At 41.8% G+C, this 57,671-nt stretch carries 46 protein-coding genes; 28 read left to right on the top strand and 18 right to left on the bottom strand.

The window, feature by feature from the left end; genetic code table 11:
* The first annotated feature begins 14 nt into the window (after positions 1–14).
* On the top strand, positions 15–1,025 hold the full coding sequence (gene fbp, locus B3P16_RS21345; RefSeq protein WP_286844274.1) for a class 1 fructose-bisphosphatase: 1,011 nt from the start codon (positions 15–17) through the stop codon (positions 1,023–1,025).
* A 114-nt stretch (positions 1,026–1,139) separates the two neighbouring features.
* Positions 1,140–2,588, top strand: coding sequence for a L,D-transpeptidase family protein (locus B3P16_RS21340; protein WP_083295796.1), 1,449 nt, complete (start codon positions 1,140–1,142; stop codon positions 2,586–2,588).
* A gap of 42 nt (positions 2,589–2,630) precedes the next feature.
* Here B3P16_RS21340 and B3P16_RS21335 read toward each other — a convergent pair whose 3' ends face one another.
* Positions 2,631–4,163, bottom strand: coding sequence for a DUF3943 domain-containing protein (locus B3P16_RS21335; protein ID WP_053003933.1), 1,533 nt, complete (start codon positions 4,161–4,163; stop codon positions 2,631–2,633).
* A gap of 100 nt (positions 4,164–4,263) precedes the next feature.
* On the opposite strand from B3P16_RS21335, the gene B3P16_RS21330 reads away from it, so the two are divergent.
* Positions 4,264–5,796 (top strand): SulP family inorganic anion transporter, encoded by a 1,533-nt coding sequence (locus tag B3P16_RS21330; protein WP_115048082.1) that lies wholly within the window; start codon positions 4,264–4,266, stop codon positions 5,794–5,796.
* On the opposite strand, the gene B3P16_RS21325 is transcribed toward B3P16_RS21330, so the two are convergent.
* Complete coding sequence (locus B3P16_RS21325; RefSeq protein WP_070561921.1) at positions 5,780–6,388, bottom strand: methyltransferase domain-containing protein; 609 nt, start codon at positions 6,386–6,388, stop codon at positions 5,780–5,782. The genes B3P16_RS21330 and B3P16_RS21325 overlap by 17 nt on opposite strands.
* Before the next feature lie 228 nt (positions 6,389–6,616).
* On the opposite strand from B3P16_RS21325, the gene B3P16_RS21320 reads away from it, so the two are divergent.
* The 6 genes from B3P16_RS21320 (at position 6,617) to B3P16_RS21300 (ending at position 15,040) form a co-directional block, all read left to right on the top strand.
* A complete protein-coding gene (locus B3P16_RS21320) occupies positions 6,617–7,075 on the top strand; it encodes a hypothetical protein (protein ID WP_070561923.1) in 459 nt (152 codons plus the stop codon).
* Positions 7,076–7,327: 252 nt separating this feature from the next.
* A complete protein-coding gene (locus B3P16_RS21315) occupies positions 7,328–8,599 on the top strand; it encodes a glucose-1-phosphate adenylyltransferase (RefSeq protein WP_286844272.1) in 1,272 nt (423 codons plus the stop codon).
* A gap of 61 nt (positions 8,600–8,660) precedes the next feature.
* Positions 8,661–8,744, top strand: coding sequence for a hydroxyisourate hydrolase (locus tag B3P16_RS24375; protein WP_083295797.1), 84 nt, complete (start codon positions 8,661–8,663; stop codon positions 8,742–8,744).
* A 116-nt stretch (positions 8,745–8,860) separates the two neighbouring features.
* Positions 8,861–9,637 carry a phosphatase PAP2 family protein gene (locus tag B3P16_RS21310; protein ID WP_070561926.1) on the top strand — a complete coding sequence of 259 codons (777 nt, stop codon included), beginning with the start codon at positions 8,861–8,863 and terminating at the stop codon, positions 9,635–9,637.
* Between the two features lie 376 nt (positions 9,638–10,013).
* Positions 10,014–13,259 carry a SusC/RagA family TonB-linked outer membrane protein gene (locus B3P16_RS21305; protein WP_286844270.1) on the top strand — a complete coding sequence of 1,082 codons (3,246 nt, stop codon included), beginning with the start codon at positions 10,014–10,016 and terminating at the stop codon, positions 13,257–13,259.
* An 11-nt stretch (positions 13,260–13,270) separates the two neighbouring features.
* Positions 13,271–15,040 (top strand): RagB/SusD family nutrient uptake outer membrane protein, encoded by a 1,770-nt coding sequence (locus B3P16_RS21300; RefSeq protein WP_286831980.1) that lies wholly within the window; start codon positions 13,271–13,273, stop codon positions 15,038–15,040.
* A 109-nt stretch (positions 15,041–15,149) separates the two neighbouring features.
* Here the strand turns inward: B3P16_RS21300 and B3P16_RS21295 are convergent, their stop codons facing one another.
* Positions 15,150–16,079, bottom strand: coding sequence for a metallophosphoesterase (locus tag B3P16_RS21295; protein WP_286831978.1), 930 nt, complete (start codon positions 16,077–16,079; stop codon positions 15,150–15,152).
* Positions 16,080–16,934: 855 nt separating this feature from the next.
* On the opposite strand from B3P16_RS21295, the gene B3P16_RS21290 reads away from it, so the two are divergent.
* The 7 genes from B3P16_RS21290 to B3P16_RS21260 all read left to right on the top strand — a co-directional run bounded on the left by B3P16_RS21290 (position 16,935) and on the right by B3P16_RS21260 (position 33,265).
* Entirely contained in the window at positions 16,935–17,525 is a 591-nt protein-coding gene (locus B3P16_RS21290) for a YdeI/OmpD-associated family protein (RefSeq protein ID WP_046675883.1), read from the top strand.
* A gap of 442 nt (positions 17,526–17,967) precedes the next feature.
* Positions 17,968–21,978 (top strand): hybrid sensor histidine kinase/response regulator transcription factor, encoded by a 4,011-nt coding sequence (locus tag B3P16_RS21285; RefSeq protein WP_286844269.1) that lies wholly within the window; start codon positions 17,968–17,970, stop codon positions 21,976–21,978.
* A gap of 182 nt (positions 21,979–22,160) precedes the next feature.
* Positions 22,161–25,025: a TIM-barrel domain-containing protein gene (locus B3P16_RS21280; RefSeq protein WP_286844268.1), complete on the top strand. Its 2,865-nt coding sequence runs from the start codon at positions 22,161–22,163 to the stop codon at positions 25,023–25,025.
* A gap of 27 nt (positions 25,026–25,052) precedes the next feature.
* Positions 25,053–28,190 carry a SusC/RagA family TonB-linked outer membrane protein gene (locus tag B3P16_RS21275; RefSeq protein ID WP_286844267.1) on the top strand — a complete coding sequence of 1,046 codons (3,138 nt, stop codon included), beginning with the start codon at positions 25,053–25,055 and terminating at the stop codon, positions 28,188–28,190.
* 12 nt (positions 28,191–28,202) lie between these two features.
* A complete protein-coding gene (locus tag B3P16_RS21270; protein ID WP_070568747.1) occupies positions 28,203–29,831 on the top strand; it encodes a RagB/SusD family nutrient uptake outer membrane protein in 1,629 nt (542 codons plus the stop codon).
* Between the two features lie 49 nt (positions 29,832–29,880).
* Complete coding sequence (locus B3P16_RS21265) at positions 29,881–30,816, top strand: hypothetical protein (protein WP_286844266.1); 936 nt, start codon at positions 29,881–29,883, stop codon at positions 30,814–30,816.
* A gap of 4 nt (positions 30,817–30,820) precedes the next feature.
* Positions 30,821–33,265 (top strand): glycoside hydrolase family 2 TIM barrel-domain containing protein, encoded by a 2,445-nt coding sequence (locus B3P16_RS21260; protein ID WP_286844265.1) that lies wholly within the window; start codon positions 30,821–30,823, stop codon positions 33,263–33,265.
* 114 nt (positions 33,266–33,379) lie between these two features.
* Here the strand turns inward: B3P16_RS21260 and mnmE are convergent, their stop codons facing one another.
* The gene (mnmE, locus tag B3P16_RS21255; protein ID WP_046675888.1) at positions 33,380–34,759 is read right to left on the bottom strand and encodes a tRNA uridine-5-carboxymethylaminomethyl(34) synthesis GTPase MnmE; all 1,380 of its coding nucleotides are present in this window, start codon (positions 34,757–34,759) and stop codon (positions 33,380–33,382) included.
* 177 nt (positions 34,760–34,936) lie between these two features.
* Between mnmE and B3P16_RS21250 the strand changes: the two genes are divergently transcribed.
* Positions 34,937–35,422, top strand: a complete 486-nt coding sequence (locus B3P16_RS21250) for a hypothetical protein (protein ID WP_070568738.1) — start codon at positions 34,937–34,939, stop codon at positions 35,420–35,422.
* Between the two features lie 67 nt (positions 35,423–35,489).
* On the opposite strand, the gene xpt is transcribed toward B3P16_RS21250, so the two are convergent.
* The 3 genes from xpt to B3P16_RS21235 all read right to left on the bottom strand — a co-directional run bounded on the left by xpt (position 35,490) and on the right by B3P16_RS21235 (position 39,351).
* The gene (gene xpt / locus B3P16_RS21245) at positions 35,490–36,065 is read right to left on the bottom strand and encodes a xanthine phosphoribosyltransferase (RefSeq protein ID WP_286844263.1); all 576 of its coding nucleotides are present in this window, start codon (positions 36,063–36,065) and stop codon (positions 35,490–35,492) included.
* 53 nt (positions 36,066–36,118) lie between these two features.
* On the bottom strand, positions 36,119–37,897 hold the full coding sequence (locus B3P16_RS21240) for an AMP-dependent synthetase/ligase (protein WP_286844261.1): 1,779 nt from the start codon (positions 37,895–37,897) through the stop codon (positions 36,119–36,121).
* Positions 37,898–38,157: 260 nt separating this feature from the next.
* On the bottom strand, positions 38,158–39,351 hold the full coding sequence (locus B3P16_RS21235; RefSeq protein WP_046675892.1) for a proline dehydrogenase family protein: 1,194 nt from the start codon (positions 39,349–39,351) through the stop codon (positions 38,158–38,160).
* Between the two features lie 95 nt (positions 39,352–39,446).
* Here B3P16_RS21235 and B3P16_RS21230 point away from each other — a divergent pair, with 95 nt between their 5' ends.
* The 3 genes from B3P16_RS21230 (at position 39,447) to B3P16_RS21220 (ending at position 41,609) form a co-directional block, all read left to right on the top strand.
* Positions 39,447–39,653 (top strand): RNA-binding S4 domain-containing protein, encoded by a 207-nt coding sequence (locus tag B3P16_RS21230; protein WP_070568728.1) that lies wholly within the window; start codon positions 39,447–39,449, stop codon positions 39,651–39,653.
* Between the two features lie 50 nt (positions 39,654–39,703).
* Complete coding sequence (gene aroB, locus B3P16_RS21225) at positions 39,704–40,771, top strand: 3-dehydroquinate synthase (RefSeq protein ID WP_070568725.1); 1,068 nt, start codon at positions 39,704–39,706, stop codon at positions 40,769–40,771.
* Positions 40,772–40,892: 121 nt separating this feature from the next.
* The gene (locus B3P16_RS21220) at positions 40,893–41,609 is read left to right on the top strand and encodes a ThuA domain-containing protein (protein WP_070568723.1); all 717 of its coding nucleotides are present in this window, start codon (positions 40,893–40,895) and stop codon (positions 41,607–41,609) included.
* Between the two features lie 154 nt (positions 41,610–41,763).
* Here the strand turns inward: B3P16_RS21220 and B3P16_RS21215 are convergent, their stop codons facing one another.
* The gene (locus tag B3P16_RS21215; protein WP_286844259.1) at positions 41,764–43,650 is read right to left on the bottom strand and encodes a TonB-dependent receptor plug domain-containing protein; all 1,887 of its coding nucleotides are present in this window, start codon (positions 43,648–43,650) and stop codon (positions 41,764–41,766) included.
* Between the two features lie 101 nt (positions 43,651–43,751).
* A complete protein-coding gene (locus B3P16_RS21210) occupies positions 43,752–44,663 on the bottom strand; it encodes a zinc dependent phospholipase C family protein (RefSeq protein ID WP_236560165.1) in 912 nt (303 codons plus the stop codon).
* A 219-nt stretch (positions 44,664–44,882) separates the two neighbouring features.
* Between B3P16_RS21210 and B3P16_RS21205 the strand changes: the two genes are divergently transcribed.
* The 3 genes from B3P16_RS21205 to B3P16_RS21195 are packed head-to-tail and all read left to right on the top strand — an operon-like array spanning position 44,883 to position 47,499.
* On the top strand, positions 44,883–45,869 hold the full coding sequence (locus tag B3P16_RS21205; protein ID WP_046675898.1) for a glycosyltransferase family protein: 987 nt from the start codon (positions 44,883–44,885) through the stop codon (positions 45,867–45,869).
* A gap of 6 nt (positions 45,870–45,875) precedes the next feature.
* Positions 45,876–46,607, top strand: coding sequence for an FKBP-type peptidyl-prolyl cis-trans isomerase (locus tag B3P16_RS21200; RefSeq protein WP_286844257.1), 732 nt, complete (start codon positions 45,876–45,878; stop codon positions 46,605–46,607).
* Positions 46,594–47,499 (top strand): aldo/keto reductase, encoded by a 906-nt coding sequence (locus tag B3P16_RS21195; RefSeq protein WP_286831965.1) that lies wholly within the window; start codon positions 46,594–46,596, stop codon positions 47,497–47,499. The genes B3P16_RS21200 and B3P16_RS21195 overlap by 14 nt, the downstream gene beginning before the upstream one ends.
* A gap of 6 nt (positions 47,500–47,505) precedes the next feature.
* On the opposite strand, the gene kdsB is transcribed toward B3P16_RS21195, so the two are convergent.
* From kdsB to mazG, 4 genes are all read right to left on the bottom strand, one after another.
* Positions 47,506–48,249: a 3-deoxy-manno-octulosonate cytidylyltransferase gene (kdsB, locus tag B3P16_RS21190; protein WP_070568708.1), complete on the bottom strand. Its 744-nt coding sequence runs from the start codon at positions 48,247–48,249 to the stop codon at positions 47,506–47,508.
* 88 nt (positions 48,250–48,337) lie between these two features.
* Complete coding sequence (locus tag B3P16_RS21185; protein WP_046675902.1) at positions 48,338–48,955, bottom strand: deoxynucleoside kinase; 618 nt, start codon at positions 48,953–48,955, stop codon at positions 48,338–48,340.
* A gap of 12 nt (positions 48,956–48,967) precedes the next feature.
* The gene (gene trpS, locus B3P16_RS21180) at positions 48,968–49,966 is read right to left on the bottom strand and encodes a tryptophan--tRNA ligase (RefSeq protein ID WP_286844255.1); all 999 of its coding nucleotides are present in this window, start codon (positions 49,964–49,966) and stop codon (positions 48,968–48,970) included.
* A 76-nt stretch (positions 49,967–50,042) separates the two neighbouring features.
* Positions 50,043–50,855, bottom strand: coding sequence for a nucleoside triphosphate pyrophosphohydrolase (gene mazG / locus B3P16_RS21175; protein ID WP_046675904.1), 813 nt, complete (start codon positions 50,853–50,855; stop codon positions 50,043–50,045).
* A 143-nt stretch (positions 50,856–50,998) separates the two neighbouring features.
* On the opposite strand from mazG, the gene B3P16_RS21170 reads away from it, so the two are divergent.
* The 4 genes from B3P16_RS21170 to B3P16_RS21155 all read left to right on the top strand — a co-directional run bounded on the left by B3P16_RS21170 (position 50,999) and on the right by B3P16_RS21155 (position 53,477).
* Positions 50,999–51,298 (top strand): hypothetical protein, encoded by a 300-nt coding sequence (locus B3P16_RS21170; RefSeq protein ID WP_046675905.1) that lies wholly within the window; start codon positions 50,999–51,001, stop codon positions 51,296–51,298.
* A 4-nt stretch (positions 51,299–51,302) separates the two neighbouring features.
* Complete coding sequence (locus B3P16_RS21165) at positions 51,303–51,827, top strand: hypothetical protein (protein ID WP_070568706.1); 525 nt, start codon at positions 51,303–51,305, stop codon at positions 51,825–51,827.
* Positions 51,828–51,934: 107 nt separating this feature from the next.
* The gene (locus B3P16_RS21160; protein WP_046675907.1) at positions 51,935–52,618 is read left to right on the top strand and encodes a hypothetical protein; all 684 of its coding nucleotides are present in this window, start codon (positions 51,935–51,937) and stop codon (positions 52,616–52,618) included.
* 109 nt (positions 52,619–52,727) lie between these two features.
* Complete coding sequence (locus tag B3P16_RS21155; protein ID WP_070568703.1) at positions 52,728–53,477, top strand: SDR family NAD(P)-dependent oxidoreductase; 750 nt, start codon at positions 52,728–52,730, stop codon at positions 53,475–53,477.
* Here the strand turns inward: B3P16_RS21155 and B3P16_RS21150 are convergent.
* From B3P16_RS21150 to B3P16_RS21130, 5 genes are all read right to left on the bottom strand, one after another.
* Positions 53,448–53,690, bottom strand: a complete 243-nt coding sequence (locus tag B3P16_RS21150) for a hypothetical protein (RefSeq protein ID WP_286803250.1) — start codon at positions 53,688–53,690, stop codon at positions 53,448–53,450. The genes B3P16_RS21155 and B3P16_RS21150 overlap by 30 nt on opposite strands.
* A 13-nt stretch (positions 53,691–53,703) precedes the next feature.
* Positions 53,704–55,263 (bottom strand): sulfatase family protein, encoded by a 1,560-nt coding sequence (locus tag B3P16_RS21145; protein WP_286831690.1) that lies wholly within the window; start codon positions 55,261–55,263, stop codon positions 53,704–53,706.
* A gap of 152 nt (positions 55,264–55,415) precedes the next feature.
* A complete protein-coding gene (locus B3P16_RS21140) occupies positions 55,416–56,000 on the bottom strand; it encodes a YdeI/OmpD-associated family protein (protein WP_236560166.1) in 585 nt (194 codons plus the stop codon).
* An 8-nt stretch (positions 56,001–56,008) separates the two neighbouring features.
* Positions 56,009–56,473 (bottom strand): SRPBCC domain-containing protein, encoded by a 465-nt coding sequence (locus tag B3P16_RS21135; RefSeq protein ID WP_070568828.1) that lies wholly within the window; start codon positions 56,471–56,473, stop codon positions 56,009–56,011.
* Position 56,474: 1 nt separating this feature from the next.
* Complete coding sequence (locus tag B3P16_RS21130; protein WP_046675911.1) at positions 56,475–56,795, bottom strand: ArsR/SmtB family transcription factor; 321 nt, start codon at positions 56,793–56,795, stop codon at positions 56,475–56,477.
* A gap of 208 nt (positions 56,796–57,003) precedes the next feature.
* Here B3P16_RS21130 and B3P16_RS21125 point away from each other — a divergent pair, with 208 nt between their 5' ends.
* Positions 57,004–57,636: a hypothetical protein gene (locus tag B3P16_RS21125; protein WP_286844253.1), complete on the top strand. Its 633-nt coding sequence runs from the start codon at positions 57,004–57,006 to the stop codon at positions 57,634–57,636.
* Positions 57,637–57,671 lie beyond the last annotated feature (35 nt).

The raw sequence follows: 57,671 nt of genomic DNA, 5'->3' as shown, positions 1-57,671 counted from the left end.
AATAAAACAATATTATGAGTGGTATAACTACACTAGGTCAATTTATCATTGAAAAACAGGCCGATTTTCCATATGCCAAAGGGGAACTTTCTAGACTCTTGCGCGATATTGGAATTGCGGCAAAAATTGTAAATAGAGAGGTAAATAAAGCGGGATTGGTTGATATTTTAGGCGATGTAGGACAGGTTAATGTGCAGGGCGAGGGACAAAAGAAACTGGATGTTTACGCTGATGAACAGTTTATCAAAGCACTTCAAAGTGGGGGCGAATGCTGTGTAGTTGCCTCAGAGGAGCATGAAAATCCAGTTTACATCCAGTCAGGGGTTTCCAAAAATGCCAAATATATTGTGTGTATTGACCCCCTGGATGGCTCAAGCAATATTGATGTCAACGTATCTGTGGGGACTATTTTTTCCATTTATCGACGAATTTCTGATACGGGTGTTTCTTGTAATAGCAATGATATTTTACAACATGGAACGAAACAGGTCGCTGCAGGTTATGTGGTCTATGGTAGTTCAACCATGTTGGTGTATACAACCGGAAAGGGCGTAAACGGATTCACATTGGATCCATCGATCGGCGAGTTTTGTTTATCCCATCCCGACATGAAAATTCCGGCTTCGGGCCAAATTTATTCAATTAACGAGGGAAATTATTCCAAATTTCCAAACGGCGTCAAGCAATATATCAAATATTGCCAAATGGAAGACAGTGCAACGAAACGCCCCTATGCGTCACGGTATATCGGCTCAATGGTCGCCGATATTCACCGTAATCTCCTCAAAGGGGGCATCTTTCTTTATCCAACGACTTCTGCACACCCTAATGGGAAACTGAGATTGATGTATGAGTGCAATCCAATCGCTTTTATTATCGAGCAGGCCGGAGGTAAAGCTTCGAATGGATCTCAGCGTATACTAGCTATTGAGCCAAAAACTTTGCACCAACGATCAGCAGCTTTTTTGGGCAATACCGATATGGTGGAATTGCTGGAAGATTTTCTGAAAAAATACAGTGATTGATTCTGTAGTGATTCAATGACAGGTAAGATTCTTTAGACCATAAGAATTATTTATCTTTGTCCCCAGAAAATGGCTTCATTATTGCGAAGCCATTTCTTTTTCACGATTTGTAATATGTTACGATTTTTAGTTTTTATTTCATTTATTTCAGTAGTATTTTTTTCTTGTAAAGATAACCCTCCAACTTATGGCGATGTGCTGGCGAAGGAGTTTGAAAATAAGTCCTATAAGGATTTTGACACAGCTGCTTACGTAAAAGTCTTCCGTGACGTGTATGCTAAGGAAAAATCCCAATTGGTTAATCCGAGCTGGATGAAGGAATTATCGGATTCTACTGAAGGGATGACTTTAATTGCCGAACATCTCTTTGATGGTAGTATCGATACTATGATTACTTACTTCGAGCGAAGCGAAGAGCATGGTATTCGGACCAGTTATTTCCATACGGCTGCGATTAAGGAAACGTTGTTTTCGCTTCGAAAACTGAAGGGCAAAGATGTTGCCGAAGTTTATCCTTTATTGGCGAAGCTTGACTTATTGAGCACTGATGGACTCGTGGCTTATATCAGCAGTATCAAATATGGTGTGGTTAATCCCAAACGCCTTTATGGAAGGTATTTCGTTCCTCAAAAACGTATGAGCTATGGCAAAGTTGTCAACTTGTTGGACAGCGTGAAAATCGGAAACGTCTTGGCCGATATACAGCCTAAAAATCAATATTATACTAGATTTCAAGATTTGTTGGAAAATGGGAATCTAAACAGTGCACAACGAAGCCAGGTGTTAATGGTATTGGAAAAATTGCGCTGGATGGGGGATGCTTTTCCGGAGAAATATGTATTTGTGAACATACCTGAACAGCGTTTACATATCATGGAAGATGGGAAGACAAGCCAACTGATGAATGTGTGTGTGGGTGAAACAGACAATCCGGCATATACGCGGAAAGGTGAGAACCATGAGACGCCTGTGATGCAGGGGATGTTGGATGCCATGCAAGTTAATCCGGTATGGAATATTCCAAGCAGTATTGTTAAGAAAGAATTATTGGCAAGTGTTCGGAATAATCCAAACTATTTGGCGTCGCGCAATATGGTGGCTTATTACAAAGGTAAACAAGTGGATCCCACAACTGTCAATTGGAATTCGGATTCTGTGGAGAATTTTCGTTTCAAACAGAATCCCGGTTCGGATAATTCATTGGGGAATGTAAAGTTCCTGTTTGAGAATCCCTATTCTATTTATCTACATGATACGCCGGCAAAACAAATGTTTGGGCAAAGCAACCGGGCGGTCAGCCATGGTTGTGTGCGTGTAGAAAAACCTGTGGATTTGGCTTCTTATCTTGTCAATAATGAAAAACAGGCCGAAAAAATTGCGAAAGAAATTACGACAGATTCCATTTCAAAGTCTCGCTGGGTAACACTAAAACGGCAGATGCCAGTTTATATCACGTATTATACAACTTGGTTGGATGACGAAGGTAAAATTGTTACTTATCCGGATATATACGGGTACGACCCGCGTTTAAAGGAAGCGTTAAAGAAGTATTGGACAAATTGATGAGAAAGGCTTAACCAAATGCGTTAAGCCTTTTTTTTATAGCTAATATTCAGAGTTGTAGGCTAGGGCTATCCGGACAAAAGGATAGTCTTTGTTTACGTTGTTATGGTCTTGATAACGACCTTCCAATCTAAAGTAACCAGAGTAAAGGTTGACGCCAAAGTTCTTCCAGATACGCATTGAAGCACTCGTGGATGCCGTATGAAGAAAATGGTGGGATTTGTTACCACTGATTGTGACAAAATATCCACCACGATAATCTACACCAAATTTAAAGCGGTTCAATGTGCTCAATGTAGCCGAAGCCCTAACATCAGCTCCGGGTCCGTAATCGTATGTGCGGCTTTCACCAAAATGGAGGTAGGGATCGGGTACAGCGGCCAATACCACCGGACCACCACCAAGAATGGTTGTCAGCTTGGTACGGCTACCAATATTGAAGTTTGAAAAGACATTGTAATTGATGCTCTGGGATCCGTAATAAAAAGCTTCATTGCGCAGAAAGTCAAAATGTGCAGACACGATACCACGGTGGCGTCCTGTTAAATTGGAGAGAATACGGTTTCCATATAGCGAAGCATAGACATTGACCGCATTGACAATGGAACTATCATCTGATCCGAGTTCCAAATTGAGGAAGAAGTCATCAAAGGGTTTCTTTTTGTCTATATCATTGTTGGTGTAAATCAGTTTGATACGTGCATATACGTCATTCTTTCCTTTATTTAAGATGTCATGTTCTTTGGCATCAAACCGTCTTAGCCCCAATTCAACTTCGGTGTGCACTAAAGAACTGTCGATAACAGCTCCCTTGACCTTATCTCCCCAGCGCCCGTCGAGCAATCGGTTGAGTCCGTTTATCGGATTGATCAGCATGGCCAGTAGTTCTTTCTTATTACGTTGTCCTTTAGTTAGGCTTGGGCGTGAAAGAATATGATGCGATAGTCTATGGGTCATTTCACCTAAAATAGTACCCCCAAAGCTTGTGTTGATGATATCATTGATGGATGGGGGTTCGGTTTCACCTGCAGTTTCCCAGATATAGCTACCAGCTACGGTTGCAGCTGTTGATTGTAGAAAACTATAGTTGTTGGATCGGAAGGAATTGAAATAAAACTGACCGTGATAAGGGTGCGCCATTTGATTCGTTGCAAAAAGATTGTCGTCCCAGGTCCAGGCAGACAGTTTTAAATGGCTAAAGAAGTTTTTAAAGGAAATATGGGAAACAGGATCTTTTCGAATGAAGTAATTAACCGAGGCAGGAATAGCCTGGATGGAGAACCACTCAATTCCCGCCCTTAAGAAGTTCTTTTTTTGGTAATCAAATAGACTGTCTGTTTGTTTTACATTGATACGATGATTGTTCCATGGTTTTGGCTGCTCGCGGTGGAACAAGTGATTTTTTTCGACTGATGTCGCTCGAAATAGGCTGTCTGAATTCATTAAAGAGTCTCTTGCTGGAAGGAGTGCTGCCTTACTTGGCCCTATATTCCCGAGCTGGACAAGCACCCAAAAGATAAATATAAAGAGACTATAGTGACGTTGGTTAATGCGTTGTTTGATCGAAATGAACATACTGTTTTGCGATAAAATTTGTAAAGAATAACAAATATAGGATAAAAGTGTTTGTGCGATTAGTACCTTTGCAGCAATTATCCTGTTCAAGTAATTAGAAATGAACAATACCTTTGAAATATTCAATATAAAATCGATCAATCTTAAGAATGAGTTGTTTGCAGGATTAACGGTCGCGATGACGATGATTCCGGAATCACTTTCGTTTGCTATTTTGGCTGGATTACCGCCTTTAACGGGACTCTACGCAGCATTTTTAATGGGTTTGATTACTTCCGTTTTGGGAGGCAGGCCAGGGATGGTCTCTGGAGGTGCTGGTGCAACAGTGGTTGTTTTAATGGCCCTGGCGGCAAGTCACGGTATTGATTATCTTTTTGCTGCTGTCGTCTTGGCGGGGCTTCTACAATTTTTGGTCGGACTTTTTAAATGGGGGAAATTTGTACGCTTAATTCCGCAGCCTGTGATGTACGGTTTTTTAAACGGACTGGCCATCATTATTTTTATGGCGCAAGTGGTCCAATTTAAAGAGAACACAGGATCGGGGGTGGAGTGGATGTCGGGAAGTACCTTATACATCATGGGCGGACTGACTCTACTGACGATGTTGATCGTGATTGGATTTCCTCGAATCACAAAGGCAGTCCCGGCCTCTTTAGTCGCTATTCTCGTTGTGTTTGGCTTGGTTTCTCTTTTAGGAATTGATACCAAAAAAGTAGTAGATATAGCCTCTGTCAGTGGGACATTACCCCATTTACATTTACCCAATGTACCCCTGAGCTGGGAAACATTGCAACTGATTTTTCCGTATTCGTTGGTGATGGCCGGAGTAGGGTTGGTGGAATCGCTTTTGACACTAAATATGGTGGACGAAATAACCGCGAGCAAAGGAAATGCAAACCGCGAATCCATGGCGCAGGGGGTAGCCAATGCAATCAATGGATTTTTTGGAGGAATGGGTGGATGTGCTATGGTTGCTCAAACACTGGTCAATTTGAATGCTGGTGCACGCACGAGGCTCTCTTCTTTTATTGGAGCCATGACCATCTTAGTGATTATTTTGGTAGGTGCTCCTTTCATTGAGCAGATACCAATGGCCGCGCTGGTCGGTGTGATGATGATGGTGGCAATAGGTACCTTCCAATGGGTGAGCTTGCGTATTGTCAATAAATTTCCGAAATCTGATATTTTTGTTGGTATTCTTGTCGCAGCGATTACAGTGGTTTTACATAATTTGGCACTTGCGGTGCTGATTGGTGTCGTGGTATCCGCACTTGTATTTGCCTGGGACAATGCGAAGCGTATTCGAGCAAGAAAATATTTGGATGCCGAGGGCATCAAGCATTATGAAATTTATGGACCCCTTTTCTTTGGTTCGACAGCTAACTTCTTGGATAAATTTGATGTTTTGGAAGATCCTGACCGTGTGATTTTAGATTTTAAGGAGAGTCGTGTGGTGGATATGTCCGCTGTGGATGCGCTTAACAAAATTACCGAACGCTATGCCGCACAAGGGAAAAAGATCGAATTGTGGCATCTCAGTGAGGATTGTCGCTCACTGCTAAAAGATGCAGCAGACATTGTGAAGGTCAATATCGTGGAAGATCCCACTTATCGGGTTATGCCGGACAAGTAGACAATTTTTTGCGCAGCTCAAAAAACAGTTCATTTCCCTTTCTTTGGGGAATACTATTGGTGGAATTTGTCAGGTGTAAAATGTCAAACTTAGATTTGAATAAGTGTTGATATTCCGTTTGATCTCCACCGAAAGGTGGTCCCTGTTGTGCAAATTCCCGTTTGAACAATAAGCCCATCAGTATACCCTGAGGCTTGAGCAAAGTATGCATTTGTTGTACATAGCTGGGGCGTAATGAAGGATCCAGTGCACAAAAAAAGGTTTGCTCAATTATATAGTCGTACTGGCCCTGGTGCTGGAAGAAATCTTGACATAGAATTTGGATGTTAGGGTTATTTTCGAATTCCCTTTTTACCTTTGCAACGAGTGTTGGGGCGATATCAAGTAAGGTAATTTGACTGAACCCCATGGCAAGGAGAGCCTTCGCCTCGTAAGCATTTCCACAACCTGGAATTAAAACCGCCGCATCTTTAGCAATAGACCCCGCTGCATAGTTGATGATTGCAGGGGATGCGTAGCCAATATCCCAGCCTGTCGATTTGGTCTTATAACGTTCATCCCAATAGTTCTCATCCAATAGTGAAGAATCCATAGCTGTTTTGTTCTATATACTTTAGCAATTTACATAAATATTAGGTCAATAGTGTGCTTCTCTCCAATGAAAATTGCGTTTAGCTACCCTCTCGGAAGTTGATCATCTAATTTCAATTTTGGGAGCTATCGAAAAGGAGCAAAGTCTTGTAATTCGCTTGCGTGCCATACGATATTAAAATTTATAGCGTTCAATTACTCTAGTAGGGCAAGTACCCTGTGTTTTTAGATGAATTATATTAAAGTAGTCTTATTTATTGTTTTATTTCTAATTGTTGGTCTTGCGTATGCTAACCAAGATTGGAATGGTTTGGAGAGCGCGCATCACTATATCGGTTATTTGCTGTTAACTGTCTATATATCAGGATTAACTATGTTTGTCTACAAACCTCTTAAAGGAGATAGAAAATTGAAACGACATTTTTTTATCCGCTTTTCTGTGGTTTGTATCGCCTTCCTGCTACTTCTTGTCCCATATTTGATTCTTAAGCAACAAAATGATGGTTTGGGGGCAGGATATTTACTCTATTTTATGACAGTCAGTCTTGCGGCACCCTTGTCTATTTATGCCTTTATTGAGATCCTATGGTTATTTACGCAAAAGAAATATCCGCAAATAGGTATTAATCTATTGCTTGTTGGTTATATCTACTGCCTTTTTTTATTCAGTGGTCTATTTGGATATTAAATCTACGGGAGACACGGACTTGTAATCATCGTCTTTTAATCGGTTAAAATTAAGAATGGTTCTGTTCGTTTTTCGAGAATGACTTTTATTGTAAAAAGAATCATTGATCAAAATTGGTGTTTGCTTCTTATCTGGAAAATTGCTAATTTAATAAGGATTCTTAAACCTGAATTTAAAGGATCTCGAGCGTAAACCTGATCAGGTCCCTGTTCTTGAAGATAATAGTTTTATAACCAATTAATGGATTGAGGTATGATACACAAAGTAGTTTCCCTTGTATTGGGAGGAGGTCGAGGATCGCGCCTTTTCCCATTGACGCAACAACGTTCGAAGCCAGCGGTTCCAATAGCTGGAAAATATCGTTTGGTCGATATTCCGATTTCGAACTGTTTGAATTCAGGCTATAATAAGATCTTCGTACTGACGCAGTTCAATTCAGCCTCTTTGAACACACACATCAAAAATTCTTACAATTTCAGCATTTTCAGTAAGGGCTTTGTCGACATCTTGGCTGCAGAGCAGACCAACGAGGGCGATCGTTGGTTTGAGGGTACCGCTGATGCGGTCAGGCGCACGCAGAAGCATCTCCTTAATGTCGATTACGACTACATTCTTGTATTGTCTGGCGATCAGTTGTACCAAATGGATTATTCAAAGCTGATTGATTTCCACGTTGAAAATGGAGGCGATGTTACCATCGCTACGATACCTGTCAATGGTAAAGATGCTACGGGATTTGGTATTTTAAAAGCGAATGAAGCGAATGAGATTACTGCTTTTGTCGAAAAGCCCGATAAGGATGAAGTATTAAATTGGACCTCGGAGGTCTCGGAGGTTTTGCATAAGCAGGGAAGGCATTATTTGGCATCCATGGGCATTTATGTTTTCTCGAAAAACATATTGCGCAACCTTTTGATCGCCAACCCGGGGATGGATTTTGGTAAAGAAATTATACCTGATGCTATCGAAGCACTTCGGGTATTGAGCTATCAATTTGATGGGTATTGGACCGATATCGGGACCATCAAATCATTTTTTGATGCCAATATTGGATTGACAGATGATATTCCGGATTTCAATTTGTTTAATGAAACCGTGTCTACACGTGCGCGGATGCTCCCGCCTTCGAAAATTTCGGGTACAACGTTAAATAATACGGTAATTGCCGATGGATGTATTTTAAATGGCGATAAACTGGAGAGGTCTGTTATTGGGATACGTTCCCGTATTGGTGAAGGAACGGTTATTAAATCGACCTACATGATGGGAACTGATTACTATGAGCAGTTGGAAGAAGTATTGGAGTTGGGAAATACACAAAAGCCACCACCGGTAGGTGTAGGTAAACGTTGTTATATCGAAAACGCAATCTTGGATAAGAACTGCCGAATTGGAGATGACGTTCGTATCATTGGTGGACCGGGTTTGAATGATGGCGATTTTGATACGCATATGATCTGTGATGGGATTGTTGTTGTGAAAAAAGATGCGGTCATTGCCAATGGTGTGACGATAGGACTTTGATCATACATAAATTTTAAATCTAAAGCCCGCTGTTCACATCAATTCATGAAACAGCGGACTTTTGTTTACGCTTTTTGAGCAGACACATCTTCATGTGCCGATTACGCTTTCGCCCTACGGCTATTCAACCTATAAGGGAAGCTGACCCTCTGACGAAGGTGGATGCAAGATGCTTAGTTTCCGAGTTGACAATGCCCGTTGTCTTTTTTTACTGGATATTTTAATATTATCTTTGCGCACGATAAAATAAATACGGATAAAATGAGCACTTACAAAAGATACTTTATTTTTTATTGTATCCTGGTTTCACTTTTTGTAGTACCGGCTACCTCAATTGCCCAAATTCTGTCGGAACAACCGTCGGATTCGAGCCGCGGATCTCATTTTTTTAAGAAAGTTCCTTACAAGGAACTGGCTGTTCCTGTAGGACTGATCACCTATGGTGTCGTTGCCAAAGGGAATCCTTTTTTAAAGGGGATAGATGAAGACATTAGAGACGGCGTATCGAGAGGAACTAGCCGAAAAATTAAGTTGGACGATTTCACCCGCTTTGCTGGAACTGCCGGAGTATTTGTTTTGGACGCGGTAGGGGTGCCTGCCAAGCATAACCTTAAACAACGCCTGTTTACGACAGCTGTTTCTAATATTATTATGACTTCAACCGTGAAAATTATGAAATCCACCATTCCCGTATGGCGGCCTGATAGTTCAGCGAATAATTCCTTTCCTTCAGGGCATGCTGCTACTGCGTTCGTTGGTGCCGAACTGCTTTGGCAGGAATATAGACAGGAGTCAATTTGGTACGGTATTGCAGGATATGCTGTTGCAGCAGGTACCGGTTATCTGCGGATGTACAACGACAAGCATTGGTTCTCGGATATCGCTATGGGAGCTGGGGTCGGTATCTTAAGTACTAAAATCGCCTATTGGTTGCTCCCTTTGGTAGACAGTCGATTACAGAATTCGAAAAAGAGCTATGTTGTGCTTCCAACATATAACGGGAGACAATTTTGTTTAAACGCTAGTTTACAGTTTTAGGCTCATTTTTTTAAGCCCCATTCGGGGTCTCTACATTGATCGTTTTCGGCTTGCCTCAAAACAAAATTTCCTAGATAATATTCGTACAGGGGTATAAATCCACTTTAAACCCCTGTATTCACCACAGTTTTTAGGTGTTCTACCTGAAGATCGGCACTGCTGTGTCAGCCATTTCCGTTCCCTATTTCAGCATGTAACGTTTATGTGAACTTCGGATTAAAAAATCATGTTAATTTCGTAAATAAGAATTTGTTTTTTAAATTTAGTAGACAATCTAATCCACTTTTGCTGTTTTTTACAAAAAGAAAAGCAGGCTAAGTAAATAAACCAAAGTTGAGCCTAAGGGTTCTTTATTATTTTAAACCAATTTGTAATTATGATGAGAAATTTTTTTCTTCATGGAAAGGCGAGACCCATTAGCCTTTTGGGGCTCTGCCTGCTGTTTAGTCAGCCTGATTCTTACGCACTGAATCTGGATCCGATCAATGCTATTGTCGATCAAGATCAGGTTACAGGGATCGTCAAAGATGAGAAAGGTCAGGCATTAGCCGGCGCTACCATCACCGTCAAAGGAACATCCGTTCAAGCATCCTCCAATCAACAAGGTATTTTTGCTATTCGGGCCAAGCGTGGTGATGTTTTGGTCGTGAACTACCAAGGCTTTACAAAACAGGAGGTAGCCGTTTCCGCAGGCAACATCAGTGTTGTTATGGTTTCGAGTGATCAGGCGCTTGAAGAGGTCGTGATCATTGGCTATGGTAAGCAGCGGAAAGGGAATATCACCGGTTCCGTCGCTACCGTCAATGCAGAACAGCTAAAAAATATCCCCAGTTCAAATCTTTCCAATTCACTTGCCGGTAGAGCAGCGGGGGTCAATGTCACCAATACTTCGGGGATGGCTGGAGCATCGTCGAGCTTGCGTATCCGGGGGAGTTTTGCCGAGCCACTTTATGTAATTGATGGTGTGGTCCGCGATAAAGCTGCATTTGATGTGCTTGAAGCGAACGAGGTCGACCAAATGACCTTCTTAAAAGATGCAGCGACTGCCGCGGTGTACGGCACCCGGGCGGGTAATGGCGTTGTCGTTGTGACGACGAAAAAAGGAACAGCGCAAGCACCAGTTTTTAATGTACAAAGTAATTATACTTTTAATACGCCAACACAGGAACTTCTTGCGAATTTAACGACTGCACAAGATGAACTCACCTATCAAAACAGGGTCGCCGAATTTCGCGGTCTTTCCATCCCAAATGGACAAAAAGAGTTTGATTATTTCAAGGATAAAAATTACAATGCAAATGATGTGATCTGGCGCAATCCATTTACCCATCGGCAATCCATATCGGTCAATGGTGGTGGCGACAAAATTACTTATTATAGCTTGCTGAGCTACCGCAAAGAAAATGGATCCTATAAATCTTTGGACCATGAGAAGTTCAATTTGCGCAGCAATATCTCCGCGCAGATTACCGAAGATTTTAGCATGGATTTTAATATCTCAGCCAACCAGACTAATTCGAAGCGCTTTTTTTGGCCCTTTAGCACATCTTCCAATGATGATGATTTTGATGTATCCGATTTCTACCGTGTTACCTTCAACTGGCCAAAGATGTATCCGTTTTACCTGAATGCAGACGGAACACCGAGCAATACACCAACGGCTTATCCCGTACAGACACCTATGGGAAGTTGGCAGGCATGGAATGTGATCGACCAGGTCATCGGTGATCGTTATATCGACCGCAAAGTGCGGCAGGTTAATCCTATTATGACCCTAAACTTGAAGCTGGATAAATTGGTACAAGGTCTATCGACAAAACTTGTGGGGAGTTATCTTGCCAGTGACTATATGCGCAAGCGCTATATGAGCTTTCAAAAAAACTACACCTTTACTTCACTGAATCCAAATGACAACCGCTTTATACCGGCCCCGCCTTCGGAAGCGAATATCAATATCTTTACTTTTAGCCAGAGTCAGCCTTTCATGGATTACAGCCCACAACGATTGTGGGAATATCAGGTAAACTGGTTTTTAAACTATAACCGCAAGTTTGGTAAACATTCCGTCGATGGGACATTGGTTTATGAGCAGTCCAAAAAAGGAGGGACGTACGTTACTTCACGGGCAGAGAATCCGATTACAGCCCTGGATCAGATGTTTATTTATCCTACAGATCGCAATTTTAGGTCGACAACTGCCAATGAAACGATCGATTCGAGACGTGGTATTATAGGGCGTGCCAACTACAATTATGCGGATAAATATATTGCGGAGTTTTCTTTTCGTTACGATGGTTCACCATTATTTCCGACGGATAAGCGGTGGGGATTTTTTCCTTCAGTATCGGCAGCCTGGCGTGTATCGGACGAAAACTTCTTTACGGATATAAAAAATACCATATCGGATTTGAAGTTCCGAGCTTCTTATGGTACAACGGGTAATGATTTGGATGTTAATGCCAATCGAATCGGGCAATTTGGTTATTTAGAAAAGTATACCACCTCGGGCGGCTATATGTTTGGTGACCGCTATTATAATGGTATTGCGTATGGTGCAACCCCAACACAAAATCTAACCTGGACAACTTCTAAGAGTGTCAACTTGGGTTTGGATTTTGGATTTGTTAATAATAAACTGACCGGTAGCCTTGATCTGTTTTCACGCAAGGAAACCAATATTCTTGGTCCAAGATCGCTGAAGGTCCCTGACAATTACGGTCGCGCACTTGCTCCCGAAAATTATGCGGCGAGAAGTTATAAAGGCGGCGAGATTTCTTTTAACTGGAATGACAAGGTTGGTGAAGTGGCTTATGGTCTCAATGCAAATCTGGGGTATGCCAAAGACCGTTGGGACATCATTGACGAAGAACCATCTTATGCATCGGGCCAGCCGCAGAACTTTCGCTCCAGAATTGGGCGGCCAGAAAATAGAATTATCGGCTTAGAGGCACTGGGTTTAGTAAGGACACAGGCTGAAGCCGACGCACTGAAAGCAAAAGGATTTAAGACCTACGGAAGGGATCCTTTTCCTGGGATGATCTTATATAAAGATATTCAAGGGGCGAACTACTCAGGAGGTCCGGATGGGAAAATTGATGATAACGATTTGCAGTTATTGTCAGACAATAATTCTCCGCGCATCAATTACGGGTTTGGCTTCAATGCGAGCTGGAAAGGCTTCTATGTCTCGACATTATTTCAGGGGGTTCTTGCTTATGATCGGATGATCAGTAATCAAGAAGGTGGTGGAATGCGTCAGCATGGCGATACTTTCCGTCCATATTACCCGATTTGGGCCTCCGATGTCTGGACGCTGGATAATACCAATGCGAAATACCCTCGTCCAACAGGCTATTCTGGTTGGGCTGAGTCTGGTGCAGCTCCTTCGTCGTTCTGGATAAGAAATGGAGCCTATCTGCGTTTACGCGATGTTAACGTGTCTTACCGATTGCCGAAAAGCATGACCGAGAAGATCCGTGTAAAAGATGTCAACCTGTTTTTCAATGGAACCAATTTGTTTGTTTTTTCGCCGATGAAAGAATTCCATGATCCGGAACAAAAGCTGTATGATTCTTATCCAGTCATGAAAACCTTTACGTTTGGACTTGATGTTAAATTTTAAATGAAAAAAAGATGAAAAAAATATATTATCCTTTAATAGCGTTGGCTCTGTGTATGTCTTCCTGTAAAAATGTGCTGGACATTGAAGATCTCAATTCGCTGGATGAAGCTAAAGTATGGGCCGATCCAAATCTAGTCAACGGCTATCTTGCCAATCTATATCCACTATTTGGCAACTGGAACGCTGGTGCGGATGGAAATTCGGAACAACTAATTGGCATCGCTTTCCCTTTGGATGCGGTCACCGTCAACAATGGTTCTTACAAATCCTGGGATTATACAACCATCCGAAAAATTAATACGGCGATCCAGAAAGTTGGTGAAAGTACTGTGCTAAAAGCGGACTTCAAAAATGCGGTGATTGGGCAGTCTTTGTTTCTCCGTGCCTATATGTATTTTAATATGGTCAGGATTCATGGTGGGGTCCCTTATATTACGGTACCTCAAGATTTAAAAAATGATGATCTTAATGTACCCCGCAATTCTACAAAAGAGTGTTTTGATTTAATGATCAAAGATTTGGATCAGGCTATTTCCTTACTGCCAAAAACGATTGCCAAGGGTACGGCAGATTATGGAAAGGTTGACGGTGATTTTGCGGCAGCTTTTAAAGCGAAAGTATTGTTATATAAAGCTTCACCCCAGTTTAATCCTTCCAATCCTTATGGAAATGCCTATTGGCAGGAAGCTAATACCGCGAATAAATTAGCTTATGATCAGCTTAAGGCAGATGGCTACAGTTTGACTTCAGATTATTCCAACATCGCGCTGGTAGAAAAAGGTCCAGAGGTTGTTTTTGCCGTGATTAATACCTATCCAAATAAAGTTGCCAATTGGGATAATGGCGTACGTCCGGGATCCGAAAGTAGGGGGCCGGCAGGTTCCGTTCCATCCTGGGAATTTGTAAAAGCTTTTCCAATGAAAGATGGAAAGCTTTATTTCGATCAAACGGGCAAATACTATAAGACAGAAGATCAATTTTTGCAATCCTATTGGGAAAACCGCGATCCGCGTTTTGATAAATCCATTGTGTGGAATGCCAAGATTTATGAAGTTTCAGGAAAGACTGGCAAACGACAATACACTTCTGTAGGTATTGCTCCGGCTTTAGATGACTTTGGTATAAATCCTAACGCAAAAACACCTTCTTCCAATTTGGATCGATATAGTGGGTTTTTTATCTTAAAAAACTCTAAATTATCACTAAAACAGACCGAAGTGGAAACCCAGTATGATGTGGATTTTGTGTTGATGCGCTATGCCGAAGTCCTGTTGAATTATGCTGAAACAGCAAATGAAACCGGAGACTTTGCGACAGCCTTAGATTTGGTGACACAGATCAGAAAAAGAGCGGGTATAGAACCTGGTGCGGATAATAAATATGGTATTGCAGCGACTACGAAAGAGCAAATGCGTGAAGCCATTTTAGCAGAGCGTAATATTGAGTTCTGCTTTGAAGGACATCGTTTTTGGGATTTACGACGGTTACGTAAGTTAAATATACTAAACAATACGACAAAGCATGGAGTTGAAGCTATTGCGATCAATGCTAATGGAACTGAAATGAAACTGGAAGATGCAAATGCATTGGCCAAAACATACACGTTGAAAGAGAATCAGTTTAAATATAGTGTCTTGCAGGTGCCAAGTACAGGAAACAAAGTGAACCTGGTACCAGATACCTATTATTTCTTTCCAATAGCACAATCAGTCATTGATAAAAATCCGAATATCAAGCAGAATAAAGATTGGGGCGGAACATTTAATCCAACCCTAGAATAGTGTATTCACTAAACCCATTCAATAAAAAACACCCTCAACGGCTTTCGCTGTTGGGGGTGTTTTATTTAAATTTCATTTATGGCGAGTTTTTTAATCGCCCGATTGAGCCTTATTTGGATGATAATTTAAAAACTCTTGAACTGAGTCTACCCTGGCCTTTGATTTTGATTTCTGCCGGATAAAGCTCCAAAAGACCATAGGCATTGCTTGTAGGTGTTTCTATCATACCTTCCATGGTCACAAAAGGAATATTGTTTACCATCACATAATTGCCTTTATGATTATGACCGGAAAGTACCAGTTTAACTTCTGGGAATTTGTAGAGTATATCAAGAACTGGCCTATTATTGAGTGTTTCATAACCATTTTCTGGCAATAAGGGATGATGTGTCAATACGATCACATGCTCCTTATTTTTCCGCGCTCGGGCAAGTTCGTTTTGCAACCATAGGAGTTGTTTATGATCAACTCCGCCATTCCAGGGTTGCGTATTTTTCCTTCCGTCTGCCTGTAGGCTACCCACCAAGGTTTTCCATTCACGTTGGTCTGCTGAATTGGGCGTTGTGGCATATTCACTGAGCGCATTCGTATTTAAGAAAACAAATCGCCATTTCCCTTTTGTAAATGCGTAGTATTTAGCTGGCATCCCAAAAGTGGTGTGCAGAAGATCTGGTTTAGATACGCTGACATAGTCATGGTTGCCAAGTAGACAATACATCGGTTTTTTTAAAGGGTAGAGATGTTTTAACAATACAGGTAGATCTTTTGGACCTTCGTCGACAAGATCGCCAAGAACCAATGAAAAATCGACTTTATTGCGATTAAAGAAGTCTACAGCGGTATCGACTTTCATTAAAGAATTGTGGTAGAACCGGCTACCGTGGTCTATTTTGTCTGCGTATTGCATATCGGCCATGATACCGATACGGAGAACCGGCCTGTTGGATTGTGCCATGCTGAATAAGCTTGGTAAAGAGCAGATGACGAATATGGAAAGAAACTTCCATTCCCGTTTGATTTTTAAACCAATCTGTTTCATTTTTTATAGCGTTTTAACATGTGTTTCTATAAGAATACAAGGTACTTGTTCTCTTCATGCTGTCTTATTGTTGATCCAGGTGTGCTTGAACGTTAGCCTCGAATAATTGATTATAATGTTATCACGAGTATACGGAGAATGGATTAGAGATTCAAATAAAATGAATACACAAACGTTTGTGTAAATTGATGAATCCCTAACGAATTATAAATGGCTGCCAACACATATAAACTATCGATCTTTTAGCTTATTGTAATACCGTAAATTGGCGATTGTCGTGTTTAACGAATAAAAGGTTTAGGTAGTTATGGTATTTTGATGCCAATTTATCTCGGAATTATACTTCCCGAATATTGGGCTTGTCGGAAATGTATTTATGAGGGGGCTATGGGTACGGATGCATGGAGGAAACTCCGTACAGTGTTTTGGCGACAGTAAAGCGTTTGGTGAAGTGATTTTCCAGTTTTCGTCTTTTCTGGTTTCGGGGTTAACTGCTGCATTGATCTCAATTTCTTTAAGGGCTTGTTATCTGAAACGAAATGCAAAAAAATAAATGTTTTTTTTACCCTATTTGACGCTATCGATTTGGCGCCTACGAAAAGTGATCATCTGGCGAGTGAGGAAAAGTCGGTGTGTTTTTCGCAGTCTGCATACAGATTGTTCTACTCGTCATACTTATCCTAGTTCCAAAAAGGTACATTCTTAGAATTTAAGAAGGAAAATATTGGTGAACAATTTGGATTAACAAATGTGCTGAGCTTGTCCATATCCTTTTGGACAACAGTGATGATTAGCATTTGAAAAAGTCGTATTTTCACAATAGATAAATTCGATCTATTCCAATCGACAAAAACAATGATAAAACACCATGCAGAAGAAAGAGTCACTATTTACCTGAACACAAAGGAAGAGTGGCGGCTTTGGCTCGAAAACAATCATCAAATAGCACAATCAATTTGGGTGATCTGTAATACCAAAAAATCAAATCTACCAGTAGTCAGTTGGACAGAGCTGGTGGATGAAGCTTTGTGTTTTGGCTGGATTGATAGCACGAGGAGGCCGATTGATGCCTATTCATTTATGCAATTATTTAGTCGAAGAAAACCAAAGAGCACGTGGTCTAGAATCAACAAAGAAAAAGTTAAAAAACTAATCGATGCGAATCTGATGGCTCCAGCGGGGTACGCGGTTATAAAAATAGCACAAGAAAATGGCTCTTGGTCAATTTTGGACAGTGTGGAAGAATTAATTATTCCCGAGGATCTGGATGAAGCATTTCGACATTATGCTGGTTCAAAAGATTATTTTCTTGGGCTGAGTAAATCCGTCAAAAAAATGATGTTGCAATGGATTGTTCTTGCCAAAAGACCAGATACCCGCAAAAAACGCATTGATGAGATTGCCGCAAGAGCAGCAGAAAAAGATAGGCCTAAACAATTTCAGTAAAGGGATCATTTATCGAAATGAATCAGGCCTATAGCATTAGCTTTTGTCTTTTATAACTAATATTGCACGTTCTATGTAGCGTTGTTTCGCTTTTTTTACGTTTTCCATCACTTCCTTATAAGTCAATTTCTTTCTTGGATTTTAACGATTGTTTAGAGTGGTTAAACGTATCAATTAATTTATACGAGTTCAACCAGTAGGAGGGGTTTAACTGGGGGGTAACAGGGGGTTAACAGGGGTATAACAGGGGTAAACCCTTGTTAACCCCCTGCTATATCCCTATAAAAATGGTGTTATTTAGGTTTAACTCACGAACTTGATCTCAATGTGGTAACCTAGTTTATAGGATAAAAAATATGGGGCTCATGCTAAAGCTTATATTAATAGCAACTTGATTTGCTGTATTTGCTCAATTTTTGTATCATTGGGGAGATGATAACCAATGCAGCAGCTTAAGTCTTTTTTATACGCGTATCTCCAACTTTTTCTTTTCCTTTTCTTAGGGCAATCTTCAGTTTGGAGCCAGGTCAATACGTATGCGTTTAAAACCTTAACTTCTGACCAGGGCCTGGTCCATAATCATGTCAATTGCGCACTCAGGGATAAGTACAATTACCTCTGGTTTGGTACCGAATCTGGCCTTAGCCGATTTGATGGGACGCAATTCACAAATTTTCGCTATTCCGCCAATAAACGTACCGGCCTGAGTGGAAATGCAATTTCCGCAATCTTTGAGGGACCAGAAGGCAATGTATGGATTCGCACCAGCAATCGGATGAATGTGTATGATCAGCACTCAGGCATTATCGTCCAGCAGCTTGATTCCATACTGACCCACTTAAAGCTGCCCGTCAAAGACGTACACACGATAAGGCCGCTGGCAGGGCAGACCTTCGCATTATTGTATAGCGATCGTTCGCTGATCTTGTACGATAGCTTAAAGAAAACCTATCGTACTGTACCGTCGTTGACAAAAAACAACCGAATCGCTGATGTGATAGCTGGTCAAGGGCACACGATCTGGGTAATCTACGAAAATGGCCTGTTGGGCCACATCGATACCAAATCATTGCGAAGTACCAAAACCAGCCTATTGCCGATCAGCAGTAAGCTGGTAAATTATAATCTATTTGCCGACCGGGAAGGGGCGATATGGATTTTCTCAAAAGACATTCCAATTGGTGTATACTGGCTTGACCCGAAAGATGGATCAATTCAACACCTCCAAAAAGAACTGTCCAATCCTTTTGTAGGCAATATCGTGCAAGATGATCAAGGGCATCTTTGGCTAGGAACTGATCATGGTGGGATCAATGTTTATGATAAAAAAACAAAAAGTGTACAGATCCTCGCTAACGATAAATATGATTTACGGAGCCTACCTTACAATAGCATAACGGCTTTATATCGGGATAAGTCAGGTATCATATGGGCGGGAACCTATAAAGGTGGCATCAGTTATTATCATCCCAAGCTGTTGTTATTCTCTTTAATCAGGAACTATCCAGGGCTTCCTAAATCGCTTCCCTTTGACGATGTCAATAAGTTTGTACAGGATCGAAAGGGTAATCTATGGATCGGGACAAACGGTGGGGGATTGCTCTATTATAATATCAGTCAGAAAACATTCACGCAATACCTGCATGATCCTCAGGATCCCAACAGTTTGAGCTCCAACGTGATTGTTTCCTTATTGCTGGATACGGAAGATAAGCTGTGGATCGGAACTTATCGAGGTGGTATGTGTCGATTCGACGGCAAAAGTTTTAAGGTTTTCCACCGTGATTCGGCACCTGGAAAGTTGAACGACGATAGTGTATGGGAGATCTACGAGGATAGTCAACATCGATTTTGGATAGGAACCTTAAGTGCTGGCTTGTACCTGTTTGATAAAAAGACAGAACAGTTTTCGAGAGCGTATACTCGGCAGGGACAAACCATTAACAGCAATTATATCTCTGTCTTGTTTGAAGATTCAAAAAAACGGCTCTGGACCGGCACAGCGACAGGTTTGGCATTGTTGGCTCCCGACGACAAGATTAGCTATATGAATACATCCAGTTCGCCCATGAAACTTATGAATGATCTGATTTATGATATTAAAGAGGACAAAACTGGTCGTATTTGGGTAGCAACACAAGAGGGCTTGCATGTAATCGACGGTACAAAAGTAAGCTATCTCACACAGCAGGATGGACTCAGCGACGATGCGATCCTGGCGCTCTTGGTCGATAATCAGGGGGGAATCTGGGCTTCAACAAACAAAGGACTGTCGGCGATTGTCGGCAAAGGGCAGGCCGAGAAGTTCATCATCCGCAATTTTACAAGGGAATCAGGCCTTCAGGGGAATGTATTCAATGAAAACGCCGCTTTAAAAATGCGGGACGGAAGACTTGTCTTTGGTGGGCCAAAGGGATTCAATTTTATCGACCCTAAGAAAATTACCAGCGAAAGTGAACTGGTCTTACCGCTTTTGTCCAATCTTTATTTATTTAACAAGCGGATAGCCGTAGGTGAGGAATTTTCGGGCCGGGTCATTTACGATCAAGCCCTGAATAATCTTAAAGAACTGAGTCTTCCTTACAACCTCAATGCCATTTCGCTGGAGTTCTCTACCTTTGACTACCTGCAACAGCATAATGGACTCTACCAATATCAGCTTGCTGGTCTAAGTGATGAATGGTTTGATTTTGAACCGGCAACCATGCGCGCCAATTTCACCAATCTAGACACCCGAAGCTACAATTTGTATATTCGGCACGCCATCGATTCGAATAGCTGGTCTGAGGGCGTGCTGCTCCTAACAATCGATATACAGCCACCTTTTTGGCGTTCGGCTTGGGCCTTTCTTTTCTATGCCAGCCTGGTACTGATCGTCCTATGGGCTTATTTTTATTTGACAAAACTACGTGTCAAGACGCGCAATCAACTCTACCTCGCCCAGGAACAGGCTGCACAGGCAAAGGAACTGGATGCGTTGAAAACACGTTTCTTTACCAATATAAGTCATGAATTCAGAACTCCGATCAGTTTGATTCTAACTCCAGCGCAGCAGCTGCTGGATGAAGAGCAGCATCCAGAAAAAAAAGCCGACCTAAACTTAATCAAGAAGAATGCAGACCGTCTGCTTAAATTGGTCAATCAGCTGCTGGACTTTAGAAAATTGGAGAAAAGTGAGCTTGAGCTGAACGAAGCGTATGGGGACCTCACGGGATTTATCCGCGAAATGCTTGATGCCTTTGCCGGGATAGCGCATAGCAATCAGATCTCGCTGCAGGTCAATATCGCTCCAGACACCTATCTGTCCTGGTTTGACAAAAACAAATTGGAAAGCATTATTTTCAATCTGATGTCAAATGCGATCAAGTTTAGCCCGGTATCCGGCATTGTGGCATTCAATGCCGAAGTCACTGAACACGAAACAGGAAAGATGCTGCGTATTGAAGTTCAAAATCAGGGTACAGCGATTCCCGAAAACCTACAAGCCCGCGTATTTGAACGTTACATGCAACTGGATGTGCCCAATGGAAAACTGAATCAGGGTACGGGAATCGGGCTTTCTATTGTTAAAGACTATGTCGAATTCTTGGGCGGAACTATCGCGCTGAGCAGCAATGTGCACTGGACGATTTTTAAAGTTCAGCTACCCATACATAAGGCCGAAGCGAGTGTCGATCCTGTCGAAAGCAATAAGCAGGATAAACCCGCTATTTTATTGGTCGAAGATGATATCGACTTCCTCCATTACCTGGAGCGGAGCCTGAGTTCAGCCTACCTAATCCACGCTGCGCAAAGCATCAATGATGCAAAATTGATCCTAAGCAAGCAACAGGTCAATCTGATCATCACCGATCTCAGCCTCCCTGGAGAAAGCGGACTGGAATTTTGCCGGTTTATAAAGGCCCAGGCCAAGCTGGTCCATATCCCTGTGCTGATTGTAACGGCCGTAGTCAATCAGAAAATTGAACTGGAAGCCTTGGAGTCGGGTGCTACAGATTATATCAACAAGCCTTTTAATATTAACCTGCTACGTTCAAAATTAGCGCAGATACTCCATCAACAACAGACAATGGTAAAACGGTATAAAAAACAGATTAATGTTAATCTGGCGCAGCCCGATATCGTATCTGCTGATGAACAGTTTATCCGTATGCTGGTAAAGGAAATTGAACAGGATCTCAGCGACTCTTCGCTTTCTGTCGAACTGCTAGCCAAAAGAATGAACCTCACGCGCGTAGGGCTTTATAAAAAGGTGCTAGCCATCACAGGCTATTCACCGATGGAATACATCCGACATATTCGGCTCAAACGTGCCATGCATCTGGTTCAGAACTCGAAATTATCGATGGCTGAAATTGCTTATGAAGTAGGATTCGGAAATCCGAAACAATTCAGCAAATATTTTAAATCTGCATTTGGCAACTTGCCGTCTTTCTATCGAAAAAGCTTGTAAATAAAAGGTTTATAGGTAATATCGCCTGCGAGTATTCCCATACAAGTTAACAAAATAACCCCTAAAAGTTAACAAAACATACCCCTTATACAACCGGTTGCATTCTATATTTGATCTGTTCTTTCAATAGGAAAGGACGCGTAATAACCAAGGGAATATAATAACCAATAAATCTTATTTAAATGCGCAACTTAACGTACGCTTTAAGTGGTTTGATGCTCTTCGCAATCGTGCAGCAGGGATTTAGCCAAACCAATAAAGCTCATTATGAAAAAATGCCTTCCGGTATTAAGGTCAGCTTCAAAAATTCGGAGACCTCCATTGATCAGGATATTTATTTGGATGTCGTGACCGACAAGATCGTGCGTGTCACAGCTGTTCCGGCTGGTGCAGCCTTACCAGGACAAACAAGCTTAGTAATCGTCGATTCACTGCGCCGGCAAGTAAAATCACTCGCAGTAAGTTCGACGGACTCAACAGTAAATGTCCAAACGGCCAATACGCAGGCCGTAGTTTCCTTGATGAATGGTCAAGTGGAATTTTTTGACCTTAAGGGGCAATCCATCTTGAAAGAAGCAAAGCGGAATTCAAGTTCTTTTTTAGCCAATAGTTATCAAGGTGATGCATTTTATCACATAAACCAGGACTTTATTGTCAATACGGAAGAAGGGATCTATGGACTCGGCCAACATCAGAATGCAGTGATGAACTATAACCGCGGAAAACAGGTTTCACTGCTGCAATATAATACAGAAATCGGAATACCCTTTTTACTGTCAACCAATAACTATGGTATTTTATGGCACAATTACTCCATTACAAAAGCGGGCGACGTAAGGCCCTTATTGCCCTTAAATTCTTTTAAGTTGCAGTCAAAAGAAGGAGAGCCGGGTTGGCTCACGGCAACCTATGTAAATCGGAACAGGGACGAAGAAGTGTATCTATCCCGACCGGAATCGATTATCGACTATGGCTACCTAACAGATCAGCATAAGTTTCCAAAGGGCGTAAATCTGGCCGAAAGTAAGGTCATCTATGCCGGAAGTTTCTCTTCGCCCTACACAGGCAAACATGTGCTGCATTTTAAATATTCAGGTTATATGAAAGTCTGGATTGACGGGGAGCAGGTCGCCGACCGCTGGCGGCAATCCTGGAATGCAGGTACCTTTGAGATTGAAAGGGACCTGCAGAAAGATAAGATCCACCAGATCCGCATGGAATGGATACCAGATGGGGGGGAATCTTATTTTACCTTAAACTGGCAGAGTCCTATCCCAGAAGCGCGCAAAAACGTATTTTCCTTTAATTCGGAAGCTGGAGATGCCATTGATTATTACTTTGTTCAGGGCACATCAATGGATGAGGTCATTGCAGGTTATCGCCACTTGTCCGGCAAGGCACCGATTATGCCGCTTTGGAGCTTCGGATTTTGGCAGAGCAGGGAACGCTACAAGACGCAAGCGGAAATTGAAGCGGTCGCAGCTGAATTCCGTAAGCGCAAGATTCCGATCGACAATATTGTGCAGGATTGGTCTTACTGGACTGAAAATGACTGGGGGAGCCAGAAATTTGATGTAAAGCGTTTTCCAGATCCTCAGGCGATGGTGAAGAAGCTGCATGATCAGCACTTTAAGATCATGATTTCGGCCTGGCCCAAAATCAATGAAGAGTCATCGGTATACCAAGAATTTAAAGCAAACAAATGGATCTATCCGCGAAATATTTATGACGGCCGTAAAGATTGGATCGGAAAGGGCTATACCTCGACATTTTATGATCCTTTCAACAAAGCGGCACGCGATGGGTTCTGGAAATTGTTGGACAACAATCTTTTCAAAATTGGGATCGATGCCTGGTGGATGGATGCGAGTGAGCCAGATATTCACTCCAATATTGATCTGGACGAGCGTAAATCGGTCTTTCAGCCAGCTATAGGATCATCTGTTCGCTACTATAATGTGTTCCCTTTGCAAAATGCCAAGGGTATCTACGAGGGCCAGCGTGAAACAGATCCTAACAAACGGGTGTTTATTCTGACGCGATCCTTTTTTGCAGGGCAGCAGCGCTATGCGGCGGCTGCCTGGAGCGGCGATATTGCTTCGAGATGGCATGACATGAAAGATCAAATTGCCGGGGGCATCAATTTCTCGATGTCCGGTACACCTTATTGGACAATGGATGCAGGTGGCTTTTTGGTTGAAAACAGGTTTCACAAACCTGATGCGGCGGACTTGGAGGAGTGGCGCGAGCTGAATAGCCGCTGGTACCAATACGGGGCATTTTTGCCTTTGTTCAGGGCGCATGGACAATATCCCTACCGCGAGCCGTATAATATCGCTCCTGTGGATCATCCGGCCTATAAAAGCATGACCTACGCGATTAATCTACGGTATAAATTACTGGCCTATAATTATAGTCTTGCCGCGAAGACTTTTTTTGAAGACTATTCGATGATACGTGGACTTGCCATGGATTTCCCTCAGGACAAAGATGGATTCGACCGCAATGACCAATACCTTTGGGGACCATCTTTGCTCATCAGTCCTGTCACTGAAAAAGGTGCGAGCTCACGCAAGATACACTTTCCAAAAGGAACCAGCTGGTATGATCTATACAATGGCAAGATGGTAGCAGGTGGGCAGGATCTGCTTGTTGGTGCACCATACGAACGTATCCCTGTTTATGTCAGAGCCGGAGCAATAGTGCCTATTGGACCGGTCATGCAGTATACTGCCGAGAAAAAGCCGGATGTACTGGATGTCTATGTCTATGCGGGAGCAAACGGTCATTTTTCACTCTATGAAGACGAAGGAAGCAACTATAATTATGAAAAAGGGAAATATAGTCGCATTGATTTCAGTTATGACAATTCGACAAAGACGCTGTCAGTGGCCAACCGTCAGGGTGATTTCGATGGCATGCTGACCAAAAGAAAGTTCAATTTCATTTTTGTCAGCGACAGCAACGCCGTTGGACTGGATGTTTCACCAGCAAAACCCACAGTGGTAACCTATGCCGGTAAAGCCTTGCAGGTCAAATTAAAATAATAAAAACCAATTTATAAATCAAGAGATATGATAAGCAAACAATTGTTGAGCAGGGGCATGGCCGTCGTTGTCATGACCAGCGTAACCTCTTTGGTCTGGGCACAATCCTTTACCGGATCGGTTGTCTCGGCTGATTCAGGACTGCCGATCGGGGGAGCGAGTATCAAAGTAAAGAATCAGAAGATTTCAACAAGCAGTGATGAATCGGGCAAGTTTGCACTGAAGGCCAGCACAGGGACAGTATTGATCGTTACCTACGTGGGGTACAAAACCGAAGAAATTACAGTGACTGGCCCCAATATGGTGATCCGCCTGCAGCCGCAAGCTTCCGATCTTGAAGAGGTGGTGGTTATCGGCTACGGTGTACAAAAGAAAAAACTGAATACAGGAGCCAATTTGAAGGTGGAGGGTGAAGAACTACAGAAGCGCAATCAATTAAACCCGCTGCAGTCGCTTCAGGGGCAAGCACCGGGTGTATCCATTACATCAACTTCCGGTCAGCCGGGAGCAGATATGAAGGTGGTCGTACGGGGGCTGGGAACAATTGGCAATTCAGGCCCCTTGTACGTCATCGATGGCGTTCCGGGAGGGGATATTTCGGTCTTAAATGCGGCCGATATCCAATCTATCGACGTATTGAAAGACGCGGCTTCGGCCGCCATCTATGGTTCGCAGGCTGCCAATGGGGTTATTCTGGTCACCACTAAAATGGGCGCTGCGGGAAAAAATGTGCTGTCGTTTGATGGCTATACAGGCATTCAGAACGTTTCGCGTAAAGCAAAATTGCTGGATGCAGATCAGTACAAGCTGATCATGAATGAGCAATCGCTGAATTCGGGGGCTGGGGTTATTGATTTTAACAGCATGGACGGTCTGGCCAATACCAATTGGATGGATTACATGTTTAAGGATAATGCAAAAATGGACAATTACAATGTTGCCCTGACTGGCGGCAATGAAAAATCCACCTACGCCTTATCGATGAACTATATTGGTCAGGAGGGAATTGTCGGTGGTAAAGATGTTTCCAACTATCAGCGTTATGGTTTCCGTACGAACTCGGAACATAAACTCTTCGATAACTTTGTGAAAATAGGTCAGCACCTTAACTTTAACTACATCAAAAATCGGGGCATCGGTGTAGGCAACCAGTACAATAATACCTTACGCGGTGCTTTTGCGACTTCGCCCTTGTCACCGGTGTACTCGGACAATGGCTTGTACGGAAGTCCTTTCAATGATACCTCCAATTCACCTTGGTACAATGGGGACAGCAATCCATATGGGGTGATGATGACCAATTCGAACAATGCCAATGATGGCCAAAAATTACTGGCGGATGTATTTGCGGAGATTGAGCCGATCAAAGGCTTGAAGGTCCGGTCATTGCTGGGATTCAATTATTATGCTTCAGAATACAGAAGTTTTACGCCCTTATACCGCTTCTCCATCTACACCTACAACCAAGATCATACAACAACCTCACAGAACATGAGCAAAGGTCATACGCTGACCTGGACAAATACGGCTTCCTATGACTTTGATATCCATACGGATCATCTTTTTTCGGCTATGGTTGGTATGGAATCGCTACGTTACCAGGGAACTTACCTTTCGGGGTCCAACTGGAATCTACTTTCGCAGTTCAATGATTTTGCACATGCTTATTTGGATAATACCACAGGCCAGGCACACCTAGACGAAAAAGGGAACGTCGTCGAAACGCGTACCGTGTCTGGAAAACCAGAGAACATCACCCGCAGGGTATCCTATTTTGGACGGCTGGGTTACAACTATAAGGAAAAGTACCTGTTGAATGCTACATTGCGTGCAGATGGATCCTCTAAATTTTCGCGCAGCAATCGCTGGGGATATTTTCCTTCGGTATCGGCAGGCTGGGTAATTTCTTCGGAAGAGTTTTTTAAAGAACATTTAGCGGCTGTAAACTTCTTTAAACTTCGTGCTTCATGGGGGCAAGTGGGTAACCAGGATATCGCTGATTTTCAATATGCGGCACCCATCAGTACCTCAACAGGCATTACATCCTCCAACCCCGGAGCACATTATGTCTTTGGAACGAGCAATAATAATATCGCCGGTGCTTATCCGAGCCGCTTATCCAATCCGAATCTGACCTGGGAAACTTCCGAACAGACCAATATTGGATTTGACGCCAAATTTGCGAACAGCCGCCTGAATGTTGTTGCCGATTTTTATGTCAAAAAGACCAAGAACTGGCTGGTTACAGCGCCTGTTTTGGCGACAACCGGAACGTTGCCCCCTTTTATCAATGGCGGTGACGTGAAGAATACAGGGGTGGAATTGGGCCTAAATTGGGCGGATAAGATCAATGAAGTCAAGTATCGTCTTGGGGTAAATGGTGCCTATAACAAAAATAAGGTGGGACAGATTCCGACTGAAGATGGCATTATCCATGGACAGACAGCCATGTTATACGATAATTCGGAAGAATTTTATCGTGCTGCAAATGGTCTACCCATTGGCTACTTCTGGGGGTATAAGACAGACGGCCTATTCCAGAACCAAGCCGAGATCGACGCCTGGAAAACAGCCGGGAAAGGTATCCTTCAAGCGGATGTGAAACCGGGCGATGTGAAATATGTAGACCAGAATAGTGATGGTATTATTAATGCCTCGGATAAGACAAATCTGGGTGTGGGCATGCCTAATTTTACTTATGGATTTAATATTGGACTGGATTATAAAGGATTTGATTTCTCGGTGAATGCCTACGGTTCCCTGGGAAACAAAATTGTACAATCTTACCGCAATCATGCCAATAAACAAGCAAACTATACCACGCGAATATTAGACCGATGGACCGGAGAGGAGACTTCCAGTACAATTCCCCGTGTTACGGAAACGAATGTCAATTGGCAGTTTTCAGACCTTTATATTCAGGATGGAGACTTTCTTCGGATCAGCAATGTGACCTTAGGTTATGATCTGTCGAAGCTGATCAAATGGAAGTATGCTAATCAGATCCGCTTCTACGTTCAAGGACAAAACCTGTTCACGTTCACCAAATATGATGGGATGGATCCCGAGATCGGTTATGGAACCGATGGTTGGGTGTCGGGTATCGACCTTGGTTACTATCCAAGACCAAGGACTGTATTATTTGGCCTAAATGTTAAATTCTAAACACAAGAAATCATGAAAAAAACGAGCTATATCTATCATTCCATGTTATTTGGGTCCTTAATCTTAGGATCATGTTCATCCAGTTTTTTGGATGTCGAACCGATGACAAGCGTTTTGGAAAGCAATTTTTATAAAACCATAGCCGATGCTGACATGGCTTTGGTCGGCTGTTATGATGGTTATCAACGGACGACCTCCAATGGGAGCCAATCTTTCTATCTGACAGCAGAGGTGTCCGCCGACAATTGTTTTGGCGGAACAGGTACAACAGACGGTCGATCATTTCAGGCAATAGACCGTTTTGATATTGCGCAGTCCCAATCGGACAATAATATCTTTGATGGTACCTGGTCTGATTACTATGCGGGAATTTTTCGCTGCAATACACTCTTGGGAAAATTGGATGGCACTGATTTTTCAGGCAACACAACAGCGCGGGCACGTATTGAAGGGGAAACGAAGTTCCTACGGGCGACCATGTACTTTGATCTCGTCCGTCTATTCGAAAACATACCTTTGCTAACGAGCCCGACCAATGAGAATATTCCACAGTCGGATCCCAAAGCGATTTATCAACTGATTGTTTCGGACCTTAAATTTGCGGCTGCCAATATCCCAGCCACAGCTTACCCCAAGTCAGCTGCGGCAACCAATGATGGCCGGGCTACTCCATTTGCAGCAAAAGCGCTATTAGCCCGTGTTTATCTATTTTATTCAGGTTATTATGGTGGCGAGGATATCGGTGTCTCCAAAGCCGAAGCCCTGGCGGGACTGGAAGAGGTTATCGGTAGCGGCCAGTTTGCGTTGGTGGCTGATTTCAAAAATCTGTGGCCAGCAGCGAGTTATATCCCCAATGCAAGCAATAATACACTAGATATCTCCAAATATGCCGGCAAGGGAAATGCAGAGGTTGTATTTGCACAGAAATTCAACAATACATCGAACTACAACGGTTATGTTGATGGCAACCGCTGGGTCGTCTTTCTGGGCTTGCGCGGAAAAAATTGGTCGCCCTATGGCCAAGGATGGGGGGCATGTACGGTAAGCAAAAAGTTTTTCAATGAGTTTGACAACACGGATACGCGCAAAACCGCCTCAATTATTGATATCGATGGCGAGAACATCACTGGATTTGACCTCAAAGACCAGCGTGAGTATACAGGTTACACCATAAAAAAATACGCCCCCACGGCATTGCCGGATGGGACCACCAATACAGGTGGGGATAAGGATATGCAACTGTCCCAAGACCAGGATTACTTTGTCATCCGCTATGCTGATGTCTTGCTTATGGCGGCAGAACTCGGTTCCGCAAACGCGCAGAAATACTTTGATGAGGTAAGAAAAAGAGCTTATAAGACCAATTTTGTGTCGCTAGCAGTTTCAAAAAACAATATTCTGAAAGAAAGAAAATTTGAATTTGCGTTTGAAGGTATCCGCTATTGGGATGTATTGCGGCAGGGGCTGAATAATGCCGCCGCAACACTAGAAACAACAGAGGATGTGCTAAGTGGATCTGTACCCGAGAAGGTCATCGTGACTAAAGAGCGTTTTTTGACAACGAAAGGATTTATGCAAATACCCAATAAGCAGATTACCTTATCCAATGGTGTACTGAAACAAAATGCTGGATGGAACTAAACACAAGTATACGAGGACTCACTATTAGTTGAATTATAAATAGACAAACATGAAAAAGATATTCACCTATGCCATCTGCTTTTTTGCGGCGATGGTACTCTTTGGAGCCTGTTCTCCTGAGAATTATATATTGGGAGACATCGATGTCACATCGGCACAGTTGGAGAAGGGTAAAGCGTTTACCATTGAACATGATGCCAATAATCCCAATATTGTGTATTTAACGAGTTTGATGGATCCCAGATACACCGCTTTATGGGAGCATCCACAGGGACGGAGCCAGGAAAAAAAGGTGACCTTGAAAATGCCTTTCCCTGGTGAGTACACTGTCAAATTTGGTGTCGAGACGCGTGGTGGCATCGTCTACGGCGAGCCTGTGACCTTTAAAATCGATCAGATGTATGCCGAATTTATCAGTGACGAGACCTGGACCTTACTGACGGGCGGGGCAGGGGAAGAGAAAACCTGGTATCTCGATCTAGATGCTGACGGTATCTCCCGTTACTTTAAAGGTCCGCTGTATTTTTACGGTACCGGTGACTGGTGGGGAAGCATCAACAAAACAGCTGCGCCCCTAAACAGCGATAGCTGGAGCTGGGAACCCGATTGGAAAGGCAATAGCTGGCTGATGCCGGCAGGCAATTATGGAAGTATGACTTTTGATCTGAAAGGCGGCGCAAACATCAACGTGAATCATGCCATGCTGGGCAAAGTCCAGAAGGGGACTTTTAATATCGACACCGAAAAGAAAACCATCCGCATGACTGGGGCTTCGCCTTTACATGGAAAACCACAAGATGGGATTGTCGTCGACTGGGGCGATGTCCGTATTATGTCGTTGACCGAGAATACCATGCAATTGGCGGTATTGCGAGATCCCGTGCTTTCGAACGACGGAGCAGCTATGCTGACCTTTAATTTTATCAGCAAGGCCTACAAGGAGAGTTTGGCCGGAGATGCCAAAGATAACAATAAGACCCCATAAATGTATGCTGAAGCAATTAGTTGATACTGGGTATAGCCGAATAATGATCCTGCTCTTCCTCTTATTTGCGACCGCAGGCTCCTTAAGTGGACAGTCCGGAAAGGTTATTGATTTTAATGGGGGCTGGTGGTTTAAACTGGACAGCATCCAGCAATATAGCAATGGACGAAACGGAGAGGGCTGGCGAAAGCTCGGTCTACCACATGACTGGAGTATCGAAATGCCATTTAGAGAAAACAGCCCTGCAGGTAGCGGGGCTGCTTACCTCGATGGTGGCGTAGGCTGGTATCAAAAAACGTTTAAGTTGGCTCAGGCTGAGCGAGGGCAACGGATATTTATTGCATTCGAAGGTGTATACGAAAACAGTGAGGTCTGGATCAATGGGCATTTCTTAGGAAAAAGACCCAATGGTTATATCGGATTTGAATATGAGCTTTCCCCTTATTTATACTGGGATGGTAGGGAAAACCTGCTTTCAGTAAAAGTAAACAATAAGAATCAGCCCAATTCGCGTTTCTATTCGGGGTCGGGGATCTATCGGGATGTCAAATTAATCAGCCGGAATCCAGTCAGCATAGGAACGAACAGTACCTTCATAAGAGCTGGGCAGCTCAGTGAGAAACGTGCTGTCGTGGATCTCTCCCTGGAAATTGAGCATAGCCCTAAGGCATCTAAAAACATGATGTTGTTGACAGAGGTGCTTTCAGCTCAAGGTGCTGTTCTAGCGAGTAAACGTACTACGTTGAACGCCCTCAAGGCAGGTCTGCATCCCCTCGATCAGCAGATAGTCCTCGAAAATCCCATCTTATGGGGTATCGAAAATCCCTATCAATATACAGCAAAGATTAAACTTATTGTTGATGGTCGGGTTGTAGATGAACAGCTTACGAAATTTGGCTTACGTAATTTTAGCTTCGATCAGCAACAGGGCTTTATGCTCAATGGGAGGCCGCTTAAAATCCGTGGGGTCTGTTTACATAGTGATCTCGGCGCTTTGGGCATGGCATTCAACCGATCTGCAGCATTACGTCAGCTTCGCATCATGAAAGAAATGGGGGTGAATGGAATACGGACATCACACAATCCTGCGGCGCCAGCGTTTTTGGACCTCTGCGATAGCTTGGGTTTTGTTGTGATGAGTGAAACCTTCGATGTCTGGAAAGGGCGTAAAAATCCCTATGACTATCATTTATATTGGGACGAATGGTACAAGCGGGACTTTGTTGACCATATCAAAAGGGACCGGAATCATCCGTCGTTGTTTATATGGTGCCTGGGCAATGAAGCGCAGGAGCAATGGCATTCCAAAGCTGATGGTGCAGCGATTCCGATTGCGCTGGCAGCAATTGTCGATAGTCTGGATGGCACACGTCCGACCACCATTGCCAATAATGAGCTCTCCAAAGCCAATCCGGTGCTGATGAGTTCGGCGGTAGATTTGATTGGCTACAACTATAACCATAAGAAATGGGCAAGCTTCCCACAAGATCATCCTGAAAAGAAGTTTATCGTAACGGAAAGTACTTCGGCATTGGAAAGCCGCGGAACGTATGATTTGGTGCCACATGATTCTAGTCGCATGTGGCCAGAACGATGGGATATTCCCTTTTCTGACGGGAACAAAGACAGGAACATATCGGCTTACGACAATGTATTTACACCATGGGGATCAAATCATCAGACAAGCTTGAGGTTGATGGAAAAGTACGACCATATTGCGGGCATGTATGTATGGACTGGATTTGATTATCTCGGCGAACCCACACCCTACACCTGGCCGGCACGAAGTTCGTACTTTGGTATTGTGGATCTAGCTGGATTTCCGAAAGATGTCTACTATCTGTATCAAAGCGTATGGACAGAAAAGGCGGTCTTACATGTATTGCCTCATTGGAATTGGAAGCAAGGTGATCGGGTAGATATCGTAGTATATTTTAATCAGGCTGACCGGGTGGAGCTTTATCTGAACGGTAAAAAGATAAGGGAGCAGTCCAAAGACCCAGATCGGTACGACCTTGTATTTAAAGCTGTTGAATTCAAACCAGGGGAGATTGAAGTAGTATCGTTTCAAGGTGGCAAGAAACTGCTAAGTAAAACGATCCGTACCGCAACGAAAGCGCATCATATACAATTGTTTGCAGAAAATGTGACTTTCAATTCGGCAAATAAAGAACTTTCCTTTGTACATGCTTATATCGTGGACGAGTTTGGCACGATCGTTCCTGATGCAGACGATAAAATCGAATTTGAGGTGGAGGGAGATGGTGCAAAAATTGTGGCGACAGACAATGGCAATACGACGGATCTGACGAGCTTCCAATCTGCTTCCCGCAATGCTTTTCATGGTAAAGCCTTGGCGATTGTCACGAGCAAAAACAAAGGCAAAATACAGGTAAGGGCAAAAAGTAAAGGACTAATTTCGGGTGATATTCAACTTGAAGCCAATTAGTTCTTGGCTTTGGTCTGCGCTGGATTTGTATGTTTTTTTTCACTAATAAGAGCAAGGTCCGACCATGGTCGGACCTTGCTCTTTGTTGTATAACGCGATCATTAAGGCTATGATTTACTTGCCAATGCAGAATTTCGAGAAGATATTATCCAATAAATCGTCTGTCGAAACACTTCCCGTGATTTCACCAAGATGATATAGCGCTTGGCGGATATCCATTGCTAGGAAATCAGAAGTGACAGGATTGTCAATACCATAGATCACGCGTTCAAGTGAATCTGCTGTTTTTTGTAGCGCTTCTACGTGACGGATGTTGGTGACCATAACATCATCTGTATTTAAATTTCCTAATTGTACACGATTGATCAATTCGTCTTTCAATTCCTCGACGCCAATTTGCTCTTTTGCTGAAATGTAGAGCGGATTAAGGACATTGTAAACGTCTTTTTGCGCCTCAGAAAGCAAATCTGATTTATTGATAATGGTGACAAATGGAATTTGTAGTCGCTCGATTTCTGGTAATTGAGCTTGTACTTCTTCAACTTTGTCCTGTGTAGGATCGAAAAGATAAATGATCAATCGTGCCTGTTTCATCTTTTCACGGGTGCGTTCAACTCCTTTTGCTTCAATAACATCTGCCGTCTCACGTATACCTGCAGTGTCAATAAATCGGAATGTGACGCCATGAATATTAATTTCATCTTCAATAGTATCACGCGTAGTCCCTGCAATATCGGAAACAATGGCACGTTCTTCATTTAAGAAAGCATTCAATAGGGTTGATTTTCCAACATTCGGTTTCCCGGCAATGACAACAGGAACACCATTTTTAAGGACGTTACCTTGTTCAAAAGATTGTATTAATTTTTGAACAATGACCTGTATTTTGTTGATTAGATTTTTTAGCTGATCCCTGTTCGCAAATTCCACATCTTCTTCCGAAAAATCAAGCTCTAATTCAATTAGTGATGCAAAGTGAATGAGATCTTCACGAAGGGATTTAAGCTGATTGGAGAAACCGCCCCGCATTTGTTGCATCGCCACTTGATGCGAAGCTGCAGAATTGGATGCAATTAAATCGGCAACTGCTTCTGCTTGCGATAAATCCATGCCGCCATTGAGAAATGCACGTAGGGTAAATTCTCCCGGACGAGCAGCACGTGCTCCTTTTTTGATCAGTAAATTTACAACGCGCTCGATAATATATTTGGAGTTGTGCGTTGATATTTCCACCGAATTTTCTCTCGTGTAGGAGTTCGGGGCTACAAATAAAGAAACAAGTACTTCATCTATAATCTCTTCGCCATCCCTTATGGTTCCAAAATGGATAGTATGCGATGCTTGTTGAAGCAGGTTCTTTCCTTTAAATATTTCGTTTGTAATTTTTATGGCATTCTGACCCGAAACGCGTATGACAGCGATAGCTCCATTTGTTCCAGAAGATGTCGCTAATGCAACAATGGTATCTTCAGTGATATATCCCGTATTTGACATGGTACAAAGATACGTTAAATTGGAATAATGGATTCTATATATTGCGGCACAAATTAAATTCATCTTGACCGATTAAACCTTTGTTCAAACATTGATGTCATACCCATAGAAACGCTTGTAAAAAAGAATGAAACACAGGCGGAGTGAAATTAATTTTTAAATTTAAATTATACTGTTATGAGAAAGATGATATACTTCGCGTTGGCAATAGGAGGACTTGTCTTAATGGCTCCACAACAATCGTCCGCTCAGTATCGGGGACATGAACGTGAGTGGAAACAGGACAAAGAGCGTAGAAAATATGAAGAGAAAAGGGATAAGGAATATCGAAAATATTTAGAAAAACGCGAAAAAGAAGACCGTAAGTATCATAAAGAAGTAGCTAAGTCATACCGAAAAGGGTACCGTCATGGAGCACCGGCCTGGGCAAGTGCACATCGTTACGATAGTAGACACCATGTATACTTTAGAGATTACAAAACATTCTATGACCCTTACAGAGGAGGTTACGTGTATATGCGCAATGGCCGTTGGAATTTTTCATCAAACGTGCCTTCGTTTATGTTGAATGTCAACTTGGGAGCAGCCAATATCCGGATTGTAAAAGATGTTGCAATTAGCAGACATCCTGAAGATTTTTACAACGACTACCGTTGGGATTAGAAAGAATTTATCTTGTTGTTTGAATATAAAAGCCTCAATCTTTAGGGAGATGAGGCTTTTCTTTTTGCTAGTCTTCTTCGAAACTGACTTTATTCACTTCAAGCGACTTTATCCGCGCTAACGATTCAATTCTTAAATCGGACAATTCTCTTAATCTTTTGCCACCTTCCTGGAAGGATTTTTCGATAATAAATCCCATGCCCAATACTGAAGCCCCCGATTGTTTAACGAGATCGAGCATACCAAAAGCAGCATTTCCATTGGCCAAAAAATCGTCTATAAAAAGAACATTGTCGCTCGGCGTAAGAAACTCTTTGCTGACACAGATGTCATAGGTTCGGTTCTTAGTAAATGAATGCACCTGGCTCACATACATATCGGCCATGGTCGTGGGTTTTGCTTTTTTTACAAATACAACCGGGAGTTCTAAAAGGTAGCCAAGCATAATCGCTGGGGCTATTCCGCTTGCTTCAATTGTAATGATTTTATTGATCGGGAGGTCTGCAAAACGGCGGACAAATTCCACTGCAATAGATTTCATCAATACGGGGTCCATCTGGTGATTGATGAAGTTGTCTACTTTAAGTATGCCTCCTGCGAGACTTTTACCGTCATGAAGGATTCTATCCTTTAATAATTTCATGTTTTACTTGTATAAATATAGCGTGCTATGTCAAAATTTTGATCAATTGATCCTTAATCCATCTCCATTTGATAGAGGTTATTGAACTCTTCTTGATGATGTTCGAGAATGACCTTCCGTTTCATTTTTAAGGTTGGTGTTAACTCTCCATTTTCAATTGTAAATTCGTCGGTTAAAATAATCGGTTTCTTGATCTGCTCCCAGTTACCAAAATGCTGGTTTGCACGGCGCACCTCCTGATTGACTTTTTTTACAATGGCAGGGTCAGTCAGAAAATCGTCCTTTGTCATGGTTGCAAGTTCAGGAGCATCTGTTCTGGCCCAATCCAATAAATGGGCATAGTTTGGCACAATAAAGGCAGAGGCAAATTTCATCCCGTCACCGATTACCATTGCCTGTTCTATAAACTTAGATTCAACGAGCTTGGTTTCGATAGGTTGTGGTATAACGTACTTTCCACCCGAAATTTTGAACATCTCTTTTTTTCGGTCAATGATTTTTAAGAATTTTTCATCTTCCCACTTCCCGATATCTCCGGTGTGCAACCATCCATCAATGATGGTTTTATCCGTCTCTGCCTTATTCTTATAATAGCCCATCATGACGTTGGGACCTTTTACCAATATCTCTCCGTCTTCGGCGAGTTTTATTTCAACAAAACGTACAGGAAGTCCAACAGTGCCAATGCGAATACCTTTGATATAATGATTGACTGAAATGAGTGGGGAGGCTTCGGTCATGCCGTAACCCTCATATAATGGAATTCCTGCAGCTAAGAAGGCACGTGTTAACTTGCTGTGAAGAGAGGCTGATCCAGAGGCAACGGTAAGCAATTCGCCACCCAAAGCCTCATACCATTTGTTAAGGACAAGTTTCTTGGCAAGCTTTAGTTTGAGATTATAGGATAGGCTTCTTTTTTCAGGATTTGGATCATATTCTTCAGCGACTGAGACAGCCCAATCAAATACTTTTCGTTTGAAACCAGTGAGATCGTGGCCTGTTTTCATGATTTTCTCGTAAACTTTTTCCAGAATACGAGGGACAACGGTCATGATATGAGGTTTTACTTCCTTCAGATTATCACCTATTTTATCAAAAGATTCTGCGATATAGATCGTAAAGCCGAGATACATGTAGGTATATAAAACCATGCGTTCGTAGGCGTGGCAGGGTGGCAGGAAGGTCAATCCGCGGTCGTAAGCCTTGCAGGGTGTAATTTCTGCTGCACCTAACACATTGGAAAATATATTATTGTGTGACAGCATGACGCCTTTTGGTTTGCCCGTGGTTCCAGAAGTGTAGATCAGGGTAGCGAGATCTTCAGGTTTGATTTGATCGCGGAGCACTGCTAGTTTTTCTGGGGAGCAATTGGAGCCTATATCATTAAGTTCTTTCCAGCTGCGTGTTCCTTCCTGTTCGGCGATACAAAAAAGATACTTCAATGTATAGATTGAATCGGTTAGATTCATTAGGCGATCGTACAAGCTTTTGTTACTGACGATACAAACCCTGATTTCGGCATCATTAAAAATATATTGATAGTCTGTATCGGTAATATTTGGATAGATGGCCACCACGACTGCACCAATTTGCTGGATTGCAAAGTCAATCATATGCCATTCCATGCTACTGCCGGCAATGAGACCAACTTTCTCGCTGGGTTTCACGCCAAGTTCAATCAGCCCTTTGGAGAGGTTGTCTACTTGTTCAAGAAAATCTGCTGTTTTGATATAATTCCACTTGCCGTCCACTTTGTGCGCAAACATATCAAGATTGGGGTATTTGCCCATCTGTTGACGTGCAAGATCAAATAATCTAAGTTTTTCTTCCATTTCAAATCTTATTCTTTTAAGCTCCGCGGGAGCACCCTTCCAGTATGAACTTTGTTTTAAGGGAAAAGTTTGCAAACATAAATAATTGTTTCAAGAATATGGAATGATTTTGTAATTAGCTTGTTTCAAAAGTGCGAAGGGGAGCGATAGGTGAAGTGCTTTTGTGCTTTTCAAAAGTAGGGTGTTTCTTGGAGACCATTTGAGCATAGTTCCTTGAGTAGATGGACTTGATGCGCGCCAATTATAAAAAAAGCTAGTCGTTATCGACTAGCTTTTCTTCTTTGTTTTTCTTTGATCAAAAGCCCGAGCTCCCGACCTGTCGCTCCTGCGACTGAAGTATTTTCCTGTGCTCTACGGAAAAGGTATGGCATCACTGCTTTCACCGGTCCGTAAGGCATGTATTTGGCAACATTGTAGCCGTGTGCAGCTAAATTGAAGCTCAGGTTATCAGACATACCCAATAATTGTGCAAAGTAAATACGGTCGATTGATCTGTCGATACCGCGTCTGTCAATTTCCTTTGCAAGTAGCATGCTACTGTCCTCATTGTGTGTACCCGCCATTAGTCCAAAGTTGTCCAGATGGTCCAAGATAAATTCAATAGCTTCATTATAATCTCTATCGGAAGCTTCTTTATTTGGCTGGATGGGATCGGAATAACCTTTTTGCGCAGCGCGAGCACGTTCGATCTCCATATAGGCACCACGAACGATCTTAGCACCCATGTGAAATCCTCTAACTTTGGCGTATTCAAAGTCAGCTTTCAAAGATGCCAACTTATCACTACGGTACAATTGATAAGTATTATATACAATTGGTTTTTCCATATTGTATTTTTCCATCATTTCACGAGCGATATCGTCAATTGCATCTTGGATCCATGAATGTTCAGCATCTACTAAAACTTTTACACCAGCTGCATGACAAGCTTTACAGATGCGATCGGTACGATCCAACATACGTTGGTATTCTGCCTGTTCACTTTCTGTCAAGGCTTCCTTTGCATTGACTTTTTCAAACAGTTCAAATCGGCCTAATCCAGTTGGTTTAAATACTGAAAATGGAATGTATTTGTTTTTACTGGCCGCGACTACGGTGCGCAATACCTCGTTGCAGCAAGCGTCAAATGCACTTTCAGTTTCTTCTCCTTCAACGGAATAATCCAATATTGTTCCTACACCATTCTCTCCCAATTCGTTAATCGCATTTTCGCAACCTTCGATGGTCTCTCCGCCACAAAAATGCTTGAAGATTGTTTTACGGATGATACCCTGGATAGGTAATCCGATGTTCAGTGCAAAGTTGGTCATGGATGGACCTACTTTTGTCAAGAAGTTATTCGCTATTATTTTGAATAACCAATACGCTCTTTCCAAATCCTTATCGCTTTTACTTTTAAAAGCAATCTCTGTATTATCAAAGGATAATGTCTTGGGCTCAGAATTCTCAATCATAATCTTTATTTGCAATAAGGCAAATGTAGCAATTTACTAAGCATTAAAACGATGATAATTCTTGTATTCCTCAGTGAAACCACTATTTTTGTGAAATGCAAGAATTTAAAATCGAGGGCGAATATATCCAGCTTATACAGTTACTTAAAGCTTTAAATTGGGTGGAGCATGGTGCTATGGCTCAATGGGTTGTAGCGGAAGGGTATGTAAAGTATAATGGGCAGGTCGATTACCGGAAAAGGCTCAAATTGCGACCAGGAGATGTTGTTGAATTTGATGGGATGCAAATAAAATTGGTGTAATATTAAACAATATTGGTAAATAGAAAACTTAAACCTTAAAGAATCGTAGAATGGAAGTCATAGAAAGTTTGGGCTATCAGGTATATTTTGATGATACGTTGGCCTCTTTGGAGGCGTTTTTAGCTGAGCGCAGTTACTCAAAGATCATCGTCTTGGTGGATACCAACACCTTGGATAATTGTTTACCCTTATTTCAGCAGGCCTTACCCAATTTGGCGAATTATGACGTGATAGAAGTAGATCCTGGCGAGGAAAATAAAAATATTGATTTCTGTATTGGCGTATGGCATAATATGCTCGATTTCGGAGCGGATAGGCATTCGTTGATGATCAACCTGGGTGGTGGGGTAGTCACCGATATGGGGGGATTTGCAGCGTCAACTTTCAAAAGAGGGATGGATTTTATTCAAATTCCGACGACTTTACTTTCCCAGGTAGATGCATCGGTAGGAGGTAAGACCGGCATTGATATGGGCAGTGTGAAAAATATTATTGGAACTTTTGCACAACCTCAAGCAGTATTTATTTCAAGCCAGTTTTTGAAAACCCTAGATCAGCGTCAGTTAATCTCAGGTTTTGCTGAAGTAATTAAACATGGACTGATCTTCGATCGGGCTTACTATGAGCGAGTGAAAACATTAGAGATCGATCAAATCGACAATTCTTTGGTCAAGCATTCTGTTTCGATCAAAAACCGTGTTATCCTTGAGGATCCGAAAGAAAAAGGACTACGTAAAATATTAAACTTTGGTCATACAATTGGTCATGCTATTGAGGGATACTCTTTGTTGAACGATGCTTCACCTTTATTACATGGAGAAGCTATTGCAGCGGGAATGATTTGTGAGGGGTATCTATCGCATAAATTGAATGGTCTGCCTTTGGATGAATTAAACGATTTGATCCAAACCTTCAGAAAATACTTTAAAGATTATACATTTGATTCATCCATTGATACAGCCTTGTTGGATTTGATGCGAAATGATAAGAAAAACTTGTCCAATCAGATCGGTTTTGCATTGCTTGACCAAATTGGCAGTTGTCAATATGATATCTACGTTTCTGAGGAAGATATTATTGAAAGCCTTGATTTTTACCGTGAGCTAATCACACCATAATAAAACAGAAAAGCCGTGTATCGGGAGAATGCACGGCTTTTCTTCACAGCTATTTTTATCGCGATTTCGTTTCGTAAAATAGTAAACCTAAACTTTAATCATCATAATAACCATTTATATCATGAATAGAATCTTCATTTTTCTGTTTCTCCTGTTGGGGATATCAGCTGCTGTTCAGGCACAAAGGCAAGTATTGATCTTTAGCAAGACAAAAGGGTTTAGACACGGAAGCATCGAAAAGGGCGCAGAGGTACTTAAGCAATTGCTTGATAAAGAAAAGATAAAATCTGATCATTCGGAGGATGCAGCTCTGTTTACCGATCAGGGATTGAACAAATATGACGCCGTTATCTTTCTGAGCACAACCGGCGATATTCTCGATAATGCGCAACAGGAAGCTTTTGTGCGGTATATCCAATCGGGAAAAGGGTTTGTGGGTATCCATGCAGCGACGGATACTGAGTTTGATTGGCCATGGTATAACGGCCTTGTAGGGGCGTATTTTGCGTCTCATCCTGCTGTACAAAAAGCCAAAATTGATGTGCTGGACAGAAAACATCCGGCCACCAAGCACCTCGATCCGATCTGGTGGCACAAAGATGAATGGTATAATTTCAAGGATGTGAAGGACGGATTGCATGTGTTGATGAATTTGGATGAAAAAAGCTACCAAGGAGGAAAAATGGGGGATCAACATCCAATCTCCTGGACCCAGAGCTACGATGGAGGGAAAGTCTTCTATACCGGGCTTGGACATACCGATGAGTCCTATGACGAACCTGAGTTCCAAAAACATTTAATTGGAGGAATTTTATCTGTTCTTCCCAAGAAAAAGTAACTTATTTTATAGTTGGCGTTTTCTTAAATAGGGCATGGTACATGCTTCTATGTGGCAATAACACAATGAAAAGTCCCAAATGGTCATTCCATTTGGGACTTTTTTATAATTGATGGCGAATGGGAAGAGAACCGATTTTGCCATTTAATCGGGTTTAATAGTTCAGTTTATATTTTGCGCCGATACTAAACCAACGACCGGGCATTGGAACGGCGGCAGCTTCTATATAGCTCTTGTCAAATATATTCTGAACATCCACAAAGATGTTTAAGTCTTGGAGTTGGTACGATCCTCTTACGTCAGCGATGAAATAAGATTTGTAACTGATACGCTCATTAAAGCGGTTTGCAGAAGTGAACATCCAGTTCTTGTGGTTTATGGTAAAGTTGGCAATAACTTGATGCCTTAAGCTTTCAATAGCATATTTGGATAGTATCCCATCTGCTAGTGTTATGCTTGGGTTGAGATAATTATAACTTAGCGTTGTAAAGTATCGTGTCGTTGCGCTGGGATCATTGATATTATATCGGAATGAAGCATTGAATCCATCAATTTTATTTTTTTCAATATTTATTGGTTTCCACGGAATGACCGTTCCGCTTCCTGTAGTGGCATCCTCTTTTTGCCAGTCGATGAAATCGCTTATCCTTCGATGGAAATAGCCCACTTGCGCAATAACTCGATTGGATAAGTATTTTATACCACTTTCTATCTGATAGGCATTTTCAGAGCTCAGTGTGGGGTTTCCGACGTTGGCTGTCTGATTGGTGTAAAGATCCGTAAAGGAAGGGATGCGTTGGCTAGAACCTGCGTTGACTACAATCTTCCAATGTTCGGTAATATCATAGCCCAAATCTAGACCCGGGAATACCTGCCAGCCAAATTTTGAGTTATAATTGATGTAGGCACCCGAGTTGATCATCAGTTTTTCGATCGCCTCTGTTTTGAATTCCAGGTAGCCGCCGTAATTCTCCCGGTTATGGTCGCCAATACTGGTGCTATTGATACGTTCAAATCGACTTTCCAGTCCTAAGCCAAATGTACCATAACTATGCTCCAATGTAGCATTGATTTCAGCTCCAAAGACGTTGCTGTAATGTTTGGACCTACCTTTGGTTGTTTCTCTGCCTAAATACCAATATTCATCTTCGTTGTAGCGATTACTGAGGCGTGGACTGATGGAAAATGCCTGTGTTAATTGATGCTTGGACTGCAGGGAAGCGAAAGCTGTCTTAACCTGTTCATACGCTTCCTTGTCATTCGGTGCAGCATAGTAACCATTGGCTCCAAATTGATTGTTGATATAGCCAACATTGGCTTTTATCATATTGGCTGTATTCGGTTGATATGTCCCGTCATAATAGAGTTTATTGTTATTAGAGGCTGTATTATAGCGTTGTCCATTCGAATCTTCGTGGCCAAAATATAAACCGTGGCTTGTTTGTTTGGTTAAGAACTGTGAGCCAAGCTGAACACCTTTACCATAATACTTGCCTGCACTTGTCTGCTCATTATCTTTGAATGAAGAACCACTATACACCTGGGCACTAATTTGATTTGATTCAATTTTTTTTGTTACGATGTTAATAGCGCCGGTTAGCGCATTAATGCCGAAAATTCTGGATGCTGGTCCTCGAATGATTTCGATACGTTCGATGGCCTCCAGCGGAACCGGAAGGTTCATATTGTGATGGGCACTCTGTGGATCGGTGATTTTAACACCATTGAGTAGGATCGCTGTCTGTTCAAAAGAGCCTCCGTCGATACTTATATCTGCCTGCGAACCGAATGGTCCACGTTGGCGAATATCAACTCCTGGGATATTGCTAAGCAATTCGTTGATTGATCGATTTGGTAGTCTCTGTATATCTTCCTGCGTCAATATTTGGATGTTCTTGCTTTGTTTTGAAAAAGGGATCTGTAAGCGATTTTGATTAATGATGACTTCACCCAAAGCGGTTGTGTCTTTAATCTGCGCAGTCGCAGCTCCAATACTCAGTACTAATGCAAGTTTTGTTAACGTAATATTCTTATTCAACATGCTTTCCTAGATTTTACGCTGCAAAAGTAGCTTAGCAGATTAAAAAACAAATAGTCCGGTGTGAATAATACTGGTAGTCCGGATGATGTTTTATAGCCTTTTTACATCCATTCTTCTCTACCGATACGCTTTTTCCCTGTTATATCGATGTGATCTTGCTTGTTGGTGCTTTTTATTTTTTCGATGTTGGTCAAATCGGGTTGGCCAGATTCGAGCCAGGCGGAATACCAATAGGAGGCAACACGTAAGATGGTTTTTTGCATTCTCCTTTCTACCATACCGTTCATGGCTTCATGATAGGCTCTGGCATAATTATCAGAGTAGGTCCATACCAATTGATTGTTTCGTTCAATAAATGATTTTTTTTGAGATGCCTTAAATTGACGATCGAGACCAGCTTCAATCGTTAAGACAGAATCCACAAGGCGATTACTTTCGTAAACAATAACCCAGGCCTCTTGTAGAGGATCTTTGATATAGCTCGCTTTTCCGACGCGAAGGTTGTATTTTTCGGAAAACATTTCCGGTAAGCGGCTTTCCCAGAATGCATGTATGCCTAGTTGATTGGTGAGCTGTCCATTGTAATTTTTAGTCGTATGCAATGGAACATGGGCGTCTGCAATATAATGGCCCAGTTCTGCTGAGTGTTTGATGATTCGTTTATAATCTTTTGCTTGAAAGGCCTTAACAAGCTTTTGATAGGTAAGGTTGATTTGCCAGGGTACTATACCATTTTTTAACAATTGACTTTCTTGAAATCTTTCTTTGGCTTGTGACCAATGTAGGGGTATGGTGTCAATTGTACTTTCCTTAAGGTAGTCCTCCATATCGATAAAATGTCTCGGGCCTTCAGCGCTATCTGTGAAGCAACGTTTGTCTGGATCGACCGCTTTTTCGGTAATAAGGTCGATATTGGATTTATAAAATTTTGCCAACTTTGCTGGTAGGGAGAAAACGGCATAATGATTAATTTTTTTATGCGCAAAAAATCCCCACGATGTTAAAATTAGCATGGCGATTATGCAAAGCATCTGATAAAATAGAGACTTCATGGGGTATCAAACTGGCTATTAATTAATTGTTGATATTAAATATACATAAAGGAAAATTAAAAATGGATTAACTGTATTTTTTATTGATGTTAATTTATATTTTCTTAACATAACTAAGCAATAAAATAATATTGATACTCGTTAAAATTGATTAATTTGCCGACACAAAATGCAGTCGTTATGAAGATATTGTATGCCGTACAAGGGACAGGAAACGGACATCTGAGCCGTGCAATGGATATTGTCCCCTGTCTGAGGGAGTTAGGGGAAGTTGATGTTTTGGTTAGTGGAATTCAAGCGGATCTATCATTACCTTTTGAAGTGAAATACCGTTATCATGGGCTGAGTTTTATCTTCGGTAAATCCGGCGGGGTAGACCTGTGGAAAACTTTTATGAGTTCGACGATCCGCAAATTTACGAATGAAATTAAGAGCTTGCCCATCGAAAACTATGATTTGGTGATCAATGATTTTGAACCGATCTCTGCTTGGGCTTGTCATTCAAAAGATCTAGAATGCATTGGGCTGAGCCATCAGATCGCTGCTTTAGACCCCTCGAGCCCCAAGCCAGAAGATAGTGACATGTTGGGCAAATTTATCATGAAAAATTATGCCCCGTCTACCCATTCCTATGGTTTCCATTTCAAGCGGTACGGCAAGAACATTTATCCACCGGTTATCCGTAATGCTGTTCGTGAATTAAATGTCACCGATCAGGGACATTACACTGTTTACCTCCCCGCATATGACGATGCGCATCTTTTAAAGCATTTGATGAAGTTTCCGGACGTGAAATGGGATGTCTTTAGTAAACATAATTCAAAGGCATTTGACATGAAAAATGTAACGATAAGGCCGATCAATAACCAATCTTTTATTGATAGTATGGCATCTTCTTCTGGAGTTTTATGTGGGGCGGGTTTTGAAACACCGGCAGAAGCGTTATATTTGAAAAAGAAACTGTTAGTTATCCCAATGAAAAACCAGTATGAGCAGCATTTGAATGCAGCGTCATTGGAAGAGATGGGAGTGCCTGTAATTTCGAGTTTAAAACAGAAGAACATGCTGGCGATAGAAGCCTGGCTCAACAGTAAATCTAGGGTTGACGTTGATTACCCTAATATCACGCAAGAAATTATAAATGAAATCGTGCAGAAGCACCGTTAAACACACATGAAGTATATCGCATTAGCCCTATTATCCTTGACGACGGTCACAGGATTTGCTCAACAAAAAAAAACGAACACGACGGCAAAGAAGAAGGTCGTCGCAACTAAACCAAGTGCAACAAATCAACTGAAAACGAAGGCCGATTCTGTGTCTTATGCATTTGGTGCCGATATCGGAAATTCCCTAAAGTCTATTGAGGTCGATTATTTGAAGTCAGATGTCATTGCAAAAGCAATTTCGGATGTTCTGAAAGGAGAGAAGTCTCTATTGGAAGAGGGGCAAGGAAGAGCTGTTATCCAACAGGCGATCATGGACGTTCGTGCTAAAAAAGAGGCTGCTAGCCGTGCTGAAGAAGATAAATTTTTTGCCGAAAATGCAAAGGTTGCTGGGATGAAATCTACAGCTGAGGGGATTCAATATCTTGTTCTAAGTCAAACCGAAGGGCCAAAACCAAAAAGTGACGATGAGGTAACAGTGCATTATAAAGGTACCTTATTGAATGGAAAGCAATTTGATAGCTCATATGACCGTAAGGAGCCGTTGAAACTATCCTTGGGTCAGGTGATCAAAGGTTGGCAGATTGGAATCCCGTTAATGTCCAAGGGGGCAAAGTATAAATTTTTTATACCAAGCAGATTAGCGTATGGCGAACGGGCAACAGGTGAAATTCCGGCAAACAGCACATTGGTGTTTGAGGTAGAATTGCTTGATATTGGTGCAGATGGAACAACGTAAATTAGGTAATACAAGCTTAATCGTTTCGGAAATAGGTTTGGGCTGTATGTCGCTAAAAAGCAATCAGTCCAAACAATCGAAAGATATTATCCAAAAAGCTTACGAGAAAGGGATCACTTTCTTCGATACGGCTGATCTCTACGATAAGGGTCTAAATGAGATGATCGTTGGGGAAAGTGTGCAAAGCTTTCGCAAACATATTGTGTTGGCGTCGAAAGTTGGTAACCTTTGGCGTGCAGATGGATCAGGTTGGGATTGGAAGGCTTCAAAGGACTATATTATCAAGGCTGTGGAAGGTTCCTTGTCACGTTTAAAAACGGACTACATCGACCTCTATCAGTTACATGGTGGTACGATAGAAGATCCGATAGAGGAGATTGTTGAAGCGTTTGAGTTGTTGAAGAAACAAGGGAAAATCCGTGCTTATGGTCTTTCATCAATTCGCCCAAATGTTATTAAGGCATTTTTATCCAAATCTGATATGGCCTCAGTTATGATGCAATACAGCTTATTGGATAGAAGACCTGAAGAAGAAATCAGTAGCTTATTGGAAGAACGGGGGGTAAGTATCGTCGTACGCGGCGTATTAGCCAAAGGTGTTCTCATTAACAAACCTATTGAACCTTTCTTGCAGTATAGTTCGGGAGAGGTGGCCCATATCGTGAGAAACTTGGCAAATCTTTCCAAACGTATCGGAAAAGACAATATGATTGTTGCTCTTTCTTATGTGCTTTCTAATGTAGCAGTAGCAACAGCACTTGTTGGTGTGAGTACCAAATTGCAATTGGATGAATTGATCAGAGCAAAAGAGCAGATGATCAAATTCAGTGATTCGGATAAGCAGCTTCTATTGGAAGGTGTCCGGTCGTTATACTATACCGAACACCGGTAAGCTTTACTATTTATTGAAAAATAGTCTTAATATTTTAGCGAGGTCTTCTTTTGTATCCACAGCGACAGTTTCATGCGTTGTAATTGCCGTTTGAATGGCGTAACCATTTTCTAACCAGCGCAGCTGTTCCAATGCTTCTGCTTCTTCTAGCATAGAAATAGGAAGTTGTGTCAGGGCTTTTAATGTATCTACCTGGTAGGCATATATTCCGATATGTTTATAGAATGTTTGCTTGTGTAGCCATTGGTCTTTTTCCACAGCTCTTAAAAAAGGAATGGTCTGCCGACTGAAGTAGATGGCTTCTCCTTTGGTGTTTCGGACAACTTTGGGTATGTTTACATTAAATAGTTCCTCTTCTGCTGTAATTTCCTTGACCAAGGTCGCAATCTGCGTAGTGGTATCTTCAAAACAACTTGCTAAAAGATCAATTTGTGCGGGGTCGATAAAGGGTTCGTCACCCTGTATATTGATGGCAACATCATAGCCTCCTATATTTGTTATGACTTCGGCGCAACGATCTGTTCCCGATTGGTGATGCGCTGCGGTCATGACGACTTCGCCACCAAAAGAGCGTACAGTCTGTGCGATGCGTTGGTCGTCAGTAGCAACAACAACCTCGTTTAATTTTGTTGATTTTTTGACCTGTTCGTAGACACGCTGGATCATCGTTTTTCCTTCGATGTCGATTAGCGGTTTTCCAGGGAATCTACTCGATGCATATCGGGCAGGAATAATACCTAAAAATTTCATTTTTTATTTTTTATCATTGGCTGAGGAAATGCGCGTTTATTAAAAAGCCTGTAAAATCAATTGACTTACAGGCTTTTTGATATCGCAGTTATTCGAACAATCCAAATAATTCGGCTTCGATCTTTTGAATGATATTTCCGAGGTCCTCTGGGTTTGTGGTAAAATCCAGATTGTCTTTGTCGAGAATCATGACCTTACCGTCTTTGTAATTATTGATCCATTTATCGTATTTATCGTTTAGCTTTGACAAATAATCCAAACGAATTGCAGACTCATAATCACGGCCCCTTTTTTGGATATTATTCACCAGGGTAGGGACAGAGGCTTTGAGGTATATCAATAAATCCGGCGGTTTGATATAGTGGATGATGCTTTGAAAAATATTACTATAGTTTTCAAAATCACGTGCGCTCATTAAGCCCATATCATACAAGTTTTCGGCAAAGATATAAGCATCTTCATAAATGGTACGGTCCTGAATCATATCAATGCCGGTTTCCTGCAATTTTACAATATGTCTAAAGCGACTGTTGAGGAAAAAAATCTGAAGATTGAAAGCCCAGCGTTTCATGTCCGAATAAAAATCTTCCAGATAAGGGTTGTTGTCTACAGCTTCAAACTGAGGTTCAAATTTAAAGTGACTGGCCAACATTTCGGTTAATGTTGTTTTGCCGGCACCTATATTTCCAACGATAGCTATGTGCATATTATTTCTAGCTTAATAAAATCTTCTAATACCAATAATCTCACGAACTTCTTTCAGGGTCTTGCGTGCGGACTCGCTTGCTTTTTCAGCGCCCATTTTTGCAACTTTAGCAATGTATGCATCATCGTTTGATATTTCTTCAATACGGGAGCGTACATCGTTGGTGGCAAGGACCATATCTTCGGCCAATTGCTTTTTGAAATCACCATAACGAATTTCACATTTGTTATAGAGTTCATCAAAATGCTGTAATGTGTCTGCAGTAGATACGACCTTCATTAAGTTAAAAAGATTTTGGATAGCTTCAGGTTTAGGCTGGTTCATCTCCGTCGGGCCTGAATCCGATACTGCGCGCATCACCTTTTTACGAATTACGGTTTCACTATCCGATAGATAAATACAATCAGCTTCACCGTTAGATTTACCCATTTTTCCTTGGCCTGCAAGTCCAGGAACTTTCACCAATTTGTCAGAATAGGAGAACGCAAATGCCTCTTTAAAATAATCTACATTATATAAGCGATTGAAGCGGTTACCAAAAGTCCGCGTCATCTCCAAATGTTGTTCCTGATCTTTTCCTACCGGAACTTTTGTGCCATGGTGAATCAATATATCACAGGCCATCAAGACGGGGTAGGTCAACAAACCTGCGTTAACATTGTCGGGATTGCTTCTAACTTTATCTTTAAAAGCTGTAGCGCGTTCAAGCTCGCCGAGATAGGCGTTCATATTCATGTATAGATAGAGTTCCGCGACTTCTGGAACATCAGATTGAACGTAAATAGTCGATTTTTCAGGGTCTATTCCTGCTGCTAAATATTCAACAATAACTTGGCGAACCGTTCCCTGAAGCCCATGAGGAGTGGGGTGGGTCGTTAGTGAATGTAAATCCGCAATGAAAAAAAAGCAATTATATTCGTTTTGCATTTTCACAAAATTGCTCAATGCGCCGTAATAATTTCCTAAATGTAATTTTCCGGTACTTCTGATACCGCTAACAACTGTTTCCATATTGCTGCGAATTTACGCATAAATTTGACAAAGTCGAATTAAATTCGGTCGCTGCCCGCCTTTTATAGGAATTGCTTTATTTTTTCAATTTTTTAGCTTCATTCCAATAAACGTCCATTTCTGCTAAACTCATTTCCTGCAGTTGCTGCTTATTTTCGGCTGCTTTTTGTTCCAGATAGGTGAAGCGTGCAATGAATTTTTTGTTGGTACGTTCAAGCGCATTTTCGGGGTTTATACCCATATGCCGTGCATAATTTATCAAGGAGAATAAGAGGTCGCCAAATTCGCCTTCCGCTTTTTCCTGATCCATTGGAAGTGCTGTCTCTAGATTAAATTCAGCTTTAAATTCGGCCAGTTCTTCCTCTACTTTTTCCCATACTTGTTTCTTATCTTCCCAGTCAAAGCCGACACCGCGCACTTTATCTTGAATACGATACGCCTTCACCAATGCGGGCAAACCTTTCGGGACGCCAGAAAGAACAGATGTGTTGCCTTCTTTGAGCTTGATTGTTTCCCAATTGGATTTGACTTGATCTTCTGTATCGGCATTAGTGTTACCGTAGATGTGGGGATGCCGCGTAATCAATTTATCACAGATTGCATTAAGTACGTCTACGATATTGAACTGTCCCTCTTCTTCGGCAATGCGCGCATAGAATACAAGGTGCATCAAGACGTCACCAAGTTCTTTTTTTATTTCGGGATAATCTTTTTCCAAAATGGCATCGGTCAATTCATACATTTCCTCCATCGTCAAATGGCGAAGGGTTTCCATGGTCTGTTTCTTATCCCAAGGACATTCAATCCGTAAGGTATATAAGACATCGAGTAATCGTTGAAATGCCAATTGAGGTGTATGCTGATAAGCTGGTGCTGCTAGATTTGCCATATTTCATCGTGTTTGGTAGCACAAAAGTAGACATATGATTTTGAATAAACTATTTCAATTTGCGGAAAACAAAACCCTTTTGTCAATCGTTTTATAATAAATTATAAAAATTAGAATTTAGATCGGATTTAGAACAATCAACTATGGAAAGAATGCATGGATACTCCTCTGCAAGTGTTGCCTTGGAAAAGTTAAACAACTTAGGTTACACAATAGACTATAATATCGAATTTGACGATTTGTTGGCTCATGCTGATGAGTATAAAATTGACTACTTATTTCGCTACGAAGGGGCGTCAGATCCTGATGATGAATCGACTGTATATGGTATCAGCAAAAATTCAGGACAGAAAGGCGTTTTTGTTGCTGGCAATTTATCTTTGATTGAAGGTAAAAAGCGCGATATTCTATTACAATTAGAGCTTAGGGAACGGGAGCGGTAGTCTTATGGGAAAAAATGAAATGGAAACCACCGAGCGGCTTGAGCAGCTTAAACTTTGGGCCCTGAAACGGGATGGTAAAGATGCGGCAGCGGAATATCATGATCTCGGGTCAGATCGTTGGTTGCAGGTGTATAGAAATGAAGCGCTCAACCTGATGAAATCTGGCGCCTACGACAAAGGGTCGAGGCTGTTTGAGTCATATGCTGAGGTTCACTACCCACACGAACTGGAAAAATTGATTGGCAAATTGGAGCGTAGTTACGACAGCTTACAGCGTTTTAGCCCAGGATTGCTTGAAGATGGTTTTTATAATCTCGTGTTGGGTGATATTCCTTTGCTTATGGCAGGTACGATCGTCGTTTTGCTTCGAACCAAAGAGTCTGATTTTCCAGCCGTTTATAATAATGATGCCGATGCCGACATGCGAAGTTCTCCAAATTGGCTTATACAGCAGTCAAACAGCGCTATTTGGGTGGATATGCACCAAACCGCATTAAATAATATTCACTACCCGGATAAAATTCTTTAGTCTGGCAAAATTTTTGTAGCCGATTGTATTAAAAAAAAGGAAAACTAACTAGGTTGTTCCTTTTTTGGATTTTTATTGAATTATAAACCCATTTTAAATTTTATTTTATGATGTTGTACATCGGCATTTTTGCTGTTATCGTTGTGGCTTGCGTGTTTTTTTCTCTTATGATGATGAAAAAGCAAAAGGAAACGGCCAAAAAATATGAAGGTGAATCCGGGATTGGCCTAGCCCCAGGTGTAAAAGATGAATTGTTAAATGATGAATTTAGCGAATTAAGAAAACAATTGAACGGCGCTCCAATCGACGCCTTTACGCAATGCGCGTATATTGCAACGGTTGGGGATAAAGTTGCTTCGGCTGCGGCGACAGCAGCGAAGACTGTTGCTTGGGCGGCTGTAGGAGTAAAGGCTCGTTACAATGAACGGGATAACGCTTCTTATCTGGTGCTTAGCAACAACGAATTGCATTACGTATTTTTTGATGAGGGGGAGGTGAGAGACCATTTGGTTTTCGATCATGAAACCTTGCTCAATGCACGGACTGCGCAGATTACAAATGCTGAAAAGGTAACGCGTATGGGCTCCGTTATGGGCTTGAAACCTAAGAAAATGCATCTTGACCTCAATGGAAATGGGCTCGATATCATGTATTATGGCACTGTTCAGCGTATGCCGCATGGTATTATTTCTCCAGGTTCAGGTATGTTTGAAACGCAAGCCAAGCTCCAATTGATGGGGCGTTTGTTTTTGGATAGATTATATAAAAAATATCCGCAGCTACAGAACTAACCCGTCTAGAAATGTCATTTTAGTTTCGTTTTAAATGAAGTAAATGTCCGCTTCTGCTTTATTCCGCGTTGCTTTTAGTAAATTGTATTTATCATAAAATTTATAACATATGAAAATTTTAGCAGATAAAGTAGCTTTGGTAACAGGAGCTGGTTCGGGGATCGGCCAGGCTGTTGCACTGGCTTATGGTAAAGAAGGAGCAAAGGTCGTTGTCTCAGATATCAATGAGCAAGCGGGCCAAGAAACAGTAAAACAAATTGAATCTCTGGGAGGAGAGGCCGCGTTCTTTAAAGCAGATAGCTCATCTCCGACTGACAATGAGGCGTTGGTAGCTTTTGCAGTCAAAACATTTGGTCGGCTCGATATTGCCTGTAATAACGCGGGTATTGGGGGAGAGACTGCCCTAACTGGAGAGTATAGTCTAGATGGCTGGAAAAAAGTCATCGATATTAATTTCAATGGCGTATTTTATGGCTGTAAATATCAGCTGGAGGCGATGGAAAAAAATGGAGGCGGAGTTATTGTGAATATGGCTTCCATTCATGGTACTGTTGCTGCTCCAATGTCAAGTGCCTATACTGCAGCCAAACATGCTGTTGTGGGATTGACAAAGAACATTGGTGCAGAATATGGTCAAAAAAATATTCGTTGCAATGCGGTCGGACCCGGCTACATTGATACCCCGTTATTGGCGAAGTTGGATAAAGAGCATATCAATGCATTAATCGGTAAACACCCTATTGGACGTTTGGGAAAGGCCGAAGAAGTCGCTGAACTGGTTCTTTTCCTAAGTTCGGATAAATCCTCCTTTATGACAGGAGGGTACTATTTAGTTGATGGTGGATATACCGCTGTTTAACAGAGGTCGTTTAATAAAAACGGGGATCCAAAGCTGGATCCCCGTTTTTATTATAATTGAGTTGACGATGGTTGGCAGCAGGTCCATATCATCCATTAAAATAATAACGGTGTTTGGGGGTGGAGCCGGTTTATTCCCATCTGTAATGGAAGCTGCAGAAGCGTCAAGGGTAAATAAGAATGGTATAAACGAAAATAGATGCTTTAAATCCATCGCTTGTATTTAATTATTTAACGGTTAAGTGTTCTTGCTTGAGGACCTGCTGAAAAGCGGGTCTTGTTGCATCATCATCGCCTGCTTCGGCTTTTAGTTTAGTCAGCTTTTTCTTCAACCGGGCAATTTCTTTGACATATTTTTTGTCTAGAATGGCGTTGTGTGTTTCCATGGGGTCCTGATGTAGATCATAGAATTCCCAGGCTGGTGCTGTTGTTTTGGAGTCACTACCTGTCATTTCTAAGGGCTGTCCGTAAAAATAAATCAGTTTGTAACGTTCATCACGGACTCCCAGGTGGGCAGGGCGTATTGGTGCATGTTGCCAGTAACGGTAATATAGGGCAGAACGCCATGCTTTGGATGTATTTCCTTTGAGGTTATTCCGGAAGCTTTCGCCTTGGATGTAAGCGGGTTTTTTGATGCCGGCATAGTCTGCAAATAGCGCAGCGAAATCGATATTTAGAATCATATCGTCTAATCGACTACCTGCTTTGATTTCTTTGGGGTAGCTGATTACAAAAGGCATGCGCAGTGATTCTTCGTACATGAGACGTTTATCCATGAAATTGTGTTCTCCCAAGAAGTAACCTTGATCGGAAGCTAGGATCACAACGGTATTTTCGTCCAAATTTGCGGTTTTAAGGTAATGCATAATTTTTCCCAGATTATCATCAATCCCAGCGACGCAACGCAGATAATCTTTGATGAACTTTTGGTAGATCTTTTTGCGAGCTTCTAAAGGGTCCATTCCTTTTGTTGAAAACGGAAGCTCGGGATAAGATGTCCAAAAGGGGCCAACCGAAGCTTGCTCATAACGGCGGCCAAGCTCTTCCAAGGGTTGGCCTTCAAAAGAGCGTCCAGTCGTGATTGCTCCTGAGTCCAAAAATGTAGGAGGATAAGGAAACTCCACATCTTTGTAGTAATCTTTGAATCGCTCAGCAAAATCAAAGGGTTCATGGGTCGCCTTGTAATGACACATTAAAAAGAAGGGTTTGTCTGGGTCGCGTGATTTTAACCAGTCCAGACTCATCGTTGTGGTGATATCATCTACATAGCCTTCGTAAGGTGTGCCAGCCTCTTCCTTATCATTCCAATTGTCTTTAGAGAGGTAAGTCGGGTTATGATAAACACCGTGTCCAGGTAGAACTTTAAAATCGTCAAATCCACTTGGCCTCTTTTTTAGGTGCCATTTTCCAAAAACAGCAGTTTGGTAGCCTGCATGGTGCAGATCCTTAGCGATGTTTTCCTTATCGGGATCCAAAGCATCTTCAAGTGTGTAAACTTGGTTTTTATTACTGTACTGTCCTGTCAGTATGGTTGCGCGGCTAGGGGTGCAAATGGAATTTGTACAGAAGGTATTATTGAGCACCGCCCCTTGACTGGCTAATTTTTCAATATTCGGATTTTTGACAAAATCTTTTAAAATATCACCGTATACGCCCCATGCCTGGGCCGTGAAATCGTCCGTCAGGATAAAGACGATGTTGGGGCGTTGTGTTGCGTTGTTCTTTTTCTGTGCTTGTGAAAAAATGGGCAAGAGGCCGCAGAGGAGCAATACTAATTTTTTATTCATGTGAATTCAGCGATATATGAGTCGACGAATTGAGTATACCGGATTACGATAATTGCTATAATCGTTCGTCTTGGTCTAGTTCTGTCTATTTGATTGTAGACAAATCTACTCTTTATAGACTACTATATCGCGAATAAACTGTAATAAATATGTTAGTCATCGACACCTTTTCCATCGAGAATATGCTGGTAGTATTTTTCGATTCTTGCCTCGCGAGTTTTCACTTGTTTTGCCTGGTTAAAGTAGAATAGATACCCTTTTTGCCGACCAGGCGTAAGTGATTGAAAGGCTTTTTGGAGCAAAGGGTCTTCCAGTAAGGCGCGCTTAAATTCTTCTGGTACAGGGTAATCAGTAGCTTTTCGCATGTCCACTTTCTTACCTGATTTTTCAATTTCGATGGCTTCCTGAATATATGCCGATATCACCTCTCGTAATGATTCAATCTGTTCAACAGTGGTGAATCTAAGCTGTCTGGCCGATTGAACATTTTCGGTTTGCTGGATCAATATATTTTTGGGATCTTTTAATAATGCACCTTTGTGGAATAGCAGTGCACAGTATTCTTTAAACCCGTGTATCAATACGACATTTTTACCTTCAAATGTATAACAAGGGTGCATCCATTTATAATCCTCTTGCAGTGTTTTATTGCCACGGACAATTTCTCTCAACAGATTGAATTCTTCATTCCATCTTGTCGCATTTTCAAAAAAATGTTCAATTTTTGGATTCATCATGTAGTGCTTTAGGTAAGTTTGGAAAGAATTTCTTGTAATCTGTTGTGCGCCATATTGATTCCTTGCGCAAAAGGCATCTGTAGCAGCTGGTTTCTAAACGCGACCGACTGAAATATAATATGGATGTGAAGCCTGCTACGTTCTGCACCTATTTTTTCAAATGTTAAATATTCCAATTGTACGGGAAATGTACTGTTTTCCATTTCAAACGTCCGTGTGATACGTTGATTGGGCAGGAATTCGTGTATCGTTCCATTTGCTTTGAACATGACCTGGCCATTATGGGAAGTTTCAAACGCATAGGAGCCATGCGTTTTATTTTCCAATTTCAGGACTTTGGTTCCCATCCACTGTTCAAAAATTTCGGGATCCTCGTATGCTTTGAAGAGCAGTTCAACAGGTAAATCGAACTCTCGTGTAATGACAATCTCCTGTTTATTATCCTCAGCCTGTACGTTGGTTTTTACCTCCATATTATTTGTTCTTGTAGTTTTGCATAATAGCTTCCAATTTATTGAATCTGTCATCCCACATTTGACGAAAAGGTTCGATGAAATCTGCAATTTCTTTCATCTTCGTTGGGTTGAGTTGATAGTATATCTCACGTCCATTTTGTTGAGACTTTAATAACTCACATGTTGTCAATATTTGTAAATGTTTTGAAACTGTCGGTCTTGCGGTGTTGAAGTTGGCTGCAATTGCACCTGCAGTCATGGCTTGTGAGGCCAAAAGAAGTAAGATCGCTCTTCTTGTTGGATCTGCTATAGCTTGGAAAACATCTCGTCTTAAGTTCATTTTGAAGTCATTTGACTACGAATATACGTGTAGTTATTTAGCTACGCAAATATTTTTTACATTTCTGTGGAGAAAATCGGTGGGCAGAAATGGAGATGACGAATAAAAATTCTTTCCTCGCGGATTTAAAATGAAAACGATCGAGAATTAAACCGACGGATCAATGTTTGGCGAATAATGCTAAATTAGGGTAATTAATTATAACAAGATGAAAACACAGTTATCGTACTTAAAAAAATTGAGCGTATTGGGGACGAAAACTTTAGTCAAATATTATTTGCTGGCTATTGTTTCGACTTTACTTTATTTGGTGGTTGGTAGTTTACAATTTAATGCTAGTCATGAAGCTTTCTTTTCGACAGTCAGTCCCGCACAAGCCGCGGCTAAATTCCTTTGGCTGATTGGATTGATCCTGCTACCAGTATTACTTTTTATTTTCAGCAACAAATATGTGTTTTCGAAGATTGCAAGTCTTGTCGTGGAGGAAAGGCAGGATGATCTCATTCTTCCAGCATTTGACAAAGTACTTTTAATTTTTCAATCAAATCAGCCCGATGTAGTACAAAATGTCGCTGATTATTCGTTTGCGAAACTTAAACTGATTAATGACGTAAAAAATACCAAAATTGAGAGCCCTTGGGTGAGACGCATTGTCATTTTTGGTCTGAACAAAGTGAAGTTTGATTCCTTGGATTTGGACAATAACACCAGCTTCTATACTATTATAAGGTCAAAGTTTATTGGTGTACTCGAAATATTGACCACAGCAAGTAGTAAGCCATTTTGGACATGTATTCTTGTCCAATGGCTTATGCTACTTTTTGTTTGGCTGACCAACTAAATGCGTTGATCACTGCAAGCAAGCAAGCAAGCAAG

Origin of the sequence: Sphingobacterium sp. UBA7631 (assembly GCF_002483935.1) — a bacterium.
In the GTDB taxonomy this organism is placed as follows: domain Bacteria; phylum Bacteroidota; class Bacteroidia; order Sphingobacteriales; family Sphingobacteriaceae; genus Sphingobacterium; species Sphingobacterium multivorum.
This window is presented reverse-complemented; position numbering and strand designations above follow the sequence as displayed.

What these genes read in the sequence shown, in the direction of transcription:
- fbp (WP_286844274.1), top strand. Translation starts at nt 15, where the DNA reads ATGAGTGGTATAACTACACTAGGTCAATTTATCATTGAAAAACAGGCC.
- B3P16_RS21340 (WP_083295796.1), top strand. Translation starts at nt 1,140, where the DNA reads ATGTTACGATTTTTAGTTTTTATTTCATTTATTTCAGTAGTATTTTTT.
- B3P16_RS21335 (WP_053003933.1), bottom strand. Translation starts at nt 4,163, where the DNA reads ATGTTCATTTCGATCAAACAACGCATTAACCAACGTCACTATAGTCTC.
- B3P16_RS21330 (WP_115048082.1), top strand. Translation starts at nt 4,264, where the DNA reads ATGAACAATACCTTTGAAATATTCAATATAAAATCGATCAATCTTAAG.
- B3P16_RS21325 (WP_070561921.1), bottom strand. Translation starts at nt 6,388, where the DNA reads ATGGATTCTTCACTATTGGATGAGAACTATTGGGATGAACGTTATAAG.
- B3P16_RS21320 (WP_070561923.1), top strand. Translation starts at nt 6,617, where the DNA reads ATGAATTATATTAAAGTAGTCTTATTTATTGTTTTATTTCTAATTGTT.
- B3P16_RS21315 (WP_286844272.1), top strand. Translation starts at nt 7,328, where the DNA reads ATGATACACAAAGTAGTTTCCCTTGTATTGGGAGGAGGTCGAGGATCG.
- B3P16_RS21310 (WP_070561926.1), top strand. Translation starts at nt 8,861, where the DNA reads ATGAGCACTTACAAAAGATACTTTATTTTTTATTGTATCCTGGTTTCA.
- B3P16_RS21305 (WP_286844270.1), top strand. Translation starts at nt 10,014, where the DNA reads ATGATGAGAAATTTTTTTCTTCATGGAAAGGCGAGACCCATTAGCCTT.
- B3P16_RS21300 (WP_286831980.1), top strand. Translation starts at nt 13,271, where the DNA reads ATGAAAAAAATATATTATCCTTTAATAGCGTTGGCTCTGTGTATGTCT.
- B3P16_RS21295 (WP_286831978.1), bottom strand. Translation starts at nt 16,079, where the DNA reads ATGAAACAGATTGGTTTAAAAATCAAACGGGAATGGAAGTTTCTTTCC.
- B3P16_RS21290 (WP_046675883.1), top strand. Translation starts at nt 16,935, where the DNA reads ATGATAAAACACCATGCAGAAGAAAGAGTCACTATTTACCTGAACACA.
- B3P16_RS21285 (WP_286844269.1), top strand. Translation starts at nt 17,968, where the DNA reads ATGCAGCAGCTTAAGTCTTTTTTATACGCGTATCTCCAACTTTTTCTT.
- B3P16_RS21280 (WP_286844268.1), top strand. Translation starts at nt 22,161, where the DNA reads ATGCGCAACTTAACGTACGCTTTAAGTGGTTTGATGCTCTTCGCAATC.
- B3P16_RS21275 (WP_286844267.1), top strand. Translation starts at nt 25,053, where the DNA reads ATGATAAGCAAACAATTGTTGAGCAGGGGCATGGCCGTCGTTGTCATG.
- B3P16_RS21270 (WP_070568747.1), top strand. Translation starts at nt 28,203, where the DNA reads ATGAAAAAAACGAGCTATATCTATCATTCCATGTTATTTGGGTCCTTA.
- B3P16_RS21265 (WP_286844266.1), top strand. Translation starts at nt 29,881, where the DNA reads ATGAAAAAGATATTCACCTATGCCATCTGCTTTTTTGCGGCGATGGTA.
- B3P16_RS21260 (WP_286844265.1), top strand. Translation starts at nt 30,821, where the DNA reads ATGCTGAAGCAATTAGTTGATACTGGGTATAGCCGAATAATGATCCTG.
- mnmE (WP_046675888.1), bottom strand. Translation starts at nt 34,759, where the DNA reads ATGTCAAATACGGGATATATCACTGAAGATACCATTGTTGCATTAGCG.
- B3P16_RS21250 (WP_070568738.1), top strand. Translation starts at nt 34,937, where the DNA reads ATGAGAAAGATGATATACTTCGCGTTGGCAATAGGAGGACTTGTCTTA.
- xpt (WP_286844263.1), bottom strand. Translation starts at nt 36,065, where the DNA reads ATGAAATTATTAAAGGATAGAATCCTTCATGACGGTAAAAGTCTCGCA.
- B3P16_RS21240 (WP_286844261.1), bottom strand. Translation starts at nt 37,897, where the DNA reads ATGGAAGAAAAACTTAGATTATTTGATCTTGCACGTCAACAGATGGGC.
- B3P16_RS21235 (WP_046675892.1), bottom strand. Translation starts at nt 39,351, where the DNA reads ATGATTGAGAATTCTGAGCCCAAGACATTATCCTTTGATAATACAGAG.
- B3P16_RS21230 (WP_070568728.1), top strand. Translation starts at nt 39,447, where the DNA reads ATGCAAGAATTTAAAATCGAGGGCGAATATATCCAGCTTATACAGTTA.
- aroB (WP_070568725.1), top strand. Translation starts at nt 39,704, where the DNA reads ATGGAAGTCATAGAAAGTTTGGGCTATCAGGTATATTTTGATGATACG.
- B3P16_RS21220 (WP_070568723.1), top strand. Translation starts at nt 40,893, where the DNA reads ATGAATAGAATCTTCATTTTTCTGTTTCTCCTGTTGGGGATATCAGCT.
- B3P16_RS21215 (WP_286844259.1), bottom strand. Translation starts at nt 43,650, where the DNA reads ATGTTGAATAAGAATATTACGTTAACAAAACTTGCATTAGTACTGAGT.
- B3P16_RS21210 (WP_236560165.1), bottom strand. Translation starts at nt 44,663, where the DNA reads ATGCTAATTTTAACATCGTGGGGATTTTTTGCGCATAAAAAAATTAAT.
- B3P16_RS21205 (WP_046675898.1), top strand. Translation starts at nt 44,883, where the DNA reads ATGAAGATATTGTATGCCGTACAAGGGACAGGAAACGGACATCTGAGC.
- B3P16_RS21200 (WP_286844257.1), top strand. Translation starts at nt 45,876, where the DNA reads ATGAAGTATATCGCATTAGCCCTATTATCCTTGACGACGGTCACAGGA.
- B3P16_RS21195 (WP_286831965.1), top strand. Translation starts at nt 46,594, where the DNA reads ATGGAACAACGTAAATTAGGTAATACAAGCTTAATCGTTTCGGAAATA.
- kdsB (WP_070568708.1), bottom strand. Translation starts at nt 48,249, where the DNA reads ATGAAATTTTTAGGTATTATTCCTGCCCGATATGCATCGAGTAGATTC.
- B3P16_RS21185 (WP_046675902.1), bottom strand. Translation starts at nt 48,955, where the DNA reads ATGCACATAGCTATCGTTGGAAATATAGGTGCCGGCAAAACAACATTA.
- trpS (WP_286844255.1), bottom strand. Translation starts at nt 49,966, where the DNA reads ATGGAAACAGTTGTTAGCGGTATCAGAAGTACCGGAAAATTACATTTA.
- mazG (WP_046675904.1), bottom strand. Translation starts at nt 50,855, where the DNA reads ATGGCAAATCTAGCAGCACCAGCTTATCAGCATACACCTCAATTGGCA.
- B3P16_RS21170 (WP_046675905.1), top strand. Translation starts at nt 50,999, where the DNA reads ATGGAAAGAATGCATGGATACTCCTCTGCAAGTGTTGCCTTGGAAAAG.
- B3P16_RS21165 (WP_070568706.1), top strand. Translation starts at nt 51,303, where the DNA reads ATGGGAAAAAATGAAATGGAAACCACCGAGCGGCTTGAGCAGCTTAAA.
- B3P16_RS21160 (WP_046675907.1), top strand. Translation starts at nt 51,935, where the DNA reads ATGATGTTGTACATCGGCATTTTTGCTGTTATCGTTGTGGCTTGCGTG.
- B3P16_RS21155 (WP_070568703.1), top strand. Translation starts at nt 52,728, where the DNA reads ATGAAAATTTTAGCAGATAAAGTAGCTTTGGTAACAGGAGCTGGTTCG.
- B3P16_RS21150 (WP_286803250.1), bottom strand. Translation starts at nt 53,690, where the DNA reads ATGGATTTAAAGCATCTATTTTCGTTTATACCATTCTTATTTACCCTT.
- B3P16_RS21145 (WP_286831690.1), bottom strand. Translation starts at nt 55,263, where the DNA reads ATGAATAAAAAATTAGTATTGCTCCTCTGCGGCCTCTTGCCCATTTTT.
- B3P16_RS21140 (WP_236560166.1), bottom strand. Translation starts at nt 56,000, where the DNA reads ATGATGAATCCAAAAATTGAACATTTTTTTGAAAATGCGACAAGATGG.
- B3P16_RS21135 (WP_070568828.1), bottom strand. Translation starts at nt 56,473, where the DNA reads ATGGAGGTAAAAACCAACGTACAGGCTGAGGATAATAAACAGGAGATT.
- B3P16_RS21130 (WP_046675911.1), bottom strand. Translation starts at nt 56,795, where the DNA reads ATGAACTTAAGACGAGATGTTTTCCAAGCTATAGCAGATCCAACAAGA.
- B3P16_RS21125 (WP_286844253.1), top strand. Translation starts at nt 57,004, where the DNA reads ATGAAAACACAGTTATCGTACTTAAAAAAATTGAGCGTATTGGGGACG.